The organism is Spartinivicinus poritis (genome assembly GCF_028858535.1).
Taxonomy (GTDB): domain Bacteria; phylum Pseudomonadota; class Gammaproteobacteria; order Pseudomonadales; family Zooshikellaceae; genus Spartinivicinus; species Spartinivicinus poritis.
Map to the genome: position 1 here is coordinate 230,685 of NZ_JAPMOU010000004.1, position 52,083 is coordinate 282,767.

General features: G+C 38.9%; 42 protein-coding genes (1 of these 42 cut by a window edge). 16 read left to right on the top strand and 26 right to left on the bottom strand.

Going from position 1 to position 52,083, the window contains the following annotated elements; translation table 11 throughout:
• From ORQ98_RS05385 to ORQ98_RS05400, 4 genes are all read right to left on the bottom strand, one after another.
• Positions 1 to 1,933 carry the 5' portion of an arsenate reductase (azurin) large subunit gene (locus ORQ98_RS05385; protein WP_274687758.1) on the bottom strand. The gene continues 767 nt to the left of window position 1, outside the view, so the window shows 1,933 of its 2,700 coding nt (coding positions 1-1,933); the start codon lies at positions 1,931 to 1,933; its stop codon lies off the left edge, out of view.
• Positions 1,934 to 1,938: 5 nt separating this feature from the next.
• Positions 1,939 to 2,526, bottom strand: coding sequence for an arsenate reductase (azurin) small subunit (locus ORQ98_RS05390; protein WP_274687759.1), 588 nt, complete (start codon positions 2,524 to 2,526; stop codon positions 1,939 to 1,941).
• Complete coding sequence (locus tag ORQ98_RS05395; RefSeq protein WP_274687760.1) at positions 2,523 to 3,689, bottom strand: cytochrome-c peroxidase; 1,167 nt, start codon at positions 3,687 to 3,689, stop codon at positions 2,523 to 2,525. Before ORQ98_RS05395 ends, ORQ98_RS05390 begins: the two co-directional genes overlap by 4 nt.
• Before the next feature lie 87 nt (positions 3,690 to 3,776).
• Complete coding sequence (locus ORQ98_RS05400; RefSeq protein WP_274687761.1) at positions 3,777 to 4,895, bottom strand: cytochrome-c peroxidase; 1,119 nt, start codon at positions 4,893 to 4,895, stop codon at positions 3,777 to 3,779.
• A gap of 435 nt (positions 4,896 to 5,330) precedes the next feature.
• Here ORQ98_RS05400 and ORQ98_RS05405 point away from each other — a divergent pair, with 435 nt between their 5' ends.
• Complete coding sequence (locus tag ORQ98_RS05405) at positions 5,331 to 6,026, top strand: hypothetical protein (protein ID WP_274687762.1); 696 nt, start codon at positions 5,331 to 5,333, stop codon at positions 6,024 to 6,026.
• Positions 6,027 to 6,104: 78 nt separating this feature from the next.
• On the opposite strand, the gene ORQ98_RS05410 is transcribed toward ORQ98_RS05405, so the two are convergent.
• From ORQ98_RS05410 to ORQ98_RS05430, 5 genes are all read right to left on the bottom strand, one after another.
• Complete coding sequence (locus ORQ98_RS05410) at positions 6,105 to 6,407, bottom strand: hypothetical protein (protein WP_274687763.1); 303 nt, start codon at positions 6,405 to 6,407, stop codon at positions 6,105 to 6,107.
• Positions 6,408 to 6,626: 219 nt separating this feature from the next.
• Positions 6,627 to 7,403, bottom strand: a complete 777-nt coding sequence (locus ORQ98_RS05415; RefSeq protein WP_274687764.1) for a helix-turn-helix domain-containing protein — start codon at positions 7,401 to 7,403, stop codon at positions 6,627 to 6,629.
• A gap of 1,522 nt (positions 7,404 to 8,925) precedes the next feature.
• Positions 8,926 to 9,465: a paraquat-inducible protein A gene (locus tag ORQ98_RS05420; protein ID WP_274687765.1), complete on the bottom strand. Its 540-nt coding sequence runs from the start codon at positions 9,463 to 9,465 to the stop codon at positions 8,926 to 8,928.
• Positions 9,452 to 10,816: a sigma-54-dependent transcriptional regulator gene (locus ORQ98_RS05425; RefSeq protein ID WP_274687766.1), complete on the bottom strand. Its 1,365-nt coding sequence runs from the start codon at positions 10,814 to 10,816 to the stop codon at positions 9,452 to 9,454. The genes ORQ98_RS05420 and ORQ98_RS05425 overlap by 14 nt, the downstream gene beginning before the upstream one ends.
• Positions 10,817 to 10,840: 24 nt before the next feature.
• The gene (locus ORQ98_RS05430; protein WP_274687767.1) at positions 10,841 to 12,730 is read right to left on the bottom strand and encodes a sensor histidine kinase; all 1,890 of its coding nucleotides are present in this window, start codon (positions 12,728 to 12,730) and stop codon (positions 10,841 to 10,843) included.
• Between the two features lie 324 nt (positions 12,731 to 13,054).
• Here ORQ98_RS05430 and ORQ98_RS05435 point away from each other — a divergent pair, with 324 nt between their 5' ends.
• The 7 genes from ORQ98_RS05435 (at position 13,055) to ORQ98_RS05465 (ending at position 22,323) form a co-directional block, all read left to right on the top strand.
• On the top strand, positions 13,055 to 14,437 hold the full coding sequence (locus ORQ98_RS05435) for a cytochrome ubiquinol oxidase subunit I (protein ID WP_274687768.1): 1,383 nt from the start codon (positions 13,055 to 13,057) through the stop codon (positions 14,435 to 14,437).
• Positions 14,438 to 14,633: 196 nt separating this feature from the next.
• Entirely contained in the window at positions 14,634 to 15,623 is a 990-nt protein-coding gene (cydB, locus tag ORQ98_RS05440; protein ID WP_274687769.1) for a cytochrome d ubiquinol oxidase subunit II, read from the top strand.
• 88 nt (positions 15,624 to 15,711) lie between these two features.
• Positions 15,712 to 16,230 carry a DUF4166 domain-containing protein gene (locus ORQ98_RS05445; protein ID WP_274687770.1) on the top strand — a complete coding sequence of 173 codons (519 nt, stop codon included), beginning with the start codon at positions 15,712 to 15,714 and terminating at the stop codon, positions 16,228 to 16,230.
• Between the two features lie 350 nt (positions 16,231 to 16,580).
• Positions 16,581 to 17,657 (top strand): hypothetical protein, encoded by a 1,077-nt coding sequence (locus ORQ98_RS05450; RefSeq protein WP_274687771.1) that lies wholly within the window; start codon positions 16,581 to 16,583, stop codon positions 17,655 to 17,657.
• A gap of 48 nt (positions 17,658 to 17,705) precedes the next feature.
• Positions 17,706 to 18,344, top strand: a complete 639-nt coding sequence (locus ORQ98_RS05455; RefSeq protein ID WP_274687772.1) for a c-type cytochrome — start codon at positions 17,706 to 17,708, stop codon at positions 18,342 to 18,344.
• A 230-nt stretch (positions 18,345 to 18,574) separates the two neighbouring features.
• Complete coding sequence (locus ORQ98_RS05460) at positions 18,575 to 20,965, top strand: PAS domain-containing sensor histidine kinase (protein ID WP_274687773.1); 2,391 nt, start codon at positions 18,575 to 18,577, stop codon at positions 20,963 to 20,965.
• On the top strand, positions 20,962 to 22,323 hold the full coding sequence (locus ORQ98_RS05465) for a sigma-54-dependent transcriptional regulator (RefSeq protein ID WP_274687774.1): 1,362 nt from the start codon (positions 20,962 to 20,964) through the stop codon (positions 22,321 to 22,323). The genes ORQ98_RS05460 and ORQ98_RS05465 overlap by 4 nt, the downstream gene beginning before the upstream one ends.
• A gap of 90 nt (positions 22,324 to 22,413) precedes the next feature.
• Here ORQ98_RS05465 and ORQ98_RS05470 read toward each other — a convergent pair whose 3' ends face one another.
• Positions 22,414 to 22,725, bottom strand: a complete 312-nt coding sequence (locus ORQ98_RS05470; RefSeq protein ID WP_342455183.1) for a c-type cytochrome — start codon at positions 22,723 to 22,725, stop codon at positions 22,414 to 22,416.
• Between the two features lie 356 nt (positions 22,726 to 23,081).
• Between ORQ98_RS05470 and ORQ98_RS05475 the strand changes: the two genes are divergently transcribed.
• From ORQ98_RS05475 to ppk1, 3 genes are all read left to right on the top strand, one after another.
• Entirely contained in the window at positions 23,082 to 23,399 is a 318-nt protein-coding gene (locus ORQ98_RS05475) for a hypothetical protein (RefSeq protein WP_274687775.1), read from the top strand.
• A 98-nt stretch (positions 23,400 to 23,497) separates the two neighbouring features.
• Positions 23,498 to 24,499, top strand: coding sequence for a porphobilinogen synthase (gene hemB / locus ORQ98_RS05480; RefSeq protein WP_274687776.1), 1,002 nt, complete (start codon positions 23,498 to 23,500; stop codon positions 24,497 to 24,499).
• 336 nt (positions 24,500 to 24,835) lie between these two features.
• Positions 24,836 to 27,004 (top strand): polyphosphate kinase 1, encoded by a 2,169-nt coding sequence (gene ppk1, locus ORQ98_RS05485; RefSeq protein ID WP_274687777.1) that lies wholly within the window; start codon positions 24,836 to 24,838, stop codon positions 27,002 to 27,004.
• Between the two features lie 49 nt (positions 27,005 to 27,053).
• On the opposite strand, the gene ppx is transcribed toward ppk1, so the two are convergent.
• Positions 27,054 to 28,568 carry an exopolyphosphatase gene (gene ppx / locus ORQ98_RS05490; protein WP_274687778.1) on the bottom strand — a complete coding sequence of 505 codons (1,515 nt, stop codon included), beginning with the start codon at positions 28,566 to 28,568 and terminating at the stop codon, positions 27,054 to 27,056.
• A gap of 273 nt (positions 28,569 to 28,841) precedes the next feature.
• On the opposite strand from ppx, the gene trxA reads away from it, so the two are divergent.
• From trxA to ORQ98_RS05510, 4 genes are all read left to right on the top strand, one after another.
• Positions 28,842 to 29,168 (top strand): thioredoxin TrxA, encoded by a 327-nt coding sequence (gene trxA / locus ORQ98_RS05495; RefSeq protein WP_180568416.1) that lies wholly within the window; start codon positions 28,842 to 28,844, stop codon positions 29,166 to 29,168.
• Positions 29,169 to 29,877: 709 nt separating this feature from the next.
• Positions 29,878 to 31,137, top strand: coding sequence for a transcription termination factor Rho (rho, locus tag ORQ98_RS05500; RefSeq protein ID WP_180568417.1), 1,260 nt, complete (start codon positions 29,878 to 29,880; stop codon positions 31,135 to 31,137).
• 121 nt (positions 31,138 to 31,258) lie between these two features.
• The gene (ubiD, locus tag ORQ98_RS05505; protein ID WP_274687779.1) at positions 31,259 to 32,725 is read left to right on the top strand and encodes a 4-hydroxy-3-polyprenylbenzoate decarboxylase; all 1,467 of its coding nucleotides are present in this window, start codon (positions 31,259 to 31,261) and stop codon (positions 32,723 to 32,725) included.
• Between the two features lie 41 nt (positions 32,726 to 32,766).
• Positions 32,767 to 33,486, top strand: coding sequence for a ferredoxin reductase domain-containing protein (locus ORQ98_RS05510; RefSeq protein ID WP_274687780.1), 720 nt, complete (start codon positions 32,767 to 32,769; stop codon positions 33,484 to 33,486).
• Positions 33,487 to 33,551: 65 nt separating this feature from the next.
• On the opposite strand, the gene ORQ98_RS05515 is transcribed toward ORQ98_RS05510, so the two are convergent.
• The 9 genes from ORQ98_RS05515 to ORQ98_RS05555 all read right to left on the bottom strand — a co-directional run bounded on the left by ORQ98_RS05515 (position 33,552) and on the right by ORQ98_RS05555 (position 44,785).
• Positions 33,552 to 34,310 carry a substrate-binding periplasmic protein gene (locus tag ORQ98_RS05515; RefSeq protein ID WP_274687781.1) on the bottom strand — a complete coding sequence of 253 codons (759 nt, stop codon included), beginning with the start codon at positions 34,308 to 34,310 and terminating at the stop codon, positions 33,552 to 33,554.
• 613 nt (positions 34,311 to 34,923) lie between these two features.
• On the bottom strand, positions 34,924 to 35,685 hold the full coding sequence (locus ORQ98_RS05520; RefSeq protein WP_274687782.1) for a substrate-binding periplasmic protein: 762 nt from the start codon (positions 35,683 to 35,685) through the stop codon (positions 34,924 to 34,926).
• Positions 35,686 to 36,329: 644 nt separating this feature from the next.
• Entirely contained in the window at positions 36,330 to 37,565 is a 1,236-nt protein-coding gene (locus ORQ98_RS05525; RefSeq protein ID WP_274687783.1) for a heme biosynthesis HemY N-terminal domain-containing protein, read from the bottom strand.
• On the bottom strand, positions 37,565 to 39,073 hold the full coding sequence (locus ORQ98_RS05530; RefSeq protein WP_274687784.1) for a uroporphyrinogen-III C-methyltransferase: 1,509 nt from the start codon (positions 39,071 to 39,073) through the stop codon (positions 37,565 to 37,567). The genes ORQ98_RS05525 and ORQ98_RS05530 overlap by 1 nt, the downstream gene beginning before the upstream one ends.
• A 449-nt stretch (positions 39,074 to 39,522) precedes the next feature.
• A complete protein-coding gene (locus ORQ98_RS05535; RefSeq protein WP_274687785.1) occupies positions 39,523 to 40,245 on the bottom strand; it encodes a uroporphyrinogen-III synthase in 723 nt (240 codons plus the stop codon).
• A 5-nt stretch (positions 40,246 to 40,250) separates the two neighbouring features.
• Positions 40,251 to 41,186 (bottom strand): hydroxymethylbilane synthase, encoded by a 936-nt coding sequence (hemC, locus tag ORQ98_RS05540; protein ID WP_274687786.1) that lies wholly within the window; start codon positions 41,184 to 41,186, stop codon positions 40,251 to 40,253.
• A 292-nt stretch (positions 41,187 to 41,478) separates the two neighbouring features.
• Complete coding sequence (locus ORQ98_RS05545; RefSeq protein WP_274687787.1) at positions 41,479 to 42,222, bottom strand: LytR/AlgR family response regulator transcription factor; 744 nt, start codon at positions 42,220 to 42,222, stop codon at positions 41,479 to 41,481.
• 8 nt (positions 42,223 to 42,230) lie between these two features.
• Complete coding sequence (locus tag ORQ98_RS05550; RefSeq protein ID WP_274687788.1) at positions 42,231 to 43,304, bottom strand: sensor histidine kinase; 1,074 nt, start codon at positions 43,302 to 43,304, stop codon at positions 42,231 to 42,233.
• A 242-nt stretch (positions 43,305 to 43,546) separates the two neighbouring features.
• The gene (locus ORQ98_RS05555) at positions 43,547 to 44,785 is read right to left on the bottom strand and encodes a hypothetical protein (protein WP_274687789.1); all 1,239 of its coding nucleotides are present in this window, start codon (positions 44,783 to 44,785) and stop codon (positions 43,547 to 43,549) included.
• Positions 44,786 to 45,114: 329 nt separating this feature from the next.
• Between ORQ98_RS05555 and argH the strand changes: the two genes are divergently transcribed.
• On the top strand, positions 45,115 to 46,518 hold the full coding sequence (gene argH, locus ORQ98_RS05560; protein WP_274687790.1) for an argininosuccinate lyase: 1,404 nt from the start codon (positions 45,115 to 45,117) through the stop codon (positions 46,516 to 46,518).
• An 88-nt stretch (positions 46,519 to 46,606) separates the two neighbouring features.
• On the opposite strand, the gene ORQ98_RS05565 is transcribed toward argH, so the two are convergent.
• The 6 genes from ORQ98_RS05565 to ahr form a co-directional block, all read right to left on the bottom strand.
• Positions 46,607 to 47,305: a PEP-CTERM sorting domain-containing protein gene (locus ORQ98_RS05565; RefSeq protein ID WP_274687791.1), complete on the bottom strand. Its 699-nt coding sequence runs from the start codon at positions 47,303 to 47,305 to the stop codon at positions 46,607 to 46,609.
• Positions 47,306 to 47,671: 366 nt separating this feature from the next.
• Positions 47,672 to 48,034, bottom strand: a complete 363-nt coding sequence (locus ORQ98_RS05570) for an SdrD B-like domain-containing protein (protein WP_274687792.1) — start codon at positions 48,032 to 48,034, stop codon at positions 47,672 to 47,674.
• A 224-nt stretch (positions 48,035 to 48,258) separates the two neighbouring features.
• Entirely contained in the window at positions 48,259 to 48,882 is a 624-nt protein-coding gene (locus tag ORQ98_RS05575; RefSeq protein ID WP_274687793.1) for a DUF4360 domain-containing protein, read from the bottom strand.
• 15 nt (positions 48,883 to 48,897) lie between these two features.
• Positions 48,898 to 49,518 carry a DUF4360 domain-containing protein gene (locus tag ORQ98_RS05580; protein WP_274687794.1) on the bottom strand — a complete coding sequence of 207 codons (621 nt, stop codon included), beginning with the start codon at positions 49,516 to 49,518 and terminating at the stop codon, positions 48,898 to 48,900.
• A 269-nt stretch (positions 49,519 to 49,787) separates the two neighbouring features.
• Positions 49,788 to 50,348: a DUF4360 domain-containing protein gene (locus tag ORQ98_RS05585; protein ID WP_274687795.1), complete on the bottom strand. Its 561-nt coding sequence runs from the start codon at positions 50,346 to 50,348 to the stop codon at positions 49,788 to 49,790.
• 383 nt (positions 50,349 to 50,731) lie between these two features.
• Entirely contained in the window at positions 50,732 to 51,733 is a 1,002-nt protein-coding gene (gene ahr / locus ORQ98_RS05590; RefSeq protein ID WP_274687796.1) for an NADPH-dependent aldehyde reductase Ahr, read from the bottom strand.
• Positions 51,734 to 52,083 lie beyond the last annotated feature (350 nt).

Sequence of the window (52,083 nt, forward strand, 5' to 3'; positions counted from 1 at the left end):
ATTGTTCATGTAAAGTAGTACCTGCTTTTTTTGCAGCCACTTTGACCATATAAAAGTCTTTTCTAGACCCTCTGCTAAATCGTGCTGCTTCTTCTGCAACACTATTAGAATCTTTCCACTCAAAGCCATCATATCCCATTTTGCGAGCTAATTGGGCTATAATCCACCAGTCTGGTTTAGCGTCACCTGGTGGATCGTAAAATTTCTGATATAACCTTAACCGTCTTTCTCCATTAGCCCGCGTAAAGTTTTCTTCTCCCCAGGTAGCAGCAGGAAAAATAATATCAGCAAATCGAGCACCAATGGGATCTCGCATATAAATATCCTGGTTAAATACTACCATTCCTCCTGAGTCCACTCGGTTTTTAAGAGTGTTAATAATTTTCTCTTTTTCAAAGCTATTAACTTGATGAGGGTTACCTTGAGTTAGCTCACGAAACTTGCGGTATAAGCCTTGTGAGCCCGTCATCGCTTGAATCCAAGTGGTGCCTATGACATGAGCTAATCGAGTATGGCCTGATACCAGCCAACGATCGACATCCAAAGCCCTGCGTCGTCTACCGGGCAATTTTTCAGGCGATTTATTTCTCGGTAATTTACCTCCCCAAACACCACCCCGTTGATGACCACCAAAACGGCCAATCACTCTTCCAGATCGGCCACCCGCTCCACAAATGGTTGCCAGACTTGAAATTGCATTAGTATTGCCTGTGTTATTACTCCAATAAAAACCTTTTTCAATACCAAAAGAGGCTTTTACTCTAGAACCATCAGGATTAGGTTTTGCTAACATTGCTGCGGCCAAATATATTTTTTCAACATCAATACCAGCAATTTTTGCTGCATAACCTGGCTCATATTCTGGTTGCGAGAAATTCCATTGTTTATAATCAGCAAAGCCTTTTGTTTGAAATTTTCCCCAGGTGGTTCGCCATTGCCATGGTGTATTACGTGTTCCTTGTCCAAATCCTGAGTTTGACTCCCATTTATTATTTACCCATTGCTTAATCCACTCTGTATCTTCCCAGCCATTCTCCATGATAACTCTTGCGATAGCACCTAATACTAAAGTGTCAGTACCGGGATATAAATCTATATGCAGGCCTCCCATTTTTTTCATATAAGCAATACCTGAAGTCTCTCTTGGGTTAAGAGCAATTGCTTTCATCCCTTTTTGAATCGCAGGCATTATATACTGGGTAAATAAAATCGTTTTTGTTTCATAGGGATCAGTTCCACAAACCATTAATACATCAGCAGCCCCCCAATCTTCATAACTTGGCCCAAAATTATCAAACCCAGCATCACGGAATCCTGGTGTTGATGTAACATCTGAAGGCGTATCATGGAAAGTAAAGTTGGCCGTATTTAGGTGACGTAAAGCATACTTGGTGATTGCATAAGTATTTTCAATATACTGATAAGAATAAGTCTTAACACAATAAGCATTAGCTCCAAACTTATTTCTTACATAAACAGCAATTTCACTTGCTACATCCATAACAAAATCCCAACTGACGGGCTGTAGCACACCACCAACACGTATTAATGGCTGTAATAAGCGATCTTTAGTTGCTGTTAGTGGATTGTAAACTTTCTGCGCTAATAGCCCGCCACGCATACTTGAATCACCCATTTTATTAACGACTTTTGTTTGTTTATCAGGAACGATGACTATATGGTGGGGCTCTCCCTTATGCATAATGACATTATATTGAGAAGGAGCAACCCAAGCTTGTAGTGGAAAACTAGGAAAATCAACCCCAAAAGCATTTTCACTTGCTTTCATCCCTCCGCTTGGCTCTCTAACTGGCCACCGATAAACTTTAAACCCACAGGCAACCACACAGTAGTCACAAGCGGTTGTAATAACATCGGCAGTAGGAGGTGGTAAGGGGATATGATCTTCTGGGGGGAAAATATGTCTAACCATTGTTTTTATCCTCTTGCCGTTGCTATTAAATTATTAGTGCGCCCAAATAGTAGTCCCATAACACCTGTTGCAATTACTTTGTCATTTTGGACTTCCAGCACAATCTGCGGCAAACTCTGATAAGCTTGCCCGGCAATTAAAATACCATGACGGGTTAAGTCAAATAGAGATAAATGAAATGGGCAAGGGCCTAATACTCGATGCTCATCGACAGCTTTATAAGTACCTTGCAATGGCCCTCCCTGATGACTGCAATAATAACTAAATGCGACAATATCTTCATCAGGGCCAACCCCGCCGCCTGCTGGTACGCCTAATTTTACTAAAATAGCAGCTGTATTATTCCCATTATCAGGATAGTTAATATTAATTGGTTCATTGACTTTCAGCTCACTTAACTTACTCAGTTGCCTGTTTGGATATTTAACCATCTTAGCCGTTAGCGATTGTGCTTCACCGGATTGGTTATATATTACTAACGGAACACAAGATGCTACCGCAGCCGTACTTGAGTTAAACAAAAATTGCCTACGACTTATTAAGCAAGAGGCATTCTTATCATCAGCATTATCATTAATTTCAAGTGACGTCATTTTTTTGCCTCCATTAGCTCTTTTTTACTAAACAATTTTTGATAAGCAGGTAAATTGGGGCGCTCAATAGTAATTTTTTTTCCAGAAAATGCCTTCAAGAAAGATAACAGTTGCTTTTTTTCTTTTTTATTAAGACTTAATGGCTTAATTAATTTACTCTTTGTTGTTGGATAGGCTGTTGTTCGACCATCACTGGTAAAGCCACCTGCATCATAAAAATCAATAACATCTGTCAGACTAGCTAATTCGCCATTATGCATGTAAGGTGCGGTATAAAGTGTATAACGTAATGATGGTGTTCTAAACTTTCCTTTCATAGAAGGATGTTTGGTTCGAAAATAAGCTCCTGGATCTGCTTTAGTGTGTCGATATTGTTGCTCATCCATTCCTTTAGCATAAAGCTCATAACGCATAGTGATTTGTGCAAGAGGGTTTGTTTGCCACTCACTACTGGGAGGTACACCAATATTATAATAAGCTTGATCAGATGCTAATGCACCGTTATGGCATTGAATACAGCCAGCTTTACCTTCAAATAACTTTTTCCCTGCAAGCTGTTCTGCTGTTAGTGCGTTTTTATCACCATTTAAAAAATGGTCCAAAGGAGTATCAGTTTGAATCAAAGTACGTTCAAATGCGGCAATTGCATTCCAGGCATTATTAATTTTAGGCCATTCATCACCAAATACTTTTTTAAACTGTTGGCGATACTCAGGAATCAGTGCCAATCTAGCTTCCATTAAATCATCTTCACCATTTCCCGCAACAGCTCCTTTAGCTGCAGACTTTGCTTGCGCCTCCAAAGATTTAGAGGCTCCGGCCCAAAACAATTTATCATAGTAGGCTGCATTGATTATCGTTTGAGCATTTCGCCAATGAATGGTACCAGGATAACCGAGTGATAGCTTGCCAGGCCAATCCCAGCCCATTTCTGGTACATGACAAGAAGCACAAGATGTTGATCCATCACCACCTAGTCGACCATCAAAAAAAAGGAGTTTACCTAACGCTATTTTTGCTTCTGTCGTTTTATTATCCGGCGGTTCAGGTACTTTGCCTAATGGAGCAAGCGGAGGAAACTGAGAAGCACTAGTTTTCTGGATCAAAGTCAATACTAAAACAACAATAAATAATCTAAAATATGCCTGCTTTAGTCTATTCATTAGCAATCCCTGCCTCTTAAAATCCTACTATATAATGGCACACCTAATAGATAATAGAGTTTCCTTAATATCAGTGTAGAATAACTATTAGTTTTCTTTATCTTGCCATTTTTCAATTAAGTGATAACTATATTGATGCTCCTGATTAGTATATTTCTTAGCTATATCTACTGAAGACGATAATGACTTTAAAAAAGAGACCAATGCCTTCTGCTCTACTTTTGTTAAGCCTAGCGGTTTAATTTTTTTATCAAGGTAACGATCTTTACCTCCACCTTTATTATAAAAAGATACCACCTCATCTAATGTGTTAAAAATACCATTATGCATATAAGGTGCGGTATAGTTTAATTCTCTAAGACTTGGAGTAATAAACTTTCCCCTATCACTACCATCTGCTTTATGGGTTAATACACCTGCCCCTATATCTCGTTTAAGTGACATATAATCTGATACCCCCATAAACATATTAAAAGCTATAAAGGTCTGATGACTTAAAGGGTCAAGAAATACAGATAAATTTTCTGGCACACCTGTATTATGAGGAAGCTCATCTGTATATAAGTGCCCACTGTGACATTGGCTACAACCAGCCTTGCCAAAGAATAGTTGTTTACCTTGTCTTGCTTGTTTATTTAATTTATTTAGATCATAGTTATTCTTTGTAGACTTAAGCACTGCCAAGAAAGCAGGTATTGCTTTTCTTACTCCACTATTACTTGGTTCTCCTAAGCCAGCTTTAGCAAAAAGTGCTACATAATTTAAGTCTTGCTTAAGCCGCTCTTGCATTAAGCGCATATCCATATTCATGATATAATCTTCTGTTAGCATTTCCCTCACTACATCATTTAAATTGGTAGCAATTCTTCCATCATGCAACCAGCGAGTTTTGAGTGCGGTATTAATTAAGCTTGGGGCATTGCGAAAGTGCTTATTACCAGGATAACCTGGCGATAATGCTGTTCTGTGAGTAAAACCATATTGTGGCTGATGACAATCACTACAGGCTATACTACTATCACCTGACAACCTTTTATCAAAAAATAGTCTTTTTCCTAATTCGATCAATGCATTACTAGCACTATCACCGTTCTGAGTAACGTCAGAGACCTTAGCAACTGTCTTATTCAGAACTTCTGCACTAGAAAAACTACTGTTTATAAAGCACACAAACAATAAGGTCAATAAGGGGATATTTACCTTCAACTGCACTAACCTGCATATTAAGTTGTTGATAAAACAACCAATAAGTATAACTATGTTTATGTTATATTTTTTAACTCGTACGATAAGGTTCATGATTAGTGACATCCTTGTCTTCGCATGATCTAAAGCTTAGCGTTTTATTTAATACCGCAGTTAATCAAGTTTCACTATGGCTACTTTATTCACAGCAATATCTACACCAGGCATCAAATTTAATAACTCACTGTAATTATTGTAGTTTTTGTATATTAGCAAATAGAGTTAACACACAAAACGTTAAATACATCAATTTAGTTTCAACAAATCGTCCAACATTTTTTTTCGCTTTACCCATTCATAAATTATTCATTCACTAGACTTATAACTGTTTAACGGCTTTCACTTTAAAACCTTTGTAAAGTTTCATATATTTAAGAGTAGACTCGCTGGCTTAAAATGAAAATCCATAAAAAATCGAAAATATCATTAACAAACTATATTATAGCTTTCTTATTTAGCTTCTCTGTTATTACTAGTGTTACAGCTACTGAGGCTAATGATTCTAAGGTAAGTCAGCAAAATACTGCTTCTACTAAAGCAGTTTGCTCAAGCTATTTATGCGACTATACTGCAAAAGAAATAAGCTGGCCTAGAGATCCACTAAAAACTAACCAGCTAGTTCCACTATTATATAATAATTATAGTATTAAACTAAATAGTAGTGCCGCTTTTATTGCTACAATAGATAACGAGTTAATAATAAAGCTAGCAAATGGCAGCAAAATATCATTTAAAAAAACAAACAAAAAATCAAGACCAGCATTTAATAATGCAAAAATCCCTACCAGTGATATTCCTAAGTTTATGTTCGAAATTTCACAAGCCTCACTATCAGTTTCAGATCAGTTTTATAACGAAAAATTAACCTTATACAAATTAGCAAGACAGGTTGACTTTAAACAACCCGACCAAGTCACTTTAGCAAGAAAAGGAAATTTAGTAGCGTATATTATTAAGGGAGAAGAGAATCAGTTTATTAAAAGCTGCTGGGTTGTTGATATAGAAAACCCTGATTGGTTCTTAATTATTGATGCTGAAAATAACGCAGATAAAACCATCAAATATATTCTCAGCCACCTTTCTACTATTTAGTTTACAAAAAGCATAGTTTTATAAAAGACATAGAAGAGCCCCCCCCTAACTAGTTAGGGGGGCTCTTTCACAGGCTACTTACACAAGCAAGTCATGTAAATCTAAGTTTTCCATTTCAGCAATCTTATCTCGTAAAAACTTCTCTACTGTGGTACAAGCTAACAACCAAGGGCGATCTGTTATTGTAATAGTGGCCACCTTACCATTAACCACATATTTACCCTTAATCTGACCAATAACCGGGATAGTTAACTGAAATGATGCTTGCTGTTCATTACCTGTAACGGTGCCATTGTACTGCGCTAACATAACTTTAACTTTTTCGAAAAGTACTGCAGGCTCACTTTTAAATGCAACATCAAACGGGTTACAACTTGCCATAATTATTCTCCTTTTGTATTTTTTATTTAGCTCCAACATCCTGAAAAGCAATCTTGCTCAACAGACAGTGCTAATGTTAAGGAGATTAAAGATAATAAGTAATCTGGAAATGATACCCTAGATAAATAAGGGTATCATTTTGAGGAGAGAGTAAAATCACCCATACAGTCTAACAATATGGGATGATTTTTAGTTTTTAGGTAGCAAATCGATTACTGCCTATACGAATGACGTTTGACTAGCTGAATAAAGAGGTGTATTCACTATGTCTGTAGTGCTAGAAGAGCGGTTTGCAGCAAAGCTGTCCTTTTCAAGCTCTTCCAATCTGACCAGTTTGACAGGCTTCTGCACTGTTGCCGTTAGTATTTCAGTAAATGTGTCATTGATAAAACCAGCTTTGTCTTTGTTTGTAATAATAAAGCGTAAATCGCCTTTTGCCGTTACAGCACAGAAACAAACTGCTGACATGTCACTTGCATTATCAAGCACAACTTGCTGATTTGTTACAAAGTATAAAACTTCCTTACTCTTTTTCGCATCTAACTTAAGAAGAGCAATTTTTTCACTAAGATATTCATTTGCAGAAAAATCATAGCTTTCTTTGCTATAAATACCCAGTTTTGCTAGTAAACGGCTAACCCCAGTTTTACTAATTTTCACATGAAATTCTTGCTCAATGATTTGCTTAAATGAATCTCTATCCCATAGTACTTTTTCAATACCAAATTCTGTTGGCTTTTTCTCTAGCAACAATATTAGCTGCTTCAAATGTTCCTCAGTCAGTTTAGGAGGACGCCCGGTAATTGGCTTTGCTTTCAAGCCCTCTTCGCCATGCATTTTATACTGAGACAGCCAGTCATAAATACATGAACGATGAAAGCCTATTGACTTAATGACCAACTCTGGACTTTCTCCTGCATGAACTCGTTTCACTGCAGCAACTCTGATTTTTTCTAACTCTTCATGAGACAGCTTTCTACCATCAATCTTAGTCATATTTACAACGCACCCATGGTTATTACCATATAACAAACTTATAATCGAAAGGCTGTTTTTATAGTTAATGAAGAGGATTAGTATTATCTATTAAGCAGCTATAGCTTGCTTTTTATACCAAATTCTTAATTTGTTGTTTTCAACCAACTTTCTGCAACTGCTATCTACAACTGCGATGTATAGTTGATCACAATCAAATCACTTCATGTTATTCCTCTTAATTGCCTACCATCGATTACTACCTTCCTAGAAAGTTCCATAAGAATTCCTAGATTTTTTTTAACTTCCTGTACAAAATTCCCTGTTTCTCCCCTCATCAATAAACCTTTAAACATAAAACTATACTGGCCTATTGTACTGATTCGTTTTCTGAAGAAGCATGTCTATCACTTATAGTATCTTCTCAATGTAATATGACATGCTTAATCAATATAAACTTTCAACCTGAATGAATTTTCTGTAATTTTCTATAAAAGCTTAATTTATACTTCTAAAATCTTTTTCTGCATCAAAAAACTCTGAATACGAAGTATAAGACGCTTTGTTCTACACTGAGCATTTAGTAGACAAAACGATCAACAAAATACTAATATTGACGTGTTTTTGCCTGATAAAGCCATATCTATAGACTTCCAGAAGACCAAGCAGCCAAAAATCGTTCAAGATTAGAGCGAACGCAAAAGCAGCTTTTTAGTTTTAACTTTATGCTCTGGAAAGCTGTAGTATTTTTTTAGCTAAGCTTCCTAACACTTTTTTCAATGCGAGGGGCATCAAAACCTTTAAAACCAAGTCTTTTACTTGATTCATTAAAGACATTGACTAGATGTTCAGTTTGAGTTGCCGATCACACTGTCAATGAAAATATTTTTCAGCCCAGGTATATGTAATAACCGAAGTCGCTTATGGGTAAATACGCTTCAATATATACCTTACAATAGAGTTACTATTTGTTACTCCATTATGTCTTGCTTTTTTGGATAAAAACCACCTAAAAAAAACTATTGGGCTGATAAATAAAACTTATAGAATAACCACTCACTAGAAAGTTTATCGTATCTTTATTGAGTCTCTTTTTGAAGCCAAAATGAGTCTTAAATATCACTCTTGGCTCAACTTTTTACGCCATGTTTTAACACTTAACGCCAAACGTACCATTATAATGCTGCTTTATGTAAAAAATGCTGATGCTGATAGTTACATATCGCTACCTGTTTGTAGCAAATACTGATATGTCATTGAAGATAGAGCTTTTTTCTTTTTGCTGGGCCAGCCACCCTGGCTTACACAATTTACTTCAATATGGGGGCAATTAGGAAAGCTTCTCTAAATAACCTAGTAAAATGATCGGATAAAGCGAAATACACTGGCTGTAGCCACTTCTAAACATGTTGTATCTGCTCACTCTTTATACACTGCAGCTTTTACCAACAAGCCTAGAGCTTCCTGCATCCATATAGCCACTCATATGTGGCAGAATCTTACTCTCATGAAAAATAACTATTATTAAAGAAGCCCTTTTGTTTCATGAATTTATGTTTGGTTTGTCCCTACTTACTGATAGCAACTGAGTAAGTAGCATACTACCCACTACTCCACAGGTAAAAAGGTACAGGCCAATATGCACAGAAACATTAGCTATAACACCAAATTTAATGGTAACTAGCATAATTGCAACGATAAACACATCTAACATTGACCATTTGCCCAAAATTTGTAAAAGCTTTATATATTTTGCTTTTCGTTGGGAGGATATACTTCTAAATAATATTACAAAAATAAGACTAAGTTTAAAAACAGGTATAACGATACTAAAAATAAATATAGCCAAAAAGAGAATCAGTTGCTTTTCTTTAAATAAGTCAATAACGATAGAAACAAGCGATACTTGGTTTTCTAAAAAATAAAACCTTTCTAAAGAAAACAAAGGCAAAAACATGCCAAATAAGATAAATAACGATATAACCAACCAGCTAACTTTTAGCAATACATTTATTTTCATATCGATAGTGTATATTGGCTCAGCTAATTGTTTACATTTTGCTCGGCATCTAGCTTTGTTCACGAAGCGTATTTAAACCATATCGCTCCATTTTCTTTAGCAACCCTTGTCTTGATAGTTTTAGTTTTTGTGCTGCGTGCGTTCTATTGCCATTACTTTGCTCAAGTGCCACTGTAATCAAACGAATCTCTAATTGCTTCACTTGTTGCTCCAAAGATTCATCATTTAACTCTACTGGCACTACTTCATTACCAGTAAACAAAAAGCTAATCTCATCCATCGTTACCTGCTGCCCTTGAGCGATTGCAGCTAAACTTTCGATAGTATTTTTTAACTCTCGAACATTTCCTTGCCATTGATTATTAGTCAACCATGCTAACGCATCTGCTTGGATAGTAATCGCTGTTCGATTTTTAACATTATATCGCAGTAAAAAGTGTTGAATAAGGGAAGGTATATCCTGTTTCCGTTGCTGCAAACTTAACGTTTGAATTGTTATACCCTTAATTCGATAAAATAGGTCATCACGAAAATTCCCAGCTGCTACAGCCCCAAGCAAGTCGCGGTTGGTCGCACTGACAATACGAATATTCACTTTAACCAGGTCTCTTCCCCCTACAGGATAAAAACTTCCTTCCTGCAATACCCTTAGTAACTTAACTTGCATTGCGCTAGGCATTTCACCTATTTCATCTAAAAATAAAGTGCCATTATCCGCTAACGCTATTAACCCAACTCGATCTTTATCTGCCCCTGTGAATGCCCCTTTCTTATAGCCAAACAGCTCACTTTCTAGTAAGTCGGCAGGGATCGCACCACAGTGAACAGAAATAAACGGCTGATTTTTTCGACTACTATGTTGATGAATGGCTTTTGCAATAATTTCCTTTCCAGTACCTGACGGGCCGGTAATCAGCACTGGCACATCAGTAGGTGCTATCCGGGTAATTAATTGCCTGGTAGATTGAATATTTTCGCTAACACCTACCAATCCCATATCATCATCTTGTACCAGCTGTTGACGTAACTGGCTTAACTGCAGCTCTAATTCATGTTTAACGAGAGCACGTTTTACAACAATAGCCAGCATATCTGGATCAATAGGTTTAGCCAAAAAATCCCATGCTCCATTTTTGATAGCCGTTAAAGCAAGGTCTCTATCAGCATGACCTGTCATGACAATAACAGGTGCTTCACACTCAGGGATCAACTGCAACCCTTCCTCTGGAGTAAAAGAAGGAGGTAAGGCAAGATCAAGCAATATTAAACCTATTGTTTGCTTTGCTAAAACTTGCCTAGCCTGCTCAGTATCTGATGCGACAGATACTGTATAACCTTGTTGCACAAGCCAAAGCTTGCACAGCTCACAAAATGCAGGTTCATCGTCAATCACTAATATATGTTCATCATTCATTTTATTGCTCAATTTGAGGCAACCTTATTTAGGGTAAGGAAACTGGCAGATAAAGCTACAATTCCACCCCATAGAATCTGAGTGATACACACACCCTTGGTGAGCTTCCATTATTCGCCTGATTATTGCTAGTCCTAATCCACTCCCCCCAGCACGCTTACTGACAAATGGAATAAATAGTTGCTTTTTCATCTCTTCGGTAATAGCAGGGCCATTATTATGAACTATGATTTCACAACAGTTGTCGCCACTATTTTGCTGTATGTTATTTGCACTAATCAAGATTTGTGGCATTGATTGATTTCGAGTGAATGCAGCAGCATTTTCTAATAAGTTAGTTAATACTTGCTGTATTTTTCCGCAATCTCCATAAACTACCAAATCATTTTCAATATCAGATGACACTTTAATCTGATAGTTCTGCTCTATATAACTAGCCACAGTTGAAACAATTAACTTTAGTTTATTCATCTCACAACTAAGTTCCAACCTGCCAGAATAACTGAGCATATCACTAACCAACTGGTCGGCCCTTTCTACTTGGGCTTGAATATAGCTTCGAGTCGTCTTGTCCGTTTGGGCAGCTGCCATTGAAATAATATTCAGTGGATTACGTAATTCATGAGCCATTGCCGCCGATAAACTACCCAACTCCACTAAATGTTGCTCTGCAAGTCGTTGTTTTTCTTGTTTTGCTAGCTGTAAACGCTGCTCAACCAGGCGAGCACTGCTCAATAATAATGCAGCAAAAACCTCTCCTACATGGCGTAAACTCGGTGTTAAATCTTCCCAGCCAACCAGTTTAATTTCCCACTCTGAGCGTTTTAAGCAATAAATAGTAGGATCTTGAGGTTGTTCTTCTACAGCAAACTCAACATGCAGCATTCGTCCAAGATGTTGTTGAAGTAGTTGTTCAGCTGTTCTTTTTAGCGACTCCCAGCTCTGACATTGCTGCAATGTTGCTAACCACTGATCAAGTGTTCCTTGATCCAAGTGGGCCCCAGGATAAATAATCCGATCAGCCAATAAATGAGCAGGCTGGCTTAGCATCCAAGCCACTGCCAATACAAACAGTGAGTAAAGCCATAACTGAAGTAGTGGTACATCAGCCAAAGCTGTTATTCCTAATGAACCCGCTATTGCACTAAATAATGCAATAGCAATAAATACCCCAGTGACTAGAGCCAACCAGTTAATGGCTTTTCTGGCCCACTGGTTGACTTCCACTAGCTGATAACGAGTCACACCATAAACCAGTAAAACAGCATAACTAGGCAACAACAACATAGGATAAGGAAAAACATCAATGTTAACTGAAGGGAATACAAAACTCGTTGCTAACAGCAATCCCCAGCCACCCACAATAAACATTGCAACAATAGAACGCCGTTTATTTGCAGAACTAACTTGCCATCCCCAGATAAGTAACGAATGTGCTTCTAACCCGACAAGTACGGTATAGGCTAGATTCACCCAGCCAAACCCATCTAAGTGAATAAATGCACTAAAAGATAGCCAAGGTTGTAAAAAGTTATCAGCAGCCAGCCAACTAATAATAGATACAACCGCAGCAAGCCCATACCAAATACCAATACGGCGTTGCATGGTTTTTATAAGTGCTGGTGATGACTGAGATTGACTAGCATCACCAATAAAATTAAGCGTAAAGTGAAGAAAAAAGGTGGGAATAAACGGATTTGCTAATAAAAGCGCCAAGCCTGTTTGGCGAATGATCAATGCCTCAAACTGCACCAGTAAATGCCCAGCACACCATCCAGCCATCGCCAAACAAAAACCAGCCAACGGCCGTAAAGCCTTGTGCTGTGTTGATTTAATGATCAACCAAGCGCCAGCCAGAACAGCCGTAATGACTGTTAGACTCATGGATATATAGAAAGCAGTCATCAAAGTCATGGCTTCAGTGTTAACAGTGTTGATAGCTGATTCCCACCAATCTGTAAATGATGTTTACAGGCATTCTATCAAAGCCCGTTTAATTGCGCTAAATCATTGTAATCTACTTGACGATTAAAGCTGGCATGTTCTTTGTAGTGCTTTGCAATGTAACAAGTACAAATAGTTGTAATCAATAAAGCATGTTGAGAGGTAGGCTGAAATGAATAATAGCGTTCTTATGATGGACTTACTATCTGTTGGGCTGATCATAACTATAGCGTTGCTTCCTGGATTAGTTCAATTGGCTCACAATCAGCGTAATGCTAATTAGGGGGCGGTATTATGGAATTTGACCCCGCCATACTCTCCCGTATTCAATTTGCATTAACTATCAGTTTCCATATTATTTTTCCCACGCTTTCTATTGGGCTAGCTTGTTATATTGCCATTATGGAGGGGTTATGGTTAAAACTTCGCCAACCCATTTATCTACAACAAGCTAAATTCTGGATTAAGCCTTTTGCTATTACCTTCGGTATGGGGGTCGTATCTGGTTTGGTGCTTTCTTATCAGTTTGGCACCAACTTTAATAAATTTTCTGAGATCGCTTCACCCGTCATAGGTCCTTTGCTCAACTATGAAGTACTCACCGCCTTTTTCTTAGAAGCAGGTTTTTTAGGCATTATGCTATTTGGCTGGAATAGAGTAAGCGAAAAAATTCATTTTGGTGCATCAGTAATCGTAGCTGTTGGTACCATTTTATCTGCATTTTGGATTCTAGCCGCTAACTCATGGATGCATACACCCGCTGGCGTCATTATCGAAAATGACCAGATTTTAGTCACTAGCTGGCTCGAGGTAATTTTTAACCCTTCATTTCCTTACCGCTTTGCCCATATGCTCCTTGCTAGCTTTATTACTACATTAGTGGTGATAGCAAGTGTTTCCAGTTATTACTTATTAAAAAAACGGCACCAGCAATTTGCCAAAAAAAGCTTAGGGATAGCGGTGGCAGGTCTGGTTGTGCTGACTCCAATTCAGGCATTTGTAGGTGACCTCCATGGCCTTAATACTTTAGAACATCAACCCGTAAAAGTGGCTGCAATGGAAGGTATCTGGGAAACTGAACAGGGAGCTGGCCTCCGACTGTTTGCTATCCCAGACCAACAACAAGCGAAAAATGACTTTGAAATTGTTATTCCCAAACTAGCAAGCTTGATTTTAACTCACGACGCTGATGGTACCGTGCAAGGCTTAAATGCCGTACCAGAAAATGAACGCCCACCCGTTGCAGTAGTTTTTTATAGTTTTCGCCTAATGATAGGGATAGGTATATTCTTGCTCGCTATGGCTTACCTGGGCCTATGGCTGGCTAAAAAAGGTACTCTGTTTAATAACACTTATTATTTAAAAACACTGAAATGGTCAGCACCACTAGGCTTCATCGCAACTTTATCCGGCTGGTATGTAGTTGAAGTCGGCCGGCAACCCTGGTTAATTCAAGGTTTATTCCGTACCAGTGACTTAGTCACCCCTTTGCCTGCCGAACGAGTTCTCATCAGTTTAATTGGCTTCGTGGTTGTTTATACCTTATTATTTGGTGTTTACCTGCACTTCTTCAAGAAACTAATCCGCCAAGGACCTGAGACTATTAATTCAACAACTAATTCAGAAAACATAACAAATGCAGTAAACAGTAATACAAAGCAAGTTAAGCCAGCATGAAAAAACTTTAGCTATAACATTAATATATTGTATGAGGTAGTAGGGTATTCTGTAGCTAAGACAAGGATGCCTTGTTAACTCTTAATGGGGCAAGGATCGCACTTCAAGAGTGGAGGAAAAATACCTACTACTTTATACAGCAAAAAATCATGAAATTGACTGCACTTGTTTTATTTAATACTAAAGGTAAATCTTTATGGACTTAGCAGTAGTATGGTTGTTAGTTATCGTTTTCGGGATTTTTGTTTACGCTATTCTAGACGGTTTTGATCTTGGTATCGGTATACTTTACCCCTGGCTTAATAAGCAAGAAAGAATGACCGCTCTACATTCTATCAAACACGTATGGGATGGAAATGAAACCTGGATGGTATTCGCTGGTGTTTGTCTGCTGGTTGCATTCCCCAAAGTCTATAGCCAAGTATTAGGTACTTTATATATACCAGTATTTCTAATGCTGTTTGCTTTAATTTTTCGTGGTGTAGTGTTTGAGTATCGCTTTAAAGCAGATAGTAGCAAAGTCTGGTGGGATTTTAGTTTTTTTGCTGGATCTACTATAGCAGCATTTAGTCAAGGTACAATTTTAGGTTCAGTATTACTGGGTTTACAAGTAAATAATGAACAGCTGACTCCTTTATGGTTACATCCTTTCTCTCTGGCTATGGGAGCACTAATCACTATCGCTTATTGCTCACTTGGCAGCTTATGGTTACAAATTAATACTGAACCTATGTTAGAGAAAAAATGTAATCGTATTGCAAATAAAATGATCGGTTTATTCAGCCTGCTTAGCTTAATTGTGGTATATAGTTTTTTTGGTAACTTTTCATGGACAGATACAACATTTGTACTTTCTGTCATTAGCTACAAATGGATGATTCTTATGGTAGTTGGCCTGTTTGGTTTTCTTACAATAAAAAGTAATAGCAGTATGCAAAACTCATCTAAACAAGCATTTTTATTGTTTTGCAGCTACTTATTTATATTATATTTAGGATTATTGAACTTAGTTTTTCCCTACATCATTCCTGGAAAACTAACTATCTGGCAGGCAATGGGCAATGAAAATAGTTTACAATTTGCTTTAGTTGGTGTGGCAATTTTACTACCTGTTGTACTTGCCTATACAGTATACAGTTATAAAGTTTTTTCAGGTAAACCAGATAGTAGTGCCGGAGCTTACTAACCACTAACGTTGCATAAATTATCATTTCACACTTTCTACAGCTATTAGTCTAAAAGCTAATAGCTATAGCACTAAAATTTACCATATTATGCAAAAAAATATCATACATAAGCATCTCGGGGAGTCTTTTAAAGATTTACCCCCATTGTTACAACAAGCTCATAGCGGAGACATATACTTACAGGGATCAGTTACTGTCAAGCGTGGAAACCTGCTAGCCAATTTTCTTGCCAATATAATTAAAATGCCCCCAGCCAACTCAAACTGTAATTTAAAGGTTTATGGTAGTCATAATGAAGATATCATGAAGTGGCAAAGACATTTTGAAAATCATATTATGGAAAGTAGTTTTAAGTTACAGGGAGATTATTTAATTGAAAACCTCGGACCAATTAAGTTACTACTAAAATTAAACGTAACAAATAACAAACTCATATATAACGTAGTAAAGACATCTATCTTTGGTATAAACATTCCTAAGCCACTTCAGCCCAAGCTTACTGCTTTTGAAATGGAATATAATGGTCTGTATCGATTCCATGTTTCTATTTGTCTACCTATTATTGGCTTATTGATAGGTTATAATGGAGATTTACACATTACATGAAGACTAAAAACCAAACAATTTCAATAGCAACCAACAAAAAAGAATTAAAAGCAGCACCTCAAAGCTAACAAGCGTAGCATTTCAAAAATACTTTTTATATTTTGCTATCTTCATTCTTAAAAAATATGGATGAAAGTTAATATATGAAATATTTAACAATAACTCCACTCATCTATTACTTATAGGCTTATATGGTCATCATCAGTTGATGATCATGCCTCAAATTAGGTATAGCCATAACCGTTGATTACTCTTGACAGTTGATTACTAGCACACCACAGCGAAATTTAAGCTAAAATTATTCTAAACACTCACCCAAAAAAGCAGGGTGATAGCTTTACAAGAGTTGAATGGAAACACAACTCAAGTTTGCATGGAGCGCAAAGATGAAGAAAAAAAAGCATACACAGAAGCCAAGCTTTACAAAATTATTAGCAATAATATTTTGTTCACATCTTATAGTTGCTGCTGTCATTATTACAATAAGTAACAACCTTCTTAGCAAGAAAACTCCTAAAAAAAATGATACTTCCAGTGATTTTTCTTACGTAAAAGTTGCACTTTCAGATCGTATAAATAATATAAAACAAGATATACGTATCATTTCAAGCCTTATTCAAAGCACTACCAGCAATCCTCATATTGAAAAAGAGAATTCGGTTATCAAACTATTTGAATCAATGATTGAAACCAGAAAGTACTATGACCAAATCAGACTATTAAACTCAAAAGGGAAAGAAATATTACGTCTAAATAAAAGTGGTGATGGTGCTATCAAAGTAACTGATGACAAACTACAAGATAAGTCAAACCGCTATTATTTTACAGATATTTACTCAAGTCCTCCCGATAAGTTTTATATATCAAAACTAGACTGGAACATTGAAGCAGACTCTGTAGAACTACCTTTAAAAGCAACAATACGTATCGGTATACCAATAAAGCTTGATCTTACTTCCAGTAGTCAGGGTGTATTACTGATAAACTATTTAGCTGCTGGTCTAGTTGGCAGTTTAAACAACACTGTAGCAGGAGAAGAATACTTAGTGATCAGCCAAGATGGTGTCACTGCTTTTGATCCAGATGCAGCCAACTTATTAGATTCTGACCACCTCTTCAATCAGAAACATCCTGATCTATGGAGTGTCATGCAAGAAAATACGAAAGGTACTTTTAAGGGTGCTAGTCATAGTTATCAATATGAAAAAGTTTCATTTGGCAATATAAACAACAAGTCTTATTCAACTATTTGGCTGGTAAAGAAGGCAAAGGTAGCACCAATTGTAGAGTCATCTAACTCAACTACTTTATTATATTTTTCAGCGCTAGCACTATCATTTACCTTTGCTGTACTAGTTGCCCTAATATTTAATGTCAAAAGGAGAGGAGCTGATAATCTATCTGATCAAAGCGCCGTTACTGCCTAAAAATCATAAAATGGATTAAAACTTTCAACGGATGAAAAGGCGGGCTTTATGATAAAATTACCTGTTATTGCATTAGCTTTATTATATATTCAATCAACAAGTGCTAATAACGAGCAGTTTAACGACTTATTAAAAAGCAAACTTTCTGACCCTACTGCTTTAGAAAAGTCGTTAAGCTCAGCCAAAGATAAAGTATTTATATGCACTTATTGTCATGGAATTGATGGCAATAGTCAAAAAGAATATATACCCAACCTTGCTTCACAAAACCCTGAATATACTATTACCCAACTTATAAACTACTCACTAAATAAACGAAAAAGTCTAACAATGAACAAAATATCAGCTGAGCTATCATTAGAAGACAAGGTTGATATTGCTATATATTACTCAAAATCAGATATAAGAAACAAGCATAAAAAAGAATCATCATTAAGCAGCCGGGGAGAAAAAATATTTAACACCGCATGCTTTATTTGTCATGGAAAAAATGCCAAAGGTAATAAAAACATACCCTCACTAGCTAAACAAAATGAAAAATATATTAAAGACACCCTATTAGAGTTTAAAAACAATAAAAACTATAGGCCCGAGTCTCCTATGTTCGAAATTGCAGCCAAATTATCACGTAATGATATACAATCTATCGCTGCTTATATATCACGTATATCTGATGAAGACAGTTAGTTACAAATATACTATAGCAGGATATATAAATGGCAATTCAGCATTCACAGTATCAGTCCAACTATATAAAGCTGCTCTTTATATATTTTATTCCAGGTTTCATAGCTATTTTAACAATAGCTATTATTCACTGCTATTTTTTAGTATATCAAAACAGATCCGCGCTTGAGGCTAACGAGCAAAATAAAATTTTGCATGCAAAATACCTGATAAAAGAAAGAATCAGCTTAATGATTAATGATGTTGAATTAATCACCTCTTACATAAATGATCATAAACTTAAAAAAATAACATCTAGATCAGCCACTTCAATTAAAAATCGTATTGTTAATTTTGTCAGCAGGCTAATCAAAACAAGACAATTCTACGACCAGGTTCGCTTTATAAGCAGTGACGGCAGGGAGCTAATCAGGATAAATAACAAACAAAGCTCACCTATCATTGTCGAAGAAAAAAAACTACAAGATAAAAGTAACAGATACTATTTTAAAGCAGTAAAATATATAAGTAAGGACTCTGTTTATATCTCACCATTAGACTGGAATATGGAAGGAGGCAAACTGGAATACCCTTTAAAAGCTACAATTCGTATTGTTAAGCCTATTTACCAAAACTCTCAGTTTATGGGAGCCGTTGCTATCAATTATCATGCACACAGCCTCATCAACCAGTTATATGGTAAAGCCACTTACTCACAAAACCACAGTAAAGTTTTTTTAATAAACAATTCAGGCTACTCTGCCATATCCCCAATATCGCTAACTGCTCCCCCAACAGATAAGTCTAATCAGTCAAAACTGATACAAACAAAAGCTTATTTCAACCAGGAAAAGCCAAAGCTATGGCAAACTATGCTTAAAAAAAATTCAGGCCACTACTACAGTGAAAATACCCTATATACCTACAGTCAGATTAATCCTCCACTATTTAAACAGCATCAAGTTCCACCTTTATGGATAGTTTCAAGCACTATAAAAATGAGCTACGCCCAACTATGGTACTTAATTCCTCTATATACCGTTATCGGCATACTTGTTTTCTTTGCTTCTTCTCTTTTTGCCTATTTTCACCAGAAAAACAGACAAATTCAAACCTTACATCAATATGCAGAAAGCTATCGCCAGGTTCTAAAAAAAATTCAACTGGCTGCAATTACTCTCAACCAAAATGGAGACATTGAGTTTTGTAATGATTTCTTCTTATCTTTGACTAAGTTCAATAAAGATCAATTAGTTAATAAACCGTTTATGAAAATTTGCATACCTGAAAAACTACGCCATCAATTACAAAATAAAATTAACCAAGCTTTTTTTCAGCAGCAAAGTTTTCGTCATTATACAACCTTACTAAAGTGTAGTGATGATTCAGTAAAAATTGTTAACTTAACTATTACCTACAGCCCAGCTCTAACTCACCATACTCATTCAGTAACATTAGTAGGTGAAGATATAACTGCCCAAGTAATTAATGAAGATCAGCTACTAAGATTGAGTCATGTCGTAGATCAAAGTTCTTTTGGTGTAATATTAACAGACCCAAAGGGTGTCGTTGTTTACGCTAATGATACATATATCAACATGATTAAAGAACCAATAACAGATATTCTTAATCAACCAGCTCAACTATTTAATTCTGAGCTTGATCCAAATTTAAAAGAAACTATTTTTCATAGCTTACATGAAAACCAACACTGGACAGGAGAAGTCAAATTAGACAAAAAGCACTCAGCTCAATCCCAATGGGTTCGGCTAGCCATTTCAACAATTAAAGAACAAGATCAAGTACTATATATTTCAGTTCTACTACAAGATATTAATGAAGAAAAAAGGCTTGCCAAGCAAGTACAACAAGAGAGTCAAAAAAGACAAACCAGTGAAAAATTAGCCGCGATTGGTCAAGCATCTACAACAATTGCTCATGATTTACGAAACCCACTTTGCTCCATTAAGATGGCATTGCAAATGAGCCAGCACCACTATGTTAAACAAGAAAATAAAGCTAACGAGTTATTTTCGATTGCTCTTGAGCAAATAAGTTACATGGAAAAAACCTTAGATGATTTATTATCATTTAGTAGACCTGAAAAACTTACCCCTGAATGGACCTCAATAAAGCAAATAATTGAAAGTACCCTTTCTTGCCAGAGCAAACTAATAAAAGAAAGCCATGCTACTATTTCATTAAATATTGAGAGTAACTCACCACATATTTTTGCAGATGCAACCAAGCTTCGTCGTATTTTACAAAATTTACTTGTCAATGCTATCCAAGCGACTTATATACTACCAACAACCAAACGAAATGTTACTATCACAGCAACCAAAGAAGTTAATAACTCTAATCATTTTTTACAAATAGTAATCGAAAATAATGGTGAAACCATCAGAGAAGCAGACCTTAACAAAGTTTTTCAGCCATTTTATACAACTAAAAATAAAGGCACAGGGCTTGGCCTAGCTATCGTGAACCAATTAACATTACAACACCAAGGTTCAATAACGCTTGAGCCTATACAGCCCCTAGGTACTCGAGCAATACTATACTTACCAATCGATTATACACGAGTAAATAAACAGTTTAGCACCTATGAATTACCTGAAGCGATAGCAATCGAACAATGACGCACCTTCTTATTGTTGATGATGACCTAGCCATCCGCCGCACCTTGGAACTGCATTTAAGTCAACATTACCAAACAACCCTAGCAGGTAATGTGGAAGAAGCTTTATCAATCGCAAATGTACCAGATGTTATTTTACTTGATATTTGCATGCCCGGCATTAATGGTTTAGAGGCTATTCCTAAGTTCAAACTTCAATGGAGTAACTGCCGAATTATTATAATGACTGCTTTTCATGATATGCAAAGCACTATTGTTGCGATGCAAAGAGGAGCAGACGAATATATTTACAAACCTATAGATATATTTGAGTTAGATAGAGCCATTCAGCAAGCTATTAATTATCAAAAGTCTTGCATTGATAAAAACCTAGTAATTCCAACTGTTATTCAACCAACTATTGTTGGTTCCAGTCCATCTATGCGTAAAATCTTTAAAACAATCGGTAAAGTTGCTAATACTTGTGCAACAATCATGATTACAGGAGAAAGTGGTACAGGAAAAGAAATGGTAGCAAAAACCATTCATCATGCTAGTGATCGACATAATAAGCCTTTTATAGCAATAAATTGTGCTGCATTAGTTGACAGTTTATTAGAAGCTGAGCTTTTTGGTTATAAAAAAGGGGCTTTTACTGGTGCAGTTGCTGATCAAGCAGGAAAATTTCAATTAGCCCATAATGGCACATTATTTCTTGATGAAATTGGGGAGCTATCTCCTATTATTCAAGCAAAGTTGTTACGTGTTTTACAAGAACAACAAGTAAACCCTTTAGGCTCCCAAGACTCTATTAGCATCAATTCTCGTATTATTAATGCAACTAATGCGGACTTAGAACATGCTATTGAGAAAAAGCAATTTCGAAAAGACCTTTACTATCGGCTACAGGTTGTAAACATTCACCTCCCCCCTCTTCGCCAACGCAAATCAGATTTACCAGAATTAGTTAGCTTTTTACTCTCCAAAGCAAGCAAAATGCTAGGCCGTCAAGTGAACAAAGTTGCTGTGGGAGTAATGGATAAGCTTTATCAATATGATTGGCCAGGAAACATTCGCGAGCTTGAAAACACACTTACCAAGGCAGCAGCTTTATGTTGTGGAGAAATCATTACTCTTGCAGACTTACCCGATAACATTGCCCAACACCCCACTAAGCTAAATATGACTCCCAACAGAGATACACAAGCTGAGTCAAATAAGCAAGCAATATATAGCTTAAAAGAAATGGAAAAAAAACATGTAGCCAAAGTACTACACTATACTAATTGGCATAAAGGGCATGCATGTGAAATTTTAGGAATTTCTCGTCCTCGCTTACAACGGCTAATTGCTCAATTTAATTTAGTAAAAAGTGAATAATCAGCTTAACAATATCTCCCTAGCCCAAAAATCCTTCTCGAAGGAGTACGAAAAAAATTCGGACTAGAGGCGTTTAAAGTGAGATGTACATTACTTTAAGTTGCTATAGTATGCCGATAAATTTGCAATATCTTCATCAGACAAGTTAGCCGCTTGAGCTTGCATAACAACAGCTTGCCCTCCTTGTCGCTGTTTGGCTCGGTAGGCTTTCAGTGAACTTTCCAGGTAAGCCTGATTTTGCCCTGCTAGATTGGGATAAATGGGCACCATCGCCACGCCATTTTTTCCATGGCAAGCCGCACACACGGCAGCTTTTGCTTTCCCTTTGGCTGGATCTCCTGCGGCAGCAGATATACCAGGTAATAACATACCAACTAAGACTAATAGAACCGCTCGTTTCACTCGCTTCTCCTCACCTCATCAGACTTGCTTTTAAAGGTTTTAGTTTTTAAAAACACTATTTTTACAAACTAAAGCTTTTCACAGATTTTGATTTTTCAAAGCTTGGTTTACAGCAGCTTTGATTGTAAAAAATCCATTTTATTTATTGGTTATTTTGTTAACAATGCGTTCAGTCAAGTGTTTACTTTATCACGATTTCTTTATATTGAAAAATGACCAAAATCTCTACTCCCGAAGAGAATAAAGCGCACTATAGTTATAAATAATTAACTAATGATTGTGTTGAATTAACAATGCAACTCCTCACTTTGCCATTAACCTTATTCATAGTGTGTACCAGTTGCAGTGCAGACCCAATGCTTTATGAATGTCGCTTTACAACACTTATCGAAAACCAGCAATTTATCCCCTTATTAAAAGACAAAACGCTCTTTTATGTCGACACACATGTAGGTGCTTTCACCGTAGATGATAATGGTGAAGCTATTGTTGAAAAAGTAACAGCCAACCAGCAAAAAACCTTTATCTTAAGTGATAAACTTACTCGCTTATCACATGTCACTACTATTAAGGAAAATGGGCTTGCTTATCATGTAAAAAACTTAACGTTACTAGGAGAAGATCGCTCGACAATTTTGCAAGGGCATTGCACAACTCATCAAACCTTTCTATAACCGAAGCAGCAGGCTCCAATAACACCTTACCAGTCCTATATACTGGCGCTTAATTCTTATATAATTGCAACCGTTTTTCAGTAATCAGGTGATTTGTGATGAAAAGTCAACGTAACTATCCCGCATGGCGCCCACGTCGTATTAGAGCTCATGCATTTTCTCGCCAGTTAACACAAGAGCACACCGTTACGGTTAATGACTTAATTTACCCGATGTTTGTTATTGATGGACAAAACACCTGCCAACCAGTCCAGTCAATGCCGGGTATTCACCGTTATTCAATTGACTTACTGTTAAAAGAAGCAAAAGACGTACATGCCTTAGGCATCCCAGCAATTGCTCTGTTTCCTGCCCCTGGTGCAGAGAGTAAATCGCTAACGGGAGAAGCTGCCTATGATCCTAACGGGTTAGTTCAACGGACCGTGACTGCGCTAAAAGACCAGCTTCCTGAATTAGGTGTCATTACTGATGTTGCATTGGATCCTTATACCAGTCATGGCCAAGATGGTATTATCGACCAAGATGGTTATATTCTGAACGACCAAACGATTGAGGTTTTAGTTAAGCAAGCCCTATCCCATGCTAAAGCAGGGGCAGATATAGTCGCCCCTTCTGATATGATGGATGGGCGGGTTGGTGCTATTCGCCAGGTACTGGAGCAAGAAGGGTTTATTAATACCCAAATTCTGGCTTACTCAGCCAAGTATGCTTCTAATTATTATGGCCCCTTCCGCGATGCAGTTGGATCTGCCAGCAACTTAGGTAAGAGTGATAAAAAAACTTACCAAATGGATTTTGCTAACACTGATGAGGCACTGCACGAGGTAGGTCTCGATTTAGCTGAAGGAGCTGATATGGTGATGGTTAAACCAGGCATGCCCTATTTAGATATCGTTAGACGAATCAAAACGGAATTTAAAGTGCCAACCTTTGTCTATCAAGTGAGTGGTGAGTATGCCATGCATATGGCTGCATTTGAAAAAGGCTGGCTTAATCAAGAAGCAGTCATGATGGAGTCATTAACCTGTTTTAAGCGCGCGGGAGCAGATGCTATTTTGACTTATTTTGCCAAATCAGCAGCCCAACTACTGAATCGCTGATTGCAAGAATAGTAGAGCTGATAGTTTTGGTGCTTCCAGCCCTTTGCAAAAGTTACTGTTAGCTGCTTCTACATAAAGGGATCACGAAATGAATAGCCTCACGTCCACTTCTTTTAGGTAGCAACATTAACAAGTAAAACCGTAACACTTCTAAAATAGAACACCCTCACTTCAGAGGGGGTCGTGAAAACTAGCAGATATGGGATAACAGGGTATTAAATGCGCTGTTGTTCCATATCAGACACCAAACTTAATTTAGCCATATAATTTATATATTAATGCAATAAAATTTCAGAAAAATGCTGCGTCTGTTTCAGCTAATTAGCAAGGATTATTATGAGCCTAACCCCTGCCACAGGTAACAACTCTCTACAGTCTAAAGAGGAGCCAGCCCCTCCTGAAGTTAATGACTCTCTAAATAGTGAAGAGCCACTAAAAGTCACCGACTTATCTAACCCAGAATACTATATAAATCGTGAGCTTAGCCATTTGCAGTTTAATGCAAGGGTATTGGAGCAAGCACTCAATGACAATTACCCCTTATTGGAACGACTACGATTTTTATTAATCTTCAGTAGTAACCTAGATGAGTTTTTTGAAATCAGAGTTGCTGGGCTAAAACAGCAAATCACCTTTGCTAGAGAAAAGTCCAGTATTGATGGCTTACAACCACAGCAAGCCCTAGACGAAATCAGTCGTACCTGCCACCAAATGGTGCAGCATCAATACGAAATTTTAAATGATGTCTTGCTTCCAGCCCTGGCTGAAGAAAATATTCGTTTTTTGCGCCGAAGTCAGCTTAATGCCAAACAGGCCGCTTGGGTAAGTGAATATTACTATCAGCAAATTATGCCTGTTATTAGCCCAATTGGTTTGGACCCAGCACACCCGTTTCCTCGATTAGCCAATAAAATCCTTAACTTTATTGTCTCTCTTGAAGGCAAAGATGCTTTTGGCCGAGAAACAGGGATGGCCATCATCCCAGCACCACGCTCTTTACCCAGGCTGATTAGAATTCCTGATGAAGTCTGTAATGGTGGTGATAACTATATCTTTTTATCGTCAATCATTCACCATCATGTTGAAGACCTATTCCCTGGGATGACCGTTACAGGTTGTTATCAGTTTCGATTAACACGTAATAGCGACTTAAGTGTTGACTCAGAAGAAGTAGAAGACTTGGCCCGTGCTTTACAAGGTGAGTTATTAGCTCGACGCTATGGTGATGCTGTACGCTTAGAAATAGCGGCCAATTGCCCGAAAGAGCTGTCGACTTTTTTGTTGGAGCATTTTGGCCTTTCCAGTGATGAGCTTTATGAGATTCAAGGGCCTGTTAACCTCACTCGATTAATGGATATATGCAACGCAAAAGAGCGACCTGACTTGTTGTATGTACCATTTAGCCCTGGGTTTCCTAAAATTATCCAGAAAAAAAATGCAGATATGATGCAAGCGATTCGACGCAGCGATATTTTATTGCTTCACCCTTTTGAGTCGTTTACTCCAATTGTTGACTTAGTAAGGCAAGCCGCCAAAGACCCTGAGGTGCTGGCAATTAAGCAAACCCTGTATCGCACAGGCCCAAACTCAGAACTGGTTGATGCTTTAGTTGAAGCAGCTAGAAATGGAAAAGAAATCACAGTAGTGATTGAAATTAGAGCCCGCTTTGATGAAGAAGATAACCTACAGTTAGCCAGCCGACTTCAAGAAGCAGGAGCTGTCATTGTATATGGGGTAGTCGGCTATAAAACTCACGCCAAAATGTTACTTATTGTGAGGCGTGAAGGGAAAAAAATGCAGCGTTATGTGCATTTAGGCACAGGTAATTATCACGCAGGCAATGCTCGAATCTATACTGACTACAGCCTACTAACTTGTGATAAAAGCTTAACTGAAGATGTACATAAAATATTTCAACAACTCACTGGAATGGGGAAAGTAGTCCAGCTGAAGAAACTCTTACATGCTCCCTTTACCCTGAAAAAAAGCTTGGTGGAGCTGATCTATAAAGAGGCCCATAATGCCAAAGAAGGCAAACCAGCCCATATTATTATTAAAGTAAACGCCCTTACCGAAACTAAAGTCATGAAGGCGTTGTTCAGAGCCTCTCAGGTAGGGGTTAAGGTCGACTTGATAATCCGTGGTATCTGCTGCCTTCGCCCTGGTATTCCAGGCTTATCTGAAAATATAAGGGTTCGCTCAATTGTTGGCCGCTTTTTAGAACACACCCGAGTGTATTACTTTCAAAGCGATGATGCACCCAAAGTGTACTGCGCCAGTGCTGACTGGATGGAGCGCAATCTGGATAATCGAATCGAAACCTGCTTCCCTATCGAGAATCCCAAACTGGTCAGTCGAGTTAAACGCGAGCTGGATATCTATCTGACAGATAACTGTATGAGCTGGCAACTACAAAGCGATGGTAGCTATACACTCAACACGCCAAGTGAAGGGGAAGACATTATCAATGTCCAACAGAAGTTGCTGGAGAAACTAGGGAGTTAAAGCCTCTTAGCCCCCTCTCCTTCTGGGAGAGGGCTGGGGTGAGGGAAAATTACTCAGCTATCAACTGATAACCTGCTTTGGCAAAATACTTTTGCTCCCCTTCAACGTCAGCTTCTGTTAATGGGTGCTGCTCAAGCCAGCCAGCACCTAATGATACTTTCAGCCAGTCAGGTCCCGCAGTTACTGTATATTCAGGTAACACTTCATCCAAACGAATATGATTTAACACAATCGACAGTCTCAACAACATACAAAGTTTTTTTAGCCGAGTTGCCAAACCAGGGGGGAATTCAGCCAGTAGATCCAAGGGAAAGGAACGACGATGGCCTCGTACCAAAGCAGCCAGCTGCTGTTGGTAGTCTTTAGAAAAACCCAGCAGATCAGAGTGATTGACTAAGTAAGCACCATGCTTATGGAACTGGGTATGAGAGATATCCAAGCCAATTTCATGAATCAGCGCAGCCCAATTAAGTAGCTCACGATCTTCTTTCTCTAAGTGCCACTGATCCGCCACATAATCAAAGCACATCAAAGCATGGCGCGCGACCCGTCGGGCATGTTGCCTATCAACATGGTAGCGCTTCATTAAAGCAGTAATAGTCCGCTCTCTAACATCTTCATGACGCAAGCGGCCTACCATGTCATACAACAGTCCTTCCCGAAGGGCACCTTCTGAATAACACATTCGGTCAACCTTAAAGGCATCAAACACTGCCATTAAAATTGCCAAACCAGCTGGGAAGATACTGACACGTTCCGGCTTTAAGCCTTCAAGCATCATTTTGTCAATATGACCAACACTGACTATGTACTTGCGCAGCTCCTCCATTCCCTCAGCAGTAATACCCGTACTGGTTAAGCCTTTTGCAAGCAGAACATTTTGTATGGATTTTACCGTTCCAGATGAGCCTATCACATCTTCCCAGCCAGCCTCTTTGTAAGGAGCGGCTATATTTAAAAGCTCCAGACGAGCAGCATAATAGGCTTCCTGAAACTGCCTGCTGGTAATGGTGCCCCCCTGAAAAAATCGCTGACTGTACACTACACATCCCATATGCAAACTTTCGAGCAACTGGGGTTCAAAGCGTTGGCCAATAATAAACTCTGTACTTCCTCCGCCAATATCCACCACTAGCCGACGTCCTAAGTCATCTGCTTGTGTATGAGAAACACCAAGATAAATTAGACGTGCTTCTTCCCTGCCAGAGATAACATCTATAGGGTGGCTAAGAATTTCTTGAGCGCGCTTAATAAATTCATCGCGATTGTGGGCCGTTCTAAGCGCATTTGTACCCACCACTCGCACCTTACCCACCTCTAAGTGCTTGGTGTATTGGGCAAACCGCCTCAAGCAGTCAAGGCCACGCTGCTGAGCTTCTTCACTTAGATAGTCATCATCGTCAAGCCCCGCAGCCAACTGGACTTTTTCCCCCAGCCGTTCCAACGGTCTTATTTCACCTTGGTCCAAACGAGCCACAATCATGTGGAAGCTATTTGAACCAAGATCAATTGCAGCAATTAAACACTGGTCAGAGTGATTTGAGCGAGATATCCTTGCGGTCATTAGCTATGCCAATAATTTCAATGACAAAGTGTTATAGCTTAACAAAATAAACCACTGGTTAGGGATAGTTTCGGCATATTTTGTTTCCTACTATTTGCAAACTTGTAACTTGCAAGCCTGTTATTTGCAAACAAAATAATCGTAAAGGAAAGCATCTGTCGAATACAAAGTTACCCCTTATAGCTTATCAGCCATATAGCTTCTCAGCCGTTGTGACACAGTGCTATGATAGGGGCAATTGACTGACTTGCAATAAATGCTGGAGATTTCAACATGAGCGAACATATTATTAATGTAACGGATCAAAGTTTTGATCAAGATGTACTCAATGCCGAAGGGCCGGTGCTTGTTGACTATTGGGCAGAATGGTGTGGCCCATGCAAAATGATCACTCCCATTCTTGATGAAATTGCTAACGAATATAAAGACCGCCTGAAGGTGTGTAAATTAAACATCGATGATAATGAAGAGACTCCTCCTAAGTACGGTGTTCGTGGTATACCAACTCTCATGTTGTTTAAGAATGGTAATGTAGAGGCCACCAAAGTTGGCGCCCTTTCAAAAAGTCAGCTTGTCGCATTTCTGGAAGGCAATCTGTAAAGAATTTAAAGGGGGAATCCCCCCTTTCTGCTTAGTTAATATCAACCGTAACTGTCCTGCAGCCCTTGATACTTCTGAGGATTGGCTTCAATTTTTGGTATTTACCCAATTATTTTTCAATTAATACTGGACTTAAAACTCGACAGTTTCTATTATTCAATGTTAGATTAACCTTGATAACCACCGTTACTCATAAATCTATAGTCGTTAAATATTCACATATAGATGACATTCGTATATAAATAGCGAGCAAGCATTTTATATAATGACAAGCATCTTAATAATGAATGCTGTTATATTAAGTAATGACCTATAGATTAAGTTACTCTCACTATTTAAACCGTCTTATAGATAGATCTTGTAGATAAAGATGGTTACTCTTTACACAGTCGTGAATAGCACCACTGCGTATAAAGAGTACTTTACAAAGAGACACTTAGTTAGAAACGCCTATAAATAGGTTCTTATAAGAGGTTTTGTAAAGAGTTGCTTATAAAAACTACAGTGATTAATAATCTGAGTAACTCAAAATGATAACGGCGACCAACTACCACTTAGCTACAGCTAAGAAATAATCAGGCGATAGGTAGAGGTTATTTAAAGCAATCCAAACAAATTAATCTTAACGCTACCCAAACCAGAGAGCAGTTCCTCCGTTGCATTCAGCATCTACAGAGAGTTACCTTTCATCAACGTATCTTAGTTTACTATGAACCTTACCGAGCTAAAGCAAAAATCCGTTCCTGAATTATTAAAATTAGCCACCGAGATGGGGCTTGATAACCTAGCCCGCTCTCGTAAACAGGATGTCATCTTTACCATATTAAAACGCCATGCGCGCAGTGGTGAAGATATCTATGGCGATGGAGTATTAGAAATTCTGCAAGACGGTTTTGGTTTCTTGCGTTCTTCTGACAGCTCATATCTAGCCGGCCCTGACGACATCTACGTTTCACCCAGCCAAATCCGTCGCTTTAATCTGCGTACTGGTGATACTGTATCAGGAAAAATTCGCCCACCTAAAGATGGTGAGCGCTATTTTGCACTTTTAAAGGTTAACGAAATCAATTTCGATAAACCCGAAAATGCAAAAAATAAAATTCTTTTTGAAAACCTCACACCATTGTTTCCTCAAGAACGATTAACAATGGAAGCAGGCAATGGCTCAACAGAAGACCTCACTGCCCGTATAATTGACTTAGTTGCTCCCTTTGGTAAAGGCCAACGCGGCTTGATCGTATCCCCACCAAAGGCGGGTAAAACCCTAATGCTACAAAACATTGCCTCTAATATTGCCCGTAACAATCCAGAATGCCACTTAATTGTACTATTGATTGACGAGCGCCCAGAGGAAGTAACAGAAATGGCTCGCTCAGTTCGAGGTGAAGTTGTTGCCAGTACTTTTGACGAACCACCTGCTCGCCATGTTCAAGTAGCTGAAATGGTGATTGAGAAAGCTAAACGACTGGTTGAGCATAAAAAAGATGTTGTTATTTTACTTGACTCTATTACTCGTTTAGCCCGTGCCTATAACACTGTTATTCCTTCATCAGGTAAAGTGTTAACAGGTGGTGTGGATGCACATGCTCTAGAGCGACCAAAACGTTTCTTTGGTGCAGCCCGTAATATAGAAGAAGGTGGCAGCTTAACTATTATGGCTACTGCATTAGTTGATACCGGTTCAAAAATGGATGAAGTTATTTTTGAAGAATTTAAAGGAACCGGTAATATGGAATTACACCTAGATCGAAAAATATCTGAAAAACGTGTATTCCCTGCTATTGGCATCACTCGCTCCGGCACTCGTCGTGAAGACTTACTGACAACCGAAGAAGAGCTACAACGGATGTGGATTTTGCGCAAAATACTGCATCCTATGGATGAAATTTCTGCGGTTGAATTTTTATTAGACCGGATGAAAGACACCAAAACCAACGAAGAATTCTTCCAATCAATGAAACGGAAGTAACCTTCAAAGCAAGAGAAGTTTTAAAAACTTCTCTTGCTTTAATTTTCCTCTCCCCTAATTAATGACTCCTCTATACCTTTATTTACTCAGAATATGCCAATAGCTATCGTCAGGGGTATTAATGAAATATAAAGACCTGCGAGACTTCATTTCCCAACTAGAAAAACAAGGCGAATTAAAACGTATCTATACGCCAGTTGACCCTTATCTGGAAATGACTGAAATTGCCGACCGCACCCTTCGAAAAGGTGGTCCAGCATTATTATTTGAAAACCCCAAAGGTTTTAATATGCCTGTGCTAGCCAACCTGTTTGGCACTGCTGACCGAGTAGCTATGGGAATGGGAGCAAAAAATACCCAAGCACTAAGTGAAATAGGTGAATTATTAGCTTTTTTAAAAGAGCCTGAGCCCCCTAAAGGAATGAAAGATGCTTGGGAAAAATTACCTATTTTTCGCCAAGTAATGAATATGGGCCCCAAGCTGGTTAAAACAGCTCCCTGCCAACAAGTCATCATTAGCAAAGAAGAGGTAGACTTAACTACTCTGCCAATTCAAACCTGCTGGCCTGGTGATGCAGGCCCATTAATTACCTGGCCTCTGGTGGTTACCAAAGGCCCGAATAAAACCCGGCAAAACTTAGGCATTTACCGCCAGCAAGTGATTGCTCGCAACAAAGTTATTATGCGCTGGCTTTCCCACCGTGGTGGCGCATTGGATTTTAAAGAGTGGCAAGCTGCACACCCAGGAAAACCTTTTCCAGTTGCTGTTGCCTTAGGGGCAGACCCAGCCACTATTTTAGGGGCTGTTACACCAGTACCCGATAATTTATCTGAATATGCTTTTGCTGGGTTATTAAGAGGTAGCAAGACCGAACTGGTCCGCTGTATTAGCCATGACTTGGAAGTGCCAGCTTCTGCTGAAATTATTTTAGAAGGTTATATTTACCCAAATGAAATGGATGATGAAGGCCCATTTGGAGACCACACAGGCTATTACAACGAAGTTGATCAATTCCCAGTATTTACAGTTGAAACTATTACTCACCGCAAACAACCCATTTACCACAGCACTTACACCGGCCGCCCCCCTGATGAACCTGCCATTTTAGGTGTCGCATTAAATGAAGTGTTTGTTCCTATACTGAAAAAGCAATTTCCTGAAATTGTCGATTTTTATTTGCCCCCCGAAGGCTGTTCTTATCGACTTGCTGTTATATCAATAAAAAAACAATATCCTGGACACGCCAAACGAGTCATGCTTGGTATCTGGTCTTATTTAAGACAGTTTATGTATACTAAATTTGTCATTGTTACAGACGATGATATTGATATTAGAAACTGGCAAGATGTTATTTGGGCAATGACCACCCGGATGGATCCTAAGCGAGATATGACTTTTATTGAAAATACCCCTATAGATTATCTGGACTTTGCTTCACCAGTCTCTGGTTTGGGATCAAAGGTTGGCCTTGATGCAACAAACAAATGGCAGGGGGAAACTAACCGAGAATGGGGTACTGCTATCACCATGTCTGATGAAGTAAAGCAGCGAGTTGATGAGCTATGGCCAGAACTTGGTATAGACTAACGGAAAAAGCAGAGCGAAAATAAGTTTGGAGTGCATACGTAGTGACAATTCACACCCTTCCTATTCTTCAAGTCCATCAGCCTCATAACAATATTTATCGAGTAGAACTCGACACTTCTACTCACCCAGATATCCAGTTCTTTCCTGGTCAATATTTAGAAGTCATTTTACCTGATGAGAGCCGCTGTCCATTATCTATTGCCAGCGCGCCTTGTTTCATGCACACCAACCAATGGCTAGAACTCCATATTCAGCATCAATTTACTAGTGGTTTATCCAATCAGCTTGTTCACGTTATTCAAAGCAAGCCAGAAATAACAGTGGATATAGCCAAGGGTAATTGTTACTTGGACCAGCCTCCTACTCACCCTTTAGTATTTATGGCTGCAGGTACCGGGTTTGCCCAAGTGAAAAGCATGATCGAGCATTGCCTAAGCTTTAAGCATAATCAGCCACTTTTTCTATATTGGGGAGTTAGAAAAATGTGCGATTTTTATCTGCTTGATGTTCCAAATCGCTGGGCTCAACAAGGTAAGGTAGAATTTCATCCAGTCGTTAGTGAGGATGATATTTCAGGGGTAGTGCAACGGGCAGGGTTATTAGTTGATGCCGTAATTGAAGACTTAAGCAACTTCCCTGAAGCCCACTACTATATCAGTGGATCACCACAAATGGTGTATGCCAGTTTGGACCGGCTGATAGCAGAAGAAGTGGCTGAAAGTCATGTACATTCGGATGTATTTGATTACGCACCAAGGTAAATATAGTTAGGTAGTCCATGCGCAAAATAACTTGCGCATAGACTACTAGCTCTAATAAAAATACTCTACAGATAACGTCTGGTTAACTGGTCATACGTCCCATCTTTTATCATATTATCCAGCGCCTGTTGTAAAGCATTGGTTATTCTATCAGGTGTTTCCTTATTAAACGCCAAATACATTTCTGTCTTTTTGAAAGTCAATACAGGTTTTAAGCCAATAATTCCTTCTTGAGAGGCAAAATAAACACCAGACAAATGTCCAGATGCCCATAGATCAACCTTGTCAGACATTAACTTAACCGCATTTTCATTATCCCTAAATGATGTGATTATTTGAAATCCTACTGACTCTAAGTAGTTAGCCAAAGCATCACCCTTGTAGCCTCCCACTCGAAACTGTTTAGCATCATCCAATTTGGTTAGTTTAATTTCACTATTAGGCTTTGCTAAAAATACCCACTTATTCACCACCAAAGGACCAACCCACTTAAATAGGTCTTCTCGTTCAGGCGTACGTGTAGTTGAAAATAATCCATAATTTGGTTTTTCCAGGGTTAATCTGAAAATTCTTTTCCATGGAAAGCGTAATGTTAATGAGTAATTTATCTTAGCTCGCCTAAACATTTCACGTACGACTTCTGTCGAAAGACCAGTAATTTTATCTCCTCGTGCAAAATTTTTCTGATTAGTGCTCATATTAAAGGGAGGGTAATTCTCTGTTAGAAGCACTATTTTATCTTCAGGTCCTGCAACGGCAGTTGTTGCTAGTAAGCAAACATATACTGCCAATAATAAACGACATATCCAGCAGCTATTTCTCACTGACTTATCCCCCTCGGCTGTTAAACTACTAGCATTTGTATATGCAATTTTTTTGTTAGACGATACAACCTGTATCAATATCAAAAGCTGCTTACCACTTAGTACTACACTTACCCATCACCAACGAAAATCAATTTAAGCACTGTATGGTATAAAACAACTGAGTGATAACTTACTTTCAAATTTAATCCAGTTACACTGATAATCGTTTTTTTTATTAAACAAGCGAAGAGTATAACAAAATACTCTACCTATTTTTACTGGCAATTGAAACACAACAAGCTAACGTGGCGTATGATACCGTCTGGTTTCTAATTGAAAAGCAGAAAATCAATTTTATTTTTAGCTACACACATTAAAATAGTAAACTAACTTTCTTATAAGAAACTTTATTTCTTATATAGACATCTAGTGAGCAATGAAAAACCACTTGAAGCAACCTAAGTTGGAACCACTGTAACAGGTTCCGAAAAAGTATCAGAAAGGTATTTGCACCAAACAATCGTGGAGAGCATATAAAACTCCCTTAAAGGAGTTTTATATGTAATTACAGATAATTTATTTAATTGTATTGTTTAACAACATACTCCATGCTGTGCCTTAGGGTATTTCCTTATAAATAGTCATTGGTCAGCGTTTGATGAGTACCATCTCTCACCATTTCATCCAACGCATTTTGTAAGACATCAATTACCGCATCTGAAGTTTCTTTATTAAATGCCAAGTACATTTCTGTGGATTTAAAAGTAAGCACATTCTTTAAGTTTTCAACGCCTTCCAGTTGAGCCAGGTAACGACCTGAAAGGTTGCCCGTTGCCCATAGGTCGATTCTACCATCTACTAATTTCGCTACGTTTTCATTATCTCTAAACGACAACACCAAATTAAAGCCATTATTTTCAAGGTGATTTGCAATAGCGTCCCCCTTATAACCACCTATTCGATACTTCCTTGCCTCATTTAAATTTCTCAAGCGAATTGGTTTATTGTTTAAAGTAAGAAATACCCATTCATTGACAACCAAAGGACCCACCCACTTAAATAAATCTTCTCTTGCCTCGGTTCGAGTGGTTGAAAATAAACCATAGTTCCGCTTTTGTTGGGTAAGCTTATATATTCTACTCCAAGGAAAGCGTAAGCTTAATCGATAATTAACACCTGCTCGTTTAAACATTTCCCTAACAATATCGGTAGACAGCCCATCAATGTTATCCCCTCTGGCAAAATTCTTATCATTTACACTCATATTAAAAGGAGGATAATTTTCGGTAAGCAGGATAATTGTAGTTCGGGGATTAATTTCTGCTTTGGCAACACCCAAGCAAAATAGTAAGGGCCATAGTACGAGCAACTTCAAAAAGTGTCTATAATTCATTTTCATTCTCACTTTGCTGGCTTTCTAAGCTATACTCAAAGTTTTGAGTAGTTCCCTCCTTTATTTCACCAGTCCCTGTGGGCCACCTGCATATCTATTATTTATAAGCTTCTTTCTAGAATACACTATAGTGCAATGCAACTAATTTTCCGTAGTTGCATAAAACCAATAGCAAATTTCAAGTAGTAGTCTAAAACCAATTGATAATAATAGTTGACAGCTAGTGCTCGTCACTGACAACCATCACGAATGAAATTTAATTTATTTTTTTTCATTCAGAGAGCCTCCTTTAATTGTTTTCCATAAAGGACACCTCTAATAATTGTTAGAGGTGTCCTAAATACCATCAAAATCCTTATCGACCTATATTTGTTTTATTTATAATTATTAAATTTATTTTCTGAAAAAATGTGACAAATTATTGCAAGCTAGTCAACAATATTACTTATGACAGTTTACACTAGATAATATCGTTACCATTACTAACCACAATATAACCTTTTATCTTTAGGAAAAGTCTAAGAGACTAATTACCGGCTCTAATAGAAAAGTGTTAAATATCATGTGCTACAGGCTACTAAAAATGTAACCTGCAGCAATTTAGTTAAATGAGGGATATAAGACAAGCAGTATAAACAATATCTTTAAGGTGATAATGTAACGAGCTGGCGGCTTTGATCAACTAAAGCTAAACCTTCTGCTAAATATTGGGTGCTTTCTTCTACTCGACCTTTTTTAGCAAAAACCTTGCTCAACTCGATATAAGTAGCTTCCGTTTTATGAAGTTGCAAACTTTCTCGTAATGCCTGTTCAGCCTTGTCTAGTTGGTTGGCTTGTAAATACAGCCTGCCCAATGCTAAGGCTATCTCAGGATGCTTACTATATTCACCGCGAAGCTCCTCAATAAAGCCCAGCTGAGCTTTTAGGTCCTCTCCTTTGGCTAGCCCATAAAGCTCTACCAGTTCAGCATCATAATTTCTTTCTAAGGCCTTACGCAGTTCTTTTTCTGCATAGCCTGTTGCCCCCGCTTTTATTAGCCCCCTTGTGTAGGCTGCCAGCACAGCAGGGATTTTCTTCAGTTTGCGAGGAACATTAGACCAGGCTTCTTCTAATAAGCTGATTCGTTTACTGACGCTTTCACTATTATTCTGGCATTTAGCAATAGCTTTATTCAGCTGACAAATAGAAGCTTGCTGTTGCAGTGACTGATATTCTTCTTCATCCACTACATGGCGTTTACGCAAGTCAGGAAGCAACTCCGTCAACTGCTCCCACTCATGCAGCTTTACATAAACTTGCTTAAGCAACTTCAGCACATACTGATGACGAGGCTTATGCCGACGAATCTCTTCTAGAGTGGCAAGCGCTTGCTCCCACTGTCCATTGGCTAATTGAATTTGTGCCTGGGTAATGCCAATACCAATTTTACCATTAGGTACCTGATCATCTGCTTTACGCAGATATTCAATAACTGTATTGTTATCTCCAATTTCATTAGCCGCCCTAGCTGCTGTGAGATAATTAATTAATGGTGCTTCACCTTGATCAGCTGCTTTACCCAATAACCTACCTGCTTGCTCCCACTCACCATTAATCAACAAATCCAAGCCTTTTGAGGAATATCGCTTAGCCCTTTTTAGTTTACTTGCAGAAGTGACTGGCACTAAAAAACCAACAGAACGTAAGGAGGTAATAGCAAATCGTTTTAACAGGTTATAAATAATGACAGCTAATACAATGATGGCAAAAAACATCCACACACTGGTTTCAAAAGACATATCCCCATAAGCAATCAACACATAGCCACTGTCATGTACTATCCCCAGTGATACGACACCAGCCAAAATAAATAATAACAACAGTTTAGTAAAAGCCTTCATTAGTGTGCCTCCCCACTCAGGTTAGCACTAATGGATTGCTGGCTAGACTTAGCGACTTCTTCATCCTTACGTGGTAGCTTGCCTTTATGCAGGCGATGAAGCTCATCAATATATTGCTTGGTGGCTTTCAATGAACCAGATATATCTGGCAATGTTGGATTTAATTTTATCGCAGCTAATTGCTTCAATTGCTTATTAATAGCAGCAACTTTGGCACTCTCATAAATAAAATATTCTTTCAGCCAATTTGCAGCCTTCTCTAAGCTATTACTATAAATTAGCTGGTTTTGTTGCAACAGTGCTAACTGAGCCTGCTCAAACATCATCCGCAGATTTTGCCGTAAAAACAATTCTTCTTTAGGTGTTAGCAATACTTGTACAGGTTTATCTCGACTAATATTAATACGCAAATGATCGCTAAAATTACTCCAGGTTTGTTTTAGTTTTGCAGAAACCTTATCAGAAAAGCCGGTATCTGTTTGTTCTGCTTTAGGCGGCTCCGATTGGTTTTTTTGATAATCCGAAACAGGCATCAAGGGAAGTTCCATTACCTGACTCACCAATGCACTGATCTGTAAGTATGTACCTTCTACATCAGTTTGTTCAACCGCTCTCACGGCAGCCAAGTCATTTGCTAACGCTTCTCTAACACTATACAAAGAGTAATTATCCAACCCTCTTAAAATAGCATCTGCACTAACTAAAATAGCTTCAACACCACGGATATCACCTTCAGTTAATAACCGTTGATTAGCCAAACGTAACATGTATTCTACTTCTGCCAGCTGCCAGTCATCCCGGCTAGTGCCTTGCATTTGATTAAATTGACGCCGCAAATTACTGATATTTTCGGCTACACCCAATACATCTTGCTTTAACTTTTGCTCTGTATTGCGTAGTTGTTGTCGTTGCTGGGTCAATTGAGTCGATACTTCATCAACCTCGCTGCTCATTTGTTGTCTTGCTGCACTCACTGATTCTGCAAGTTTTGACTCAACCTTAGCAGCTTCGGCCTGGCTCACTTCAACTGGGTTAAACGACTGTTTTTTATCCAAAAAGTAACGAACATCGTAATCGAGATAAGCAATCCCTCCGACACCAACCAATGCAGCCAGACTTATCACCAGGGCTATTGGACCACTCCACCCCCGCTTGACCACTGCTGCAGGTGATTGAGTATTTGGCTCCAGGGTTTTACTACCCGTAGACTGAGCAGTTGAATTCGTTGACGCTTGCTCCACTCCTTGAGCTGATGTAGAAGAAGTTAGTGGTGTCAGAGGTTCCCGGGCAGCTTTCGTCTCAGGCTCTGTTTTGGTGGTTGCCTGATTTTTATTAGTAGTACTGTCGCCTTTACTTAACTCAGCTGGTGACTGCTCTTCAGTTACGGCTGAATTGCTTTCCTTTGTCTGAGATTGTTTTGACTGCTTTTTTTGCTTGGATAGCTGCTCTTTGGCATTGTCTGACGATTTTGCGTCAGTAGGTTTATTTCCATTTGTGTTGTTTGTCATTTATCTAGATACCAAATGCTTTCAACTTGTAAATGTAAATTAACCTGGATGTTCCATAAAGCAATTGATTTTATGAAGCCCCCAGGTTCAGGATCTCTATTTTTTGTAACAATTTCTCTTGTAGCAAAGTCTCTTATAACTATGTCTCTTAAACTATGCTTCTGGTAACAATGTCTCATGTAACAATATAAGAAACTTAAACGCTTGTTGGGAGCACCCGAGAAATAACTTGAAAAAGTTAATTCTCGGGTGCTCCTTAATCACAATTTAAAAATATCGCCTATGTAAGACTCTTGTAACCTAAATTAGTGCAGGCGATGAAGATTAGCCATACCACTCTGTAGGGTATCTCTAATAATTATGGCTACTTTATAATCATACTAGGGCCTATTGACGTTTGCCTAAAGATCGCTGTTGTGATTAAAAAGCTCAATCAAGACCAAAATGAACTAAACCAGCACTTTTATCATCGCTTCTTCACTGGCGCCATTAGCATTAATCACTTGGCTAAAACCCAACTCTGCAGATAAATCAGCAACTCTGGCACTTGGTACAATTAGCTTTATCTCATTTCGCCACTGCTGGTCTAACAAGCTTGCCAGGCGGGTAACAATTTCACCACTGGTCGCTACAATGGTATCAGTCTGATGGCTAGCAAGCAGGTGTTGTACATCAGTTTTGTTATATTGTGCTGGCACACGCTGATAAAGCGGCAGCTCCGTTACCTGGGCTCCGCGCTGTTGCAACACTTGCTTTAATAAGTCTCGCCCACCTTTACCTTTCACTATCAGTATTTTATTTTCAGCCACCTGCTGCAACTGAGGGATTGTCAATAATGCTTCACTATCAACACCTGCTGAGCAACTCGCTTCAATGTCCCACTCAGCTAAAGTAATGGCAGTTTTGCTGCCAATGGCAAACCACTGAATTTCAATTGGCCACTGAGGCCAATATTGATCCATCAGCATCCCCAGACGTTTTGCACTATAAGGGCTAATGACAATCACCTGCTGAAACAAATCCAAATTCAGAATTAGCTGCCTGATTTCAGCCGTTTCTGGTAAATCAGCTCGCTCCAGCATAGGTAACGCCCAAGCCTGTAGCCCTTGCTGCTGAAGACTAGCTACTAGTTTAGAGGCTTCAGGCTCTGGTCTGGTAATTAATATCGACATATTTACTAATAAAGTTTACTGAGGATGTCACCCGCTCCTTGGTTGAGCAGGTCTTCTGCCAGGTCTACACCAAGCTTTTCAGCTGTTTGCAGATCATCCACCCCTGAGACTTGCTGACTTTGCTGGCTGGTTATAAAGTGTGTGCCATCAGGCTCAGCTACCAAACCCCGCATTGTCAGTTGTTGATCTGACAATTGTGCAAAGCAAGCAATTGGCACTTGGCAACCTCCAGCCAACCGACGATTCATTGCTCGTTCAGCACTGACACATAAGGCAGTTTCCGAATGATGTAAAGGCGTGATTAGCTTGATGATAGTATCATCAGTTGTACGACACTCAATACCAACTGCCCCCTGCCCACCTGCCGGCAGACTTTGTTCTGGGCTAATAAAGCTACTGATTCGGCTAGCAAACTCTAAACGCTTCAGGCCCGCAGCCGCTAAAATAATAGCATCATATTGACCATCATCGAGTTTGGCGAGCCGGGTATTAACATTGCCACGTAAAAACTGGATAGTTAAGTCTGGTCGGAGCTTGAGTATTTGTGATTGGCGACGCAGACTGGAAGTGCCGACGACAGCACCTTCTGGCAGCTCTTCAAGCGTTGTATATTGATTGGAAACAAAAGCATCGCGAGGGTCTTCACGTTCACAAATAACAGGTAAAGACAGCCCTTCAGGAAACTCCATAGGGACATCTTTCATTGAGTGCACAGCAATATCAGCCTCATTGGCTAACAAGGCATTTTCCAGCTCTTTTACAAACAAGCCTTTACCACCTATCTTAGCCAGAGGTGAGTCTAAAAGCTGATCGCCTCGACTGGTCATTGGCACTAACTCAACTGTTAAGTTGCTATGATGGGAAAGTAATTGCTGCTTGACAAAATTAGCCTGCCATAAGGCTAAAGCACTTTTACGGGTTGCTATGCGTAACGTTTTCACATCTAAATCCGGCTACAAACGAGTAAATTCTAATGCTTATGATAAGTGAGCAAACCTAATTTAGCATCTATACCATTCACTAGATGTAAATACTGGTATGTACTCACAGCGAAGGGTTTTTAGGCGAGGCCACCGAGCGATGAAGCCCCAGGAGTTTAGTAAACTAAATGACTGGGGTGAAGACAATTTATTGCTCCTGCATAAACTGCATTCACACCATCCTTGGCGCTTAGTGATGGTAACAAAGCTTAAAAATCATTCGCAAAGAGTATACTATTGCCAGATTCATTGGCTAAAGTGTTTGCAGCAATTTACGCAGCCCGGCTACATGTCGTCGGCTAATTTGCAGTGGCTCAGCAACTCCTTTTAAGCGCACTTCATAACCACCTTCATCGTTTCGAGTCATTCCTTCAATGGCATTTTTTGCCACTAGTGCATTACGATGAATTCTAACAAAAGCTCCTTCAAACTCCCTTTCAAGCTCTTTTAGCGTTTCATCAATAAGCACTTCTCCTTTTGCATGTTTTACTGTTACGTATTTATTATCAGCAATAAAATAGTGCACTTCGTTGAGGGGGATTAGCTCCACTCCTTTATAAGTTTTAGCGCTGATATGACTTCGCTTTTCTGACTGTTCACCTGGTCGAAACTGGTTAATCGCATTTAATTGAGAGCGATTAGTTTTTTTCGCATTATTCAAGGCTTGTTCAAGTGCACTTTGCTTGACCGGTTTTAGCAGATAGCCTACCGCCTGAACTTCAAATGCATCTAAGGCATACTCGCCATAAGCCGTACAAAAAATAACAGCAGGGGGGCATTCCATTTCACATAAATGTCGCGCGGCTTCCAAGCCACTCATATTGGGCATACGAATATCCATCAGCACTACATCAGGGTTGAGCAACTGGGCAAGTTCCACCGCTTCCACACCATTACGCCCTTCCTCTTCCAGTGGGCTATAGCCTTCAACCTGCTCCAGCATACGTCTTAGTCGATCTCGAGCAAGTGGCTCATCATCCACGATCAATACTTTCATTACACCCTCTAAATGTCTGCTTGATCACTAGTGCTACATGGATAACTTAACTGGGTTACAAAGCCTGCCTCTTTTTGTTGGACGGATAATGACGCTTGCTTTCCATAAAGCGCCTGAAGTCGAGCAGCTATATTTTGGATCGCCATTTGGTTGCCACTTTTTGGCTCAGCAATATAAGCAGCATCAACTGGGTTATGAATACTAATCGTCAGCTGCTGGTTATCATATTGCCCCTCAATGCTGATCGTTCCTCCTTCAGCTAACGGCTGAATGCCATGATATACCGCATTCTCTAACAGTGGTTGCAAAGTGAGAGGAGGAATCGGCAAGCTATCTGGCACCTCCTCCAGATTCCAGTTCACCTGAAGTCGTTCACCTAAACGATGCTTCTCTATACGTAAGTATTGCTTACAAATCTCTAACTCGTCAGCCAAAGTGACTTTGGCCGCAACCTCATCCAAGCAAGCACGAAATAACGCCGCCAAATCTTCAACCGCTTGCTCTGCTTTTTCTGGTGACACCTGAATTAAGCTAGCAATACTGTTCATACTATTGAAAAGAAAGTGAGGGTGAATTCTAGCCTGTAGGGCTTGCAGTCGAGATCGAAGTTCAGCTTGTTCCTGCTTGCGCAACTGTTGTTGAACATAAAAATAACGAAGCAATAAGCTGGTAATAATCAGCGCAACCAGCAGATTTTTTGAAATATGCCAAGTATCTAGCTGCAGCCAGAATGAATCCCAATCTAAAGGGTAAATCACCCACTCAGCCGCCAGTGAAAAGACTAAAGTGACAAGTAAAACTACGCTATAACAGGCAGCTAGAGCATGTCCAAGCTGAGCCCCTAAAATCAGTGGTCTGATCCGACATAGGCAGCCAGCACTTACCAATACTACCCATTGAACAAAGAATGAGGTTAATGCCAGATGATTCCAATCAAAACCCATAGAGCTAGGAAGCGCTAAGACTAAAATCAGTACAAATAACTCAGCCAATACCACCAGCATAAATACTGCTCTAGTAGTACAAAGATCGGGTAAAAAAAACTCTTGATCCAGCCAATCGCCAGCTTCGAATGGTTTCACGACACTATCCGTCAATGGTTTTATATATTATTTTTAACACGTATAAAAATACTCACAAGGATAGCGGAGAAATACGAACTTTTTCTTGTCAATTGTGTGAATTAAGTCGCCAACAATAGCTAAAGAGAGAGGAACAGACTTAAAAGTAACAAAAATGAATGGAGCAATGGACTATCACTCCACTCATTCGCGACACCCTCAGAGAGGGGCAGGATGAAGGGATAATTAGTTTAAAACCAACGTTATGCTTCTAAGTAGCTCTTTTTAATTCCAATACCCTTAAGCGCAGAAAGCTCAGCCTTAGTAAGAGAGTTAATATCACTAATATATTTAGACTCAGACAAGGCAATAGGCGTCTCTTTGTCTAGCTGCCGTGCTGTTACTTCAGCTAGCTTTTCCAATGTAGTTGTCAGCTTTGTAGGCAACGAGATAAGTACCTTACCTGCTTGGGTTTCCATTAACTCATCAGATAGACTCAACTTCTCTGTAGCAAAGTCAAAAACACCACGCCACTGAGTACTGTCTTGCCCCGTTGTCTTTTGGAATGCTGCGCTTATTATCGCTCGTGGTAGTTGACTGACCTGTTGCTCCAACTCACTAGCTATGAATTGATTGCGCTTAACCGCATCAAATTGATCTTCTGGGTTTTCTTTATTTTTCTCAGCCCACAACTTGTCCGTATTATCAATAAAATGCTTCAATGTTGTTGCTATAATACCAAGATTAGATTGCTTGTATGACAGTTCATTACCTAATAATTGAATAGGGCTTGAAACGGCGAGCTTCCTTAACCACTGTAAATCTGCTGCCGTTTTTACTTGCCCTTTAATATCATAAAAAGACAGCTGACTTTCAAAAAACTTATTCGCTAAAGCTTGTTGCTGTTCAGGCGAAAGCGTCAGTTTATGTTTTTGTTTCACGGTAGAGCTTAAATAGCTTGTTGCATCTAGCAGAGCCTTTGACTTGTCATCAGAGACCGAACGACCATAAAACCCTGTAGCCTGATCTAAGTTGATTGTTTTACCGGTAGAGGAATCTTCTATAACAGCTGATTCATATTGACTTTCAAGCGTCTGAATCTTCAACTCTTGGTCCAAAGCCTCAACCTCTACATCTAGCTTGGCCATCTCTTGATCAAACTTTTGTTTTAGCACCTCTGGGCTATCGTTCTTAGCCTGTAGTATTGGTGATCCTATGCTAATACTCGAAGCTTTACTTTCAGGGGATTGCGTTCGATTAAAAAGTGCTACAATTGTCTCAGGCACTTGCTTAATATTGCTAAATGCTTTTGCAAGCTTCTGTTCTACTGTCTGAAGTGGTTGCTTAATCCAGCTTTGATAGAGGCTTTTAGCTGAGTCACTAGCCTTCTCAAACTTAAATGTTCTGCCACTCGCACTCCCTTCTGATAACTTCACTTCCTCGACTGGGTTTAGTTTAGGCGTTCCAATATCAGGAACCCCATTAGTACTCATATAAATCATGGATATCTCCTAACTGTCCTAACAGTTAATCGTTAATATAAAAAGACAGCAGTAATATGGTACACGTGACAATTAAGTGGCTACTTATCAACAAGGCGTAACTTTTTAGCTTGGAGTAACTTTAAGGCAGTTGCTTTTCGACAGGCCACCAACATGCCTTCAAACCAACGCCTTGGTTGCGAATTTACCGGAAGACCAGAGACAGCAAACAATTATTAGAGGTGCCCTTTAGATACATATTGACACAACTACCTATGGCATGATGACTAACTGATAGTTGTATAATCTATTTTCACCAGCGAGCTTTAATCGGGAATCGGGGATAACCAATGTCGGATAAATCAATAAATCAAGCCAACCAACAATGGGGGGGACGCTTCTCAGAGCCAACAGATCAATTTGTGGCCAAGTTTACTGCCTCAATTGATTTTGACCAGCGACTTTATCGACAGGATATTAACGGCTCCCTAGCCCATGCCGCCATGTTAAATAAAGTTGGCATTTTAACTGATCAGGAATTATCTGATATTCAACAAGGCTTGCAGGATATTCAAGCAGCCATTGAAGCAGGTGAGCTTGAGTGGTCTGTGGCCTTGGAAGATATTCATATGAATATTGAAGCACGCCTGACCGACCGCATTGGTATTACTGGTAAAAAGCTCCACACAGGCCGATCACGTAATGATCAAATCGCTACTGATATACGATTGTATTTGCGTGATGAAATTGACCTCATTTGTGAAGAGGTCAATCGGCTACAGCAAAACCTAGCCAGTCTGGCAGAGCAAGAAGCTGATACTATCATGCCTGGTTTTACTCATTTGCAAACCGCTCAACCCGTTACCTTCGGCCATCACCTAATGGCTTGGTTTGAAATGCTTAGCCGAGACTATGATCGACTGCAAGACTGCCGCAAGCGGGTGAATATCTCTCCTCTAGGGGCTGCAGCCTTAGCTGGTACCACCTACCCAATTGATCGCGAATTTACTGCTCAACAATTAGGCTTTAGTAAGCCCAGCGAAAACTCACTTGACTCTGTTAGCGATCGGGATTTTGCCATTGAGTTTTGTTCAGCAGCCAGCTTAGTTATGACTCATCTGTCGCGTATTTCTGAAGAGTTAATCCTCTGGACATCAGCTCAATTTAATTTTATTGAATTACCTGATAGGTTTTGTACTGGCTCCTCTATCATGCCGCAAAAGAAAAACCCCGATGTACCAGAGCTGGTTAGAGGCAAAACCGGGCGTATCACCGGCCATTTAATTTCATTACTGACTTTAATGAAATCTCAACCCCTGGCTTACAACAAAGACAATCAAGAAGATAAAGAGCCTTTATTTGATACCGTGGATAATCTGAAGGGCTGTCTGCGAGCTTATGCTGATATGGTACCAGCAATAAAAGCCAATAAACAAAGTATGTATGAAGCAGCCAAACGCGGTTTTTCCACTGCCACTGATTTAGCTGATTATTTAGTTAAAAAACAGATGCCATTTCGTGATGCTCATGAAGTTGTGGGTAAAGCTGTGGCTTATGGCATTGCCCAAAATAAAGACCTTTCTGAAATGAGTTTGGAAGAGCTACAACAGTTTTCCAGTACAATTGAGCAGGATGTATTTGATGTACTCACCCTGGAAGGCTCAGTGAATGCGAGAAACCATATTGGTGGCACAGCGCCTGCTCAAGTTAAAGCAGCGATTGAAAGGGCTAGAGAATTACTAGCGTCAAGATAAAAAAGGACACAGCTAAAATAAAACAACCAATAAAAAAGGGTATACAATGTATACCCTTTTTTTGATTTTACTGTAATGAGTAAAAAAATTACGCTTTTTTCTTACGCTTTTTCATACCCATCACAGAAAGGCCTAAGCCTAGCCCCAATAGTGCAATACTACCTGGTACAGGAACAGGGTTTACTGGGTCAACATAGTGTAGGCCACCAGCACCAGCAAATTGCACATCAGAGCCGTTACCAATTTCAACGTTAATTAAACGGCCATTATAAGCACCAAATGTTTTACGAGAGGCTGAAATTTGAATGCTATTAATGCTTTCACCCACTGATAGACCAAAATCAGAAAGGTCAAATAAACCAGCAAAAACACCTCGGCGTTGATGAGCTGTACTTATTCCATGGCCAATCAGGTTATCAGCAAAAATATCTTTATAAACGCCATTAATGGTTACACCTATAGTACCACCCCAGATAATTGAAGGCCGATACATAAAAATAGCGCCATCTTTACCAGCTCTATTTTTAATTGGGTTTGCGTAAGTCATGGTGAGGTTTTTATTCATGGCGTTGCCATGAGGCCAGAATGTATACCTACCAGTATGAGGGTTATCATCACCGACTGGATGCTGGCCTGGACCAAAATTAGCCCCTCTGTAGCTTACTGACGCCACTAAGTCATTCGAGTCAATGCTATGTTGATTATCTATTTTAATTAAACCAGCCTGAGCCTGCATGCCGACAAATGTAAGTGCGCAAGTCATTAGCCCTATTTTAGTTATTTTCACTTCGTAATACTCCTGAGAAAATTATTGACCTACTTCACAAGATGCTTCCCTGCTCTTTTCAGACTTTACTGAGAAGGTTTAGCAACGTGAACAATGCTTTTAGCAAGCACTAGGTCAGCAAAATTCAGGCCAACAAAAAAAATGCCTTTAAATTACGCTGCTTAGCAAAATTTATGACAATAAATGTAAATTAATCTGACTTAATTATTAAAATAAAATGAGACTTAATTAAAATTAAAAGCGTTAAGTAAGAACAAAAAGGAAGTGAATATATAGTAAATAATTTTATATACTTGAAGTTTGGCGAGAATTAAAGGGTGGAAAGAATAACCACCCGCCAGGAAGGATGTTTTGATAAAGAGATAACTAGCAAGCGTTCCAAGGTGATACAACTACCTTATTATTAACTCCACCTTTCATCTGTGGACCATTATATGTGAACGCTTTACCACTTTTTAAGACAAACCGTATTTTATAGCTACCCTGCTTAATGCCTGAAAACTGATAGTTTCCATTTAATGCTGTTACTGTAGAAGCTACCTGAGTACCTTTACATGTTAGCAGCTGAACCGCAGCGCCATTAATGCCTTGCTCGTTATCTTCTTGAATACCATTGGCATTTTTATCATTCCAAATATGATCACTAATCGAAACATTATCAGCAGTTGCTACAGCAGAAAGAGAAAATACGCTTAATAAAATTGAAACTGAAAATATTTTTTTCGACATTGTAAAAACCCTGGCTAAAAGAAAATTGATATTCAAGTTCTTAATCAATGCCGATAAGGTACCAGACCTGATCAATATTTAAACAGACTAGGTTTATTAGTATGACGCGTATAACAAAAGAAGTTGAGCAATTATGAAGTAGTTCAAAGAGCAGGTCTTAAACCTTGCTGAGATACATACAGCGCCCTTACAGGGATAGGTGTAACTACCTACCCCTCCTTAAATCATTCGCGAGAAACATGGCAGCGCTGGTAATCTATTTTAAATTTAATACTTGCCGCTCCTTCATCAATATGAAGTGCGGTTTTCAAGCCTTTAGCTATAAGGTTTATTTCTGTATCCAAGTAAACCCGATCATCACCACAGCTTGTATAAATTGGTTCTCCCCAAGTATTGAAAACAACATCCTGTAAGCTGCCATAATCATGATAGTAATTTTGCCGCCCCCTAACAGCATAATAAGGGGAAGTTGTGTCATAATCAGACATACTTTGGTGAATGATAACTCCTGCCATCCCTTCTTCGTTTAGGCTAACAGTGCCCTCTACCCCCAAACGACTAAAGCTCACCTGATAACCATCAGGAATGATCAATGGGATTTGAATAGAGCAACTTGTTTCTACCTCATCACCATTCATTGAAACTGCTTGAAATTGGTTAAATATTAAGTCAATTGTCCCATCATCATTAGCATCAGCAGTTACCCCTTTACAAGCACATAAAGGGTTAGTCTCTGGACACCAGGCACTGCCAGGTAAAATAATATCCTCAAACTCTGGGGTGACAGCAAAACTCGCAACAGAATGTAAACTAAGTGCATAAATTAATATATTTTTTGGAAAGGGCATTTTCTATTTACTCTATTATTCTACCGGACAGCCTTGCAGCTCTACCTTAGGTAAAACCAACGATCTAATAACCGTAGATTGACGCTCTATTGGCACACTAAGACGATTTAAAAACTCAGTATCAACGGTTATAGATACTTTTAAATTAAGAGACTGACCACAGCTATTGATTTCACTACCCATTGGCTTAGTCAAGGCAACATCACCATTAGCCAGTCCACTAAACTGCCAAATAGATGCTTCACCAACTCCACCCGCTTGTCGATAACGTAGACTTACCAAGTGTTTACTTGCTTCGGTAGACTCAGCTGTGCCCGATATTGTAATGGCTGGAATTAATGCTCGTTGCTGTTGTGGTACTAATAATACATATTTGATAACACATATCGCTCTATCTTGAAGCTTTTCAGGGCCTATTGTTGCTGCCAGGCTATCAAAACTAATAATAGTATTACCCGATACTGGATCATATTTAATAGTTGCACTTTCATTGCAACTGTCGCCTAAAAATTTAATATCACTAATTATTGGGTCAGTGCTGTTTGATGAAACAAGTTGATTTGCATTTAAATGAGCAACAGCAGAAATTAAAAGTAATGCCGATACGCCCTTAAATAAAAGCTTTTTGTATTGCATGGTAAAAGCCTTTTTACAGTATAAGGAAGCCTAAACCCAAATGATTCAACAGGCTACAGCAAATATTTTCATGCACCCCAGTGAAGAAGTGCTCAGGTTAAAAGGCTTCCAGATTTCACATCAGTTATATTCTTCGTGAATGACTTTTAGGGTTTGTTGTCATCACTCTTCCCCCTAATCATTTATTAAAATATAAACTCATAGGGATTCATCTCTCGACGGCCGCCCCTAAAAACCATTCACTTTGACTATATTTACCTGGTTTTCAGTTAAAACTGCCCACACTGAACCATTTCATAACCATAATTAACAGTTCTTCCTGCAGCTTCATCGATTACTACCCGACCATTTTCTGCCTCTACGGTTATAGATGTTTTAAATGTGACTGTCTGACCGCAAGGTGAAAATGAGTAACCAGCAAAGTTTTTATTAACTGTTATATTTTGAGGAAAGTTACTTGGGAAAAATTCTTGAATCGCCGCATTTCCAGTAGTACCTGCCAAGCGGTGACGTAATGCAATTTGCCCTTTCCCGTTATACTGAATCATTGCAACCCCTTCAAACCCTACCCGACTAATTGCCAACTGATAGCCAGCAGGCATTTGAATCGGAAACTTCACAACACAGGTTTTCCGCTCACGTCCATCATAGGCCTCAGCTTGGAGTTGCTCATCGAAAATAATATCAAATGACTTATCAGGGTTAGTATCAACCAGACCAGAACATCCCCCTAAAAAACGAACTTTTTCTGGGTCTATCCCAATACCATCTCCATAAGCTAATGAAGAAGCTGAAATAACTAAACTGGAAATAAGTGCAACGTATTTCATGGTCTATCCTTATCTATTCATCCTTGAAAGTAATTAAGAACTACCGAAGAAACCGCATATTTTATTGGATACCCTCACATCAGAGGGTTAGTTACAGCTGCTAGCAAACCAAATGAATGTCAACCATGGTTACCACCAAAAAGTACTGCCACAATAAAAGAGCAAAATAATGCCAGCTGCATAGACTCAGATCAATAATTTTTAGCTTTTTAATTTTTTTGTTTTTTGTAATGTTACATAAAAATAAAACTATGAAATATATTCATATACAATAAGCTACACTTCTATACTCCTTGCGAATTATTCTTAAGAAAAATCGTCAAGGACACACCTAAAAAGAAGATTCGGTAATTCTAAAGCCATTCGCGACGAGCATATCTTTTTTATTTCTCTAATACTATTCTATAACGCGCCTTGCCACTTTCTAAATGGGCCAAAGCTTCGTTGACTTGACTAAATTTAAACATTTCAACCATTGGCTTGATATTATGTTGAGCGGCAAATTCTAACATTTTTGCAATATTGCCAGGACTGCCTACTGGAGAGCCTGAAATAGAACGTTGCTGCATGATTAAACCAAATACATTGATATCAAGAGGGTCTAATGTAGCCCCAACAAAGTGCAACCGGCCTTTGGGCTTCAGTGTAGAAAGATAAAGATTCCAATCCAGCTTCACATTTACTGTTGAGATTATGTAGTCAAAACGATTGGCTGCTCCATCTATTTCAGCAACATCCCGAGAATTAAGTGTATGGTGAGCACCAAGAGACCTAGCCTCAGCAGACTTACTCTCGCTAGAGGTAAATGCTGTCACCTCACATCCCCAGGCATTCAAAAACTGCAAAGCCAAATGCCCTAGCCCACCAATGCCAATCACCGCCACCTTATCCGTTGGCTTAATATCAAATTGCACTAATGGATTGAATACTGTAATACCGCCACAGAACAAAGGTCCTGCAGTCTTACTATCAATACCACTGGGAAGAGGTACTACACTCTTGGCATTAACCCGCACCTTATCTGCAAAACCACCATGATGCCCCACAATGGTTCCTTGAGCGGTTAAACACAAATTATGATCCCCCGCATTACAGTGTGAGCAAGCTTGACAATAGTCAGCATGCCAACCTAATCCAACCAACTGCCCTGCTTTTAAATGGGTAACATGATCGCCTACCTTAGCTATCTTACCAACAACCTCATGCCCAGCCACTAATGGATAAGCGGACAAGCCCCATTCGTTATTAATCATTGAAAGATCGGAGTGGCAGATACCGCAGTAATCCACCTCGATTTCCACTTCTTGATGGCCCAACTCACCTGGGTCATATTCAAATTCAGTTAATTTACCTTTGGGTTCTAAAGCGGCGTAGGCTTTGATCATGTGTAGTCCTTAAAATATAGTTTTTTGTTTAATTAATCATAGATCAGACAGATTTCCTAAATGAAAGTATATTGGGATTTTAATATTATATTTCAGTTTAAAAAATAAATTATAAATAGCATACTATTTAAGGTTTAAACCATTAAAACTCTTTTAAGGATATGAATAAGGCATACAAAGCCTCTCTCATATTTATAAAACCGCTAAAAATTCTCCGACAATAAGAGTATCTTCAACTGAGTCATCTAATACTATTGGGTTATAACCATAAGCATTCCTAATTATCATCATGCCTAAGCTATATTTAGTAGCTTACCTGGTAGCGGAGGTGTTCTCAGCGCTACAAATGC

What these genes read in the sequence shown, in the direction of transcription:
- ORQ98_RS05425 (WP_274687766.1), bottom strand. Translation starts at nt 10,816, where the DNA reads ATGAATGATGAACATATATTAGTGATTGACGATGAACCTGCATTTTGT.
- argH (WP_274687790.1), top strand. Translation starts at nt 45,115, where the DNA reads ATGTCGGATAAATCAATAAATCAAGCCAACCAACAATGGGGGGGACGC.
- ORQ98_RS05450 (WP_274687771.1), top strand. Translation starts at nt 16,581, where the DNA reads ATGGAAACACAACTCAAGTTTGCATGGAGCGCAAAGATGAAGAAAAAA.
- rho (WP_180568417.1), top strand. Translation starts at nt 29,878, where the DNA reads ATGAACCTTACCGAGCTAAAGCAAAAATCCGTTCCTGAATTATTAAAA.
- ORQ98_RS05555 (WP_274687789.1), bottom strand. Translation starts at nt 44,785, where the DNA reads ATGATTTATATGAGTACTAATGGGGTTCCTGATATTGGAACGCCTAAA.
- ORQ98_RS05445 (WP_274687770.1), top strand. Translation starts at nt 15,712, where the DNA reads ATGCAAAAAAATATCATACATAAGCATCTCGGGGAGTCTTTTAAAGAT.
- ORQ98_RS05395 (WP_274687760.1), bottom strand. Translation starts at nt 3,689, where the DNA reads ATGAATAGACTAAAGCAGGCATATTTTAGATTATTTATTGTTGTTTTA.
- ORQ98_RS05525 (WP_274687783.1), bottom strand. Translation starts at nt 37,565, where the DNA reads ATGAAGGCTTTTACTAAACTGTTGTTATTATTTATTTTGGCTGGTGTC.
- ppx (WP_274687778.1), bottom strand. Translation starts at nt 28,568, where the DNA reads ATGACCGCAAGGATATCTCGCTCAAATCACTCTGACCAGTGTTTAATT.
- hemB (WP_274687776.1), top strand. Translation starts at nt 23,498, where the DNA reads ATGAAAAGTCAACGTAACTATCCCGCATGGCGCCCACGTCGTATTAGA.
- ORQ98_RS05535 (WP_274687785.1), bottom strand. Translation starts at nt 40,245, where the DNA reads ATGTCGATATTAATTACCAGACCAGAGCCTGAAGCCTCTAAACTAGTA.
- ORQ98_RS05410 (WP_274687763.1), bottom strand. Translation starts at nt 6,407, where the DNA reads ATGGCAAGTTGTAACCCGTTTGATGTTGCATTTAAAAGTGAGCCTGCA.
- ORQ98_RS05390 (WP_274687759.1), bottom strand. Translation starts at nt 2,526, where the DNA reads ATGACGTCACTTGAAATTAATGATAATGCTGATGATAAGAATGCCTCT.
- ORQ98_RS05475 (WP_274687775.1), top strand. Translation starts at nt 23,082, where the DNA reads ATGCTTTATGAATGTCGCTTTACAACACTTATCGAAAACCAGCAATTT.
- ORQ98_RS05460 (WP_274687773.1), top strand. Translation starts at nt 18,575, where the DNA reads ATGATTAATGATGTTGAATTAATCACCTCTTACATAAATGATCATAAA.
- ORQ98_RS05585 (WP_274687795.1), bottom strand. Translation starts at nt 50,348, where the DNA reads ATGAAATACGTTGCACTTATTTCCAGTTTAGTTATTTCAGCTTCTTCA.
- ORQ98_RS05575 (WP_274687793.1), bottom strand. Translation starts at nt 48,882, where the DNA reads ATGCCCTTTCCAAAAAATATATTAATTTATGCACTTAGTTTACATTCT.
- ORQ98_RS05530 (WP_274687784.1), bottom strand. Translation starts at nt 39,073, where the DNA reads ATGACAAACAACACAAATGGAAATAAACCTACTGACGCAAAATCGTCA.
- ORQ98_RS05545 (WP_274687787.1), bottom strand. Translation starts at nt 42,222, where the DNA reads ATGAAAGTATTGATCGTGGATGATGAGCCACTTGCTCGAGATCGACTA.
- ORQ98_RS05455 (WP_274687772.1), top strand. Translation starts at nt 17,706, where the DNA reads ATGATAAAATTACCTGTTATTGCATTAGCTTTATTATATATTCAATCA.
- ORQ98_RS05430 (WP_274687767.1), bottom strand. Translation starts at nt 12,730, where the DNA reads ATGACTTTGATGACTGCTTTCTATATATCCATGAGTCTAACAGTCATT.
- ORQ98_RS05580 (WP_274687794.1), bottom strand. Translation starts at nt 49,518, where the DNA reads ATGCAATACAAAAAGCTTTTATTTAAGGGCGTATCGGCATTACTTTTA.
- ORQ98_RS05570 (WP_274687792.1), bottom strand. Translation starts at nt 48,034, where the DNA reads ATGTCGAAAAAAATATTTTCAGTTTCAATTTTATTAAGCGTATTTTCT.
- trxA (WP_180568416.1), top strand. Translation starts at nt 28,842, where the DNA reads ATGAGCGAACATATTATTAATGTAACGGATCAAAGTTTTGATCAAGAT.
- cydB (WP_274687769.1), top strand. Translation starts at nt 14,634, where the DNA reads ATGGACTTAGCAGTAGTATGGTTGTTAGTTATCGTTTTCGGGATTTTT.
- ppk1 (WP_274687777.1), top strand. Translation starts at nt 24,836, where the DNA reads ATGAGCCTAACCCCTGCCACAGGTAACAACTCTCTACAGTCTAAAGAG.
- ubiD (WP_274687779.1), top strand. Translation starts at nt 31,259, where the DNA reads ATGAAATATAAAGACCTGCGAGACTTCATTTCCCAACTAGAAAAACAA.
- ahr (WP_274687796.1), bottom strand. Translation starts at nt 51,733, where the DNA reads ATGATCAAAGCCTACGCCGCTTTAGAACCCAAAGGTAAATTAACTGAA.
- ORQ98_RS05405 (WP_274687762.1), top strand. Translation starts at nt 5,331, where the DNA reads ATGAAAATCCATAAAAAATCGAAAATATCATTAACAAACTATATTATA.
- ORQ98_RS05435 (WP_274687768.1), top strand. Translation starts at nt 13,055, where the DNA reads ATGGAATTTGACCCCGCCATACTCTCCCGTATTCAATTTGCATTAACT.
- ORQ98_RS05465 (WP_274687774.1), top strand. Translation starts at nt 20,962, where the DNA reads ATGACGCACCTTCTTATTGTTGATGATGACCTAGCCATCCGCCGCACC.
- ORQ98_RS05520 (WP_274687782.1), bottom strand. Translation starts at nt 35,685, where the DNA reads ATGAATTATAGACACTTTTTGAAGTTGCTCGTACTATGGCCCTTACTA.
- ORQ98_RS05415 (WP_274687764.1), bottom strand. Translation starts at nt 7,403, where the DNA reads ATGACTAAGATTGATGGTAGAAAGCTGTCTCATGAAGAGTTAGAAAAA.